The 55,496-nt window shown below is 74.2% G+C and carries 50 protein-coding genes and 3 pseudogenes (1 of these 53 running past the window's edge); 26 read left to right on the forward strand and 27 right to left on the reverse strand.

Annotation, left to right across the window (positions count from 1 at the left end; translation table 11 throughout):
• The first annotated feature begins 361 nt into the window (after nt 1–361).
• The 3 genes from ACFVYI_RS17040 to ACFVYI_RS17050 all read left to right on the forward strand — a co-directional run bounded on the left by ACFVYI_RS17040 (nt 362) and on the right by ACFVYI_RS17050 (nt 2,399).
• Nucleotides 362–817, forward strand: a complete 456-nt coding sequence (locus ACFVYI_RS17040) for a hypothetical protein (RefSeq protein WP_387886019.1) — start codon at nt 362–364, stop codon at nt 815–817.
• Nucleotides 818–916: 99 nt separating this feature from the next.
• On the forward strand, nt 917–1,672 hold the full coding sequence (locus tag ACFVYI_RS17045) for an SDR family NAD(P)-dependent oxidoreductase (RefSeq protein ID WP_387886021.1): 756 nt from the start codon (nt 917–919) through the stop codon (nt 1,670–1,672).
• 130 nt (nt 1,673–1,802) lie between these two features.
• Nucleotides 1,803–2,399 (forward strand): TIGR03086 family metal-binding protein, encoded by a 597-nt coding sequence (locus ACFVYI_RS17050; RefSeq protein ID WP_387886250.1) that lies wholly within the window; start codon nt 1,803–1,805, stop codon nt 2,397–2,399.
• An 807-nt stretch (nt 2,400–3,206) separates the two neighbouring features.
• On the opposite strand, the pseudogene ACFVYI_RS17055 reads toward ACFVYI_RS17050, so the two are convergent.
• The 10 genes and pseudogenes from ACFVYI_RS17055 to ACFVYI_RS17100 form a co-directional block, all read right to left on the reverse strand.
• Nucleotides 3,207–3,695 (reverse strand): annotated as a pseudogene (locus ACFVYI_RS17055) (alpha/beta hydrolase); the annotation flags it as partial.
• A gap of 213 nt (nt 3,696–3,908) precedes the next feature.
• Nucleotides 3,909–4,355 (reverse strand): annotated as a pseudogene (locus ACFVYI_RS17060) ((2Fe-2S)-binding protein); the annotation flags it as partial.
• Between the two features lie 74 nt (nt 4,356–4,429).
• A complete protein-coding gene (locus ACFVYI_RS17065) occupies nt 4,430–6,670 on the reverse strand; it encodes a molybdopterin cofactor-binding domain-containing protein (protein WP_387886023.1) in 2,241 nt (746 codons plus the stop codon).
• Between the two features lie 407 nt (nt 6,671–7,077).
• Complete coding sequence (locus ACFVYI_RS17070) at nt 7,078–7,743, reverse strand: cysteine hydrolase family protein (RefSeq protein ID WP_387886025.1); 666 nt, start codon at nt 7,741–7,743, stop codon at nt 7,078–7,080.
• Nucleotides 7,740–7,979: an acyl carrier protein gene (locus ACFVYI_RS17075; protein ID WP_329491118.1), complete on the reverse strand. Its 240-nt coding sequence runs from the start codon at nt 7,977–7,979 to the stop codon at nt 7,740–7,742. Before ACFVYI_RS17075 ends, ACFVYI_RS17070 begins: the two co-directional genes overlap by 4 nt.
• Before the next feature lie 57 nt (nt 7,980–8,036).
• Complete coding sequence (locus ACFVYI_RS17080) at nt 8,037–9,059, reverse strand: class I SAM-dependent methyltransferase (protein WP_387886026.1); 1,023 nt, start codon at nt 9,057–9,059, stop codon at nt 8,037–8,039.
• Between the two features lie 4 nt (nt 9,060–9,063).
• Nucleotides 9,064–10,113: an NAD(P)H-dependent flavin oxidoreductase gene (locus tag ACFVYI_RS17085; protein ID WP_387886028.1), complete on the reverse strand. Its 1,050-nt coding sequence runs from the start codon at nt 10,111–10,113 to the stop codon at nt 9,064–9,066.
• A complete protein-coding gene (locus ACFVYI_RS17090) occupies nt 10,100–10,951 on the reverse strand; it encodes an aminoacyl--tRNA ligase-related protein (RefSeq protein WP_387886030.1) in 852 nt (283 codons plus the stop codon). Before ACFVYI_RS17090 ends, ACFVYI_RS17085 begins: the two co-directional genes overlap by 14 nt.
• 106 nt (nt 10,952–11,057) lie before the next feature.
• Nucleotides 11,058–11,945: a diiron oxygenase gene (locus ACFVYI_RS17095; RefSeq protein WP_387886032.1), complete on the reverse strand. Its 888-nt coding sequence runs from the start codon at nt 11,943–11,945 to the stop codon at nt 11,058–11,060.
• A 78-nt stretch (nt 11,946–12,023) separates the two neighbouring features.
• Nucleotides 12,024–13,436, reverse strand: coding sequence for a condensation domain-containing protein (locus tag ACFVYI_RS17100; RefSeq protein WP_387886033.1), 1,413 nt, complete (start codon nt 13,434–13,436; stop codon nt 12,024–12,026).
• 946 nt (nt 13,437–14,382) lie between these two features.
• Between ACFVYI_RS17100 and ACFVYI_RS17105 the strand changes: the two genes are divergently transcribed.
• The 7 genes from ACFVYI_RS17105 to ACFVYI_RS17135 all read left to right on the forward strand — a co-directional run bounded on the left by ACFVYI_RS17105 (nt 14,383) and on the right by ACFVYI_RS17135 (nt 24,948).
• A complete protein-coding gene (locus ACFVYI_RS17105; RefSeq protein WP_387886035.1) occupies nt 14,383–16,410 on the forward strand; it encodes an ABC transporter ATP-binding protein in 2,028 nt (675 codons plus the stop codon).
• Entirely contained in the window at nt 16,407–18,188 is a 1,782-nt protein-coding gene (locus tag ACFVYI_RS17110) for an ABC transporter ATP-binding protein (protein ID WP_387886038.1), read from the forward strand. Before ACFVYI_RS17105 ends, ACFVYI_RS17110 begins: the two co-directional genes overlap by 4 nt.
• 210 nt (nt 18,189–18,398) lie before the next feature.
• Nucleotides 18,399–19,709, forward strand: a complete 1,311-nt coding sequence (locus tag ACFVYI_RS17115; protein WP_387886041.1) for an MFS transporter — start codon at nt 18,399–18,401, stop codon at nt 19,707–19,709.
• A 262-nt stretch (nt 19,710–19,971) separates the two neighbouring features.
• Complete coding sequence (locus ACFVYI_RS17120) at nt 19,972–21,579, forward strand: alpha/beta fold hydrolase (RefSeq protein WP_387886042.1); 1,608 nt, start codon at nt 19,972–19,974, stop codon at nt 21,577–21,579.
• Nucleotides 21,580–21,717: 138 nt separating this feature from the next.
• A complete protein-coding gene (locus ACFVYI_RS17125; protein WP_387886045.1) occupies nt 21,718–22,410 on the forward strand; it encodes an O-methyltransferase in 693 nt (230 codons plus the stop codon).
• Nucleotides 22,411–22,613: 203 nt separating this feature from the next.
• Nucleotides 22,614–23,789, forward strand: coding sequence for an alpha-hydroxy-acid oxidizing protein (locus ACFVYI_RS17130; RefSeq protein ID WP_387886048.1), 1,176 nt, complete (start codon nt 22,614–22,616; stop codon nt 23,787–23,789).
• Nucleotides 23,790–24,543: 754 nt separating this feature from the next.
• Nucleotides 24,544–24,948, forward strand: coding sequence for a hypothetical protein (locus ACFVYI_RS17135; protein ID WP_387886051.1), 405 nt, complete (start codon nt 24,544–24,546; stop codon nt 24,946–24,948).
• Nucleotides 24,949–24,954: 6 nt separating this feature from the next.
• On the opposite strand, the gene ACFVYI_RS17140 is transcribed toward ACFVYI_RS17135, so the two are convergent.
• Nucleotides 24,955–25,554, reverse strand: coding sequence for a hypothetical protein (locus tag ACFVYI_RS17140; protein ID WP_387886053.1), 600 nt, complete (start codon nt 25,552–25,554; stop codon nt 24,955–24,957).
• A gap of 589 nt (nt 25,555–26,143) precedes the next feature.
• Between ACFVYI_RS17140 and ACFVYI_RS17145 the strand changes: the two genes are divergently transcribed.
• A complete protein-coding gene (locus ACFVYI_RS17145; protein WP_387886054.1) occupies nt 26,144–27,076 on the forward strand; it encodes a protein-L-isoaspartate O-methyltransferase in 933 nt (310 codons plus the stop codon).
• Nucleotides 27,077–27,294: 218 nt separating this feature from the next.
• On the opposite strand, the gene ACFVYI_RS17150 is transcribed toward ACFVYI_RS17145, so the two are convergent.
• The 3 genes from ACFVYI_RS17150 to ACFVYI_RS17160 form a co-directional block, all read right to left on the reverse strand.
• Nucleotides 27,295–28,554, reverse strand: coding sequence for an NAD(P)/FAD-dependent oxidoreductase (locus ACFVYI_RS17150; protein ID WP_387886057.1), 1,260 nt, complete (start codon nt 28,552–28,554; stop codon nt 27,295–27,297).
• A gap of 169 nt (nt 28,555–28,723) precedes the next feature.
• Nucleotides 28,724–29,155: a nuclear transport factor 2 family protein gene (locus ACFVYI_RS17155; protein ID WP_387886059.1), complete on the reverse strand. Its 432-nt coding sequence runs from the start codon at nt 29,153–29,155 to the stop codon at nt 28,724–28,726.
• 6 nt (nt 29,156–29,161) lie between these two features.
• On the reverse strand, nt 29,162–29,965 hold the full coding sequence (locus ACFVYI_RS17160; protein WP_387886062.1) for an MBL fold metallo-hydrolase: 804 nt from the start codon (nt 29,963–29,965) through the stop codon (nt 29,162–29,164).
• Between the two features lie 209 nt (nt 29,966–30,174).
• Here ACFVYI_RS17160 and ACFVYI_RS17165 point away from each other — a divergent pair.
• A pseudogene (locus ACFVYI_RS17165) lies at nt 30,175–31,221 on the forward strand (RNA-guided endonuclease InsQ/TnpB family protein); the annotation flags it as partial.
• 288 nt (nt 31,222–31,509) lie between these two features.
• On the opposite strand, the gene ACFVYI_RS17170 reads toward ACFVYI_RS17165, so the two are convergent.
• Together ACFVYI_RS17170 and ACFVYI_RS17175 are read right to left on the reverse strand one after the other, a co-directional pair.
• Entirely contained in the window at nt 31,510–32,091 is a 582-nt protein-coding gene (locus tag ACFVYI_RS17170; protein WP_387886065.1) for a hypothetical protein, read from the reverse strand.
• A 29-nt stretch (nt 32,092–32,120) separates the two neighbouring features.
• A complete protein-coding gene (locus ACFVYI_RS17175; protein WP_387886068.1) occupies nt 32,121–33,476 on the reverse strand; it encodes an MFS transporter in 1,356 nt (451 codons plus the stop codon).
• A 101-nt stretch (nt 33,477–33,577) separates the two neighbouring features.
• Here ACFVYI_RS17175 and ACFVYI_RS17180 point away from each other — a divergent pair, with 101 nt between their 5' ends.
• Together ACFVYI_RS17180 and ACFVYI_RS17185 are read left to right on the forward strand one after the other, a co-directional pair.
• Complete coding sequence (locus ACFVYI_RS17180) at nt 33,578–34,672, forward strand: DUF5937 family protein (protein ID WP_387886070.1); 1,095 nt, start codon at nt 33,578–33,580, stop codon at nt 34,670–34,672.
• 189 nt (nt 34,673–34,861) lie between these two features.
• Nucleotides 34,862–35,764, forward strand: a complete 903-nt coding sequence (locus ACFVYI_RS17185; RefSeq protein WP_387886073.1) for a PhzF family phenazine biosynthesis protein — start codon at nt 34,862–34,864, stop codon at nt 35,762–35,764.
• A 76-nt stretch (nt 35,765–35,840) separates the two neighbouring features.
• On the opposite strand, the gene ACFVYI_RS17190 is transcribed toward ACFVYI_RS17185, so the two are convergent.
• Nucleotides 35,841–36,401, reverse strand: a complete 561-nt coding sequence (locus tag ACFVYI_RS17190; protein ID WP_387886075.1) for a DUF4262 domain-containing protein — start codon at nt 36,399–36,401, stop codon at nt 35,841–35,843.
• Nucleotides 36,402–36,546: 145 nt separating this feature from the next.
• On the opposite strand from ACFVYI_RS17190, the gene ACFVYI_RS17195 reads away from it, so the two are divergent.
• Nucleotides 36,547–37,866, forward strand: coding sequence for a phosphotransferase family protein (locus ACFVYI_RS17195; protein ID WP_387886077.1), 1,320 nt, complete (start codon nt 36,547–36,549; stop codon nt 37,864–37,866).
• A gap of 167 nt (nt 37,867–38,033) precedes the next feature.
• Here the strand turns inward: ACFVYI_RS17195 and ACFVYI_RS17200 are convergent, their stop codons facing one another.
• Nucleotides 38,034–38,324: a ferredoxin gene (locus tag ACFVYI_RS17200; RefSeq protein ID WP_387886079.1), complete on the reverse strand. Its 291-nt coding sequence runs from the start codon at nt 38,322–38,324 to the stop codon at nt 38,034–38,036.
• A complete protein-coding gene (locus tag ACFVYI_RS17205; RefSeq protein WP_387886081.1) occupies nt 38,321–39,616 on the reverse strand; it encodes a cytochrome P450 in 1,296 nt (431 codons plus the stop codon). The genes ACFVYI_RS17200 and ACFVYI_RS17205 overlap by 4 nt, the downstream gene beginning before the upstream one ends.
• Before the next feature lie 524 nt (nt 39,617–40,140).
• Between ACFVYI_RS17205 and ACFVYI_RS17210 the strand changes: the two genes are divergently transcribed.
• The 4 genes from ACFVYI_RS17210 (at nt 40,141) to ACFVYI_RS17225 (ending at nt 42,659) form a co-directional block, all read left to right on the forward strand.
• The gene (locus tag ACFVYI_RS17210; protein WP_387886083.1) at nt 40,141–41,226 is read left to right on the forward strand and encodes an S-(hydroxymethyl)mycothiol dehydrogenase; all 1,086 of its coding nucleotides are present in this window, start codon (nt 40,141–40,143) and stop codon (nt 41,224–41,226) included.
• Complete coding sequence (locus tag ACFVYI_RS17215; RefSeq protein WP_387886084.1) at nt 41,223–41,855, forward strand: MBL fold metallo-hydrolase; 633 nt, start codon at nt 41,223–41,225, stop codon at nt 41,853–41,855. The genes ACFVYI_RS17210 and ACFVYI_RS17215 overlap by 4 nt, the downstream gene beginning before the upstream one ends.
• Before the next feature lie 77 nt (nt 41,856–41,932).
• The gene (locus ACFVYI_RS17220) at nt 41,933–42,334 is read left to right on the forward strand and encodes a pyridoxamine 5'-phosphate oxidase family protein (RefSeq protein ID WP_387886086.1); all 402 of its coding nucleotides are present in this window, start codon (nt 41,933–41,935) and stop codon (nt 42,332–42,334) included.
• A 166-nt stretch (nt 42,335–42,500) separates the two neighbouring features.
• Complete coding sequence (locus ACFVYI_RS17225) at nt 42,501–42,659, forward strand: hypothetical protein (protein WP_387886088.1); 159 nt, start codon at nt 42,501–42,503, stop codon at nt 42,657–42,659.
• A 233-nt stretch (nt 42,660–42,892) separates the two neighbouring features.
• Here ACFVYI_RS17225 and ACFVYI_RS17230 read toward each other — a convergent pair whose 3' ends face one another.
• From ACFVYI_RS17230 to ACFVYI_RS17240, 3 genes are all read right to left on the reverse strand, one after another.
• Nucleotides 42,893–44,092, reverse strand: coding sequence for an alpha/beta hydrolase family protein (locus tag ACFVYI_RS17230; protein WP_387886090.1), 1,200 nt, complete (start codon nt 44,090–44,092; stop codon nt 42,893–42,895).
• Between the two features lie 196 nt (nt 44,093–44,288).
• Nucleotides 44,289–45,629, reverse strand: a complete 1,341-nt coding sequence (locus tag ACFVYI_RS17235; protein WP_387886093.1) for a DUF5685 family protein — start codon at nt 45,627–45,629, stop codon at nt 44,289–44,291.
• A 137-nt stretch (nt 45,630–45,766) separates the two neighbouring features.
• Nucleotides 45,767–46,399 (reverse strand): LppX_LprAFG lipoprotein, encoded by a 633-nt coding sequence (locus tag ACFVYI_RS17240; RefSeq protein WP_387886095.1) that lies wholly within the window; start codon nt 46,397–46,399, stop codon nt 45,767–45,769.
• A gap of 10 nt (nt 46,400–46,409) precedes the next feature.
• Here ACFVYI_RS17240 and ACFVYI_RS17245 point away from each other — a divergent pair, with 10 nt between their 5' ends.
• The gene (locus ACFVYI_RS17245) at nt 46,410–46,679 is read left to right on the forward strand and encodes a hypothetical protein (protein WP_387886096.1); all 270 of its coding nucleotides are present in this window, start codon (nt 46,410–46,412) and stop codon (nt 46,677–46,679) included.
• A 91-nt stretch (nt 46,680–46,770) separates the two neighbouring features.
• Here ACFVYI_RS17245 and ACFVYI_RS17250 read toward each other — a convergent pair whose 3' ends face one another.
• Entirely contained in the window at nt 46,771–46,914 is a 144-nt protein-coding gene (locus ACFVYI_RS17250; protein WP_387886098.1) for a hypothetical protein, read from the reverse strand.
• 21 nt (nt 46,915–46,935) lie between these two features.
• Here ACFVYI_RS17250 and ACFVYI_RS17255 point away from each other — a divergent pair, with 21 nt between their 5' ends.
• From ACFVYI_RS17255 to ACFVYI_RS17265, 3 genes are all read left to right on the forward strand, one after another.
• The gene (locus ACFVYI_RS17255; RefSeq protein ID WP_387886101.1) at nt 46,936–47,499 is read left to right on the forward strand and encodes a helix-turn-helix domain-containing protein; all 564 of its coding nucleotides are present in this window, start codon (nt 46,936–46,938) and stop codon (nt 47,497–47,499) included.
• Nucleotides 47,496–49,043, forward strand: coding sequence for an MFS transporter (locus ACFVYI_RS17260; protein ID WP_387886104.1), 1,548 nt, complete (start codon nt 47,496–47,498; stop codon nt 49,041–49,043). The genes ACFVYI_RS17255 and ACFVYI_RS17260 overlap by 4 nt, the downstream gene beginning before the upstream one ends.
• Before the next feature lie 110 nt (nt 49,044–49,153).
• Nucleotides 49,154–49,858 carry an alpha/beta fold hydrolase gene (locus ACFVYI_RS17265; protein WP_387886106.1) on the forward strand — a complete coding sequence of 235 codons (705 nt, stop codon included), beginning with the start codon at nt 49,154–49,156 and terminating at the stop codon, nt 49,856–49,858.
• A gap of 70 nt (nt 49,859–49,928) precedes the next feature.
• Here the strand turns inward: ACFVYI_RS17265 and ACFVYI_RS17270 are convergent, their stop codons facing one another.
• The 3 genes from ACFVYI_RS17270 to ACFVYI_RS17280 all read right to left on the reverse strand — a co-directional run bounded on the left by ACFVYI_RS17270 (nt 49,929) and on the right by ACFVYI_RS17280 (nt 52,513).
• The gene (locus ACFVYI_RS17270; RefSeq protein ID WP_387886107.1) at nt 49,929–51,371 is read right to left on the reverse strand and encodes a DUF2252 domain-containing protein; all 1,443 of its coding nucleotides are present in this window, start codon (nt 51,369–51,371) and stop codon (nt 49,929–49,931) included.
• A 196-nt stretch (nt 51,372–51,567) separates the two neighbouring features.
• Nucleotides 51,568–51,972 (reverse strand): hypothetical protein, encoded by a 405-nt coding sequence (locus ACFVYI_RS17275; protein ID WP_387886110.1) that lies wholly within the window; start codon nt 51,970–51,972, stop codon nt 51,568–51,570.
• 268 nt (nt 51,973–52,240) lie between these two features.
• Complete coding sequence (locus ACFVYI_RS17280; protein WP_387886112.1) at nt 52,241–52,513, reverse strand: hypothetical protein; 273 nt, start codon at nt 52,511–52,513, stop codon at nt 52,241–52,243.
• A gap of 156 nt (nt 52,514–52,669) precedes the next feature.
• Between ACFVYI_RS17280 and ACFVYI_RS17285 the strand changes: the two genes are divergently transcribed.
• Nucleotides 52,670–53,116: a DUF2809 domain-containing protein gene (locus ACFVYI_RS17285; protein WP_387886114.1), complete on the forward strand. Its 447-nt coding sequence runs from the start codon at nt 52,670–52,672 to the stop codon at nt 53,114–53,116.
• A 15-nt stretch (nt 53,117–53,131) separates the two neighbouring features.
• Here the strand turns inward: ACFVYI_RS17285 and ACFVYI_RS17290 are convergent, their stop codons facing one another.
• Entirely contained in the window at nt 53,132–53,914 is a 783-nt protein-coding gene (locus tag ACFVYI_RS17290; protein WP_387886116.1) for an SGNH/GDSL hydrolase family protein, read from the reverse strand.
• A 291-nt stretch (nt 53,915–54,205) separates the two neighbouring features.
• On the opposite strand from ACFVYI_RS17290, the gene ACFVYI_RS17295 reads away from it, so the two are divergent.
• Nucleotides 54,206–55,111: an MBL fold metallo-hydrolase gene (locus ACFVYI_RS17295; protein ID WP_387886119.1), complete on the forward strand. Its 906-nt coding sequence runs from the start codon at nt 54,206–54,208 to the stop codon at nt 55,109–55,111.
• Between the two features lie 318 nt (nt 55,112–55,429).
• A protein-coding gene (gene ddaH, locus ACFVYI_RS17300; RefSeq protein WP_387886120.1) for a dimethylargininase crosses the window boundary here: on the forward strand, nt 55,430–55,496 show its beginning. The gene runs 761 nt beyond the window's last position; 67 of the gene's 828 nt are visible here — the first part of the coding sequence; the start codon lies at nt 55,430–55,432; the stop codon falls past the right edge of the window.

Here is a 55,496-nt window from a genome sequence, read left to right on the forward strand (position 1 = left end):
CGGCCGCCCCGTCCAGGGGCGGCCGCTCGGCGCGTCGGTAGGGTCGGCGCCATGCCTCGACTGATCGGTGACGGCGAGTTGACCAGCTCGGCCGTGGTCGCCAACAACTCCATGAACCGCGAGCGCGGGCTCGGCGGCGTCAACAGCAACAGCTACACCCGGGAGCTGGGCTTCGATCCGGCCGGGTGGCTGGGTGGTCGCAGCGGCGCCCCCGGCTGGCTGGACCTGTGCAGCGGGGAGGGGCGGGCGCTCGCCGAGGCGGCCCGTCGGCTGCCGGCCGCGAGCGTCCTGACCGGTCGATCTGGTCGGCCCGCTCGTCGCGCCGCCCGTCCTGCCGCCGGGGGCGGCGCGGCTGGAGCTGGTGACGGCCGCGGAGGCGGACTGGGCGCCGGCGCGCGCCTACGACCTGATCACCTGTGTGCACGGACTGCACTACCTCGGTGACCAGCTCGGAGCGATCGCCCGGGCGGCCGGCCGGCTGGTGCCGGACGGGCGGTTCGCCGCCCACTTCGATCCGGAGTCGGTGCGCCGGGCGGACGGGTCGAGCGCCGCGCGCCCCGTCCTGGCGGCGTTGCGCGCCGCCGGATTCGAGTACCGGGCCCGGCGGCACCTGCTGGTGCTGGACGGCGCGCGGGCCGTTCGGCTGCCGTTCGAGTACCTGGGCGCGGATCCGACGGCGGGTCCGGACAGGGCCCTGTCCGGCCGATCTTGCCGGGCGCGCGACGATCGGCCGGACAGGGCCTACACCGGTCAGTCGGCGGTGGCGTCGTACTACCGGGCGTCATCCGACCTGCCGGTCGAGTCGGACGGCCGATAGTTGAACGTTGAACGCGATGTCCGAATACCGCCGGACTCGCGGGCCGCGTGGGCCGAAGATCGAGTCATGTCCGAGAACGAGTCAAGGAGTTCTGACGAGATGACGATGACCAAGCTTGCGAAGCTCGACGGCAAGGTGGCCCTGGTGACCGGCGGCAGCCGGGGGATCGGGGAGGCGGTGGCCCTGCGGCTGGCCGAGGACGGCGCCGATGTCGTGGTCACCTACCAGGGCAGCGCGGAGCGGGCCGAGGCGGTCGCGGCCAAGATCACCGGGATGGGCCGGCGCGGCTGGGCGGTCCGGGCGGACAGCGCCGACCCGCAGGCCGTCCGGGCCGTGGTCGAGGCCGTGGCCGAACGCTTCGGGCGGCTCGACATCCTGGTCAACAACGCCGGTGTCGGCGTGCTCGGCCCGATCGGCGAGATCGCGCTCGACGACGTGGACCGGGTGCTGGAGGTGAACGTCCGGGCGCCGTTCCTCTACGCCCAGGCGGCCTCCGCCCACCTGACCGAGGGCGGGCGGATCATCACCATCGGCAGCTGCGTCACGAAGCACGTGGCCTTTCCCGGCGCCACGCTCTACGGGGCCAGCAAGGCCGCGATGATCGGTCTCACCAAGGCGCTCTCGCGCGAGCTGGGCCCGCGCGGGATCACCGCCAATGTCATCCACCCCGGGCCGATCGACACCGAGATGAACCCGGCCGACGGCCCGTCGGCGGAGTTCCAGCGGGGCCTGACCGCGCTCGGCAGCTACGGCCGGGTCGAGGACATCGCGGCCACGATCGCGCACCTCGTCGGCGAGGACGGCCGGTACATCACCGGCGCCGAGATCGCGGTGGACGGCGGCCTCGCGGCCTGAGCCGATCGGCCGCGGGTCGAACACGGGGGCGACGACCGGCCCGGCGCGGTGTTGCGCCGGGCCGGTTGTCGGTCCTCCCGTTTACGATCGGCCGGTCCGATCGCCTGCCCCCGAAGCGAAGAGGTGTGCCATGACCGCAGCGGAAGACCCGATCGAGCTGCTCGCCCGGGCCCTGGCGCAGACCGCCGGGCTGATCGACGGCATCGGCGCCGAACAGGCCATCCACCCGAGCACCTGCCGCTCCTGGGACGTCGCCCAGCTGGTCAGTCATCTCCTCTTCGACCTGCGGCAGTTCACCGTCCGGGCCGAGGGCGGCGAGCCGGACTGGTCGCAGCCCTTCCCCCGTCTCGAAGGCGACTGGCTGCACGCCTTCGAGGCCGGTGCCGAGGGGTTGGTGGCCGCCTGGCGCGAGGCCGGCGACCTCGACGGTGTCATCGAGGTGCCCGGCGTCGGCGAGCTGCCCGCCCGCTTCCCGGTGGACCAGCAGATCGCCGAGTTCGCCGTGCACGCCTGGGACGTGGCCCGTTCCACCGGCCAGTCCACGGCCGGCCTGGACCAGGACGTCGCGGCTGCCTCGCTCGCCTGGGGGCGCGGCGCGCTGCGCCCCGAGTACCGGGGCAGCGAGGAGGAGCACCACGCCTTCGGGCCGGAGGTGGCGGTGGCCGAGGACGCGCCCGTCTACGACCGGCTGGTCGCCTTCTTCGGCCGGGATCCGCAGGTGCGGTGAGCCGCGGCCGGGGCTGTGGCCGGGGCCCGGTGGCCCGCAGCGGCCCCCGGCGCTGCCGGCCGGCGGTGCGGCCCGTTGCCGAGCGGGCGGGGTGTTACCGGCCCCGGCTCCAACGGAACTCGATCTCGGGTAGCGCGAGGTGGGGCCGTCGAGCAGGGCCGAGGGGCGGCCGCGCAGGAACCGGTCGAAGTGGGCGCGGGTGTAAGCGCGGGTCAGCTCCGTCGCACGCCCCGGCGCGACGGTACCGAGGAGTTCGGCGTAGACGTCGGCCGGGAGGTGGGCGGCCAGCTCGCCGGGGCCGGCGGCGTGCGGCAGGTCGGTGAAGCTGAGGTGGCCGGCGCCGCCGAGGCGCAGTTGCCGGCCCCAGCCGCGCTGGTGCGCGCGCCAGCGGCTCCAGGTGTCGTGGTCGGCGAGCGAGGTGAGCAACAGGAACGGGCGGTCCAGGCCGAGTTCGGCCACCGGGGAGCCGAACAGGCCGCCGTCCAGGTCGAGGCCGGCCACCAGGCGGTCGTCCTGGCGGACGGCCTCGGCGGCGGCCGATCCGCCCATCGAGTGGCCGAGCGCGCCGATCCGGCGGGGATCGGCCTTCGGCAGCCCGGGGCGGCGGGCGGTCGGGCCCGTCGTCAGCTCCGTCGCCACGAAGCGCAGGTCGCCCACCCGCGCGGCGATCTCCTTGTGCTCGGCCGCGTCCCAGTCCTCCGGGGCGTCCGACAGCGCGCTGCGGATCAGCCGGCCGTCGGGGAACTCGACGGCGGCCGCGTCGTAGGTGTGGTCGATCGCCGCGACCAGATAGCCGTGGGCGGCCAACTCCTCGGCCAGGGCGGTGCAGTTGCTCCGTCCGCCCTTGCGGCCGTGGCCGAGCAGCAGCAGCGGCAGCGCGCCGGGGGCGGGCGGTGCGCCGGTGCGGGCGGTGGGCCGGAGGGCGCCGATCGTGCCCGGTTTCAGCGGCAGGTCGGTCTCGATGACGGCGGCCACCCGGGCGGTGGTGTACGGCGCGCGGGGGAGGCCGGCGGCGCGGAGGGCCGGGTACCAGAGCTGGACCATGAGCTCGCGCGGCCCGGGGACGGGGGCGAACGGGTCCGGTCGGGCGTGGTCGACCAGGTGCAGCGCGAGGGTGCCGACGGGGCGCCGCACGGTCGGCGCCGGGAGGTCGATCGGACGCGGCCGGCCGGTGGCCGGTGACCGCGGTAGGGTCGGCGCCGGTGCGGCGGCCCGGGCGGCGGTGGCCGGGAGGGCGAGCGCCGCTGCGCCCAGCCCCGCGACCGTCAGCAGCGACCGGCGCCTGATCATCGTCATCCACCCCTCGGGTCCGTGCTCCTGACGGATCTTCACCCTAGGTGGACTGGACCAATCTGGCTAGGGCGTGGCCCGGGGTGCGAGCCCGGGCGCTGCGGGGGAGGCGGCTGCGGCGACGGATGCGGAGCCGAAGGCCGGTCCGAACCCGGGCAGCAGCCCGGTCGCGAACCCGGTGGCCGCCTGGGCCGCCGGCCCGGCGGTGACCCGGCCGGCGGCGGCCGCCTTCTTGATCGCCTCGCGGATCCGCGGGTAGGTGCCGCAGCGGCAGATGTTCTGGATCTGGTCGATGTCGGCGTCGGTCGGCTCCGGGGTGCGGCGGAGCAGGGCCACCGCCGTCATGATCTGGCCGGGTTGGCAGAAGCCGCACTGGGCGACGTCGCACTCCAGCCAGGCCTCCTGGACGGGGTGCAGGATCTCGCCGTCGGCGAGGCCCTCGATGGTGGTGACCGTCCGTCCGGCGCAGTCCTTGACCGCCGCCGTGCACGGCTGGAACTCCTCGCCGTCCAGGTGGCTGGTGCAGGCGCGGCAGACGCCGACCCCGCACCCGTACTTGGGGCCGGTGACGCCGAGCTTGTCGCGCAGGACCCAGAGCAGCGGCATGTCGTCCGGGGCCTCGACGGTGACCGGCTGCCCGTTGAGGACGAAGGTGTGGCTGGGCATGGGGAGTTGAGCCCTTCGTGGAGGTCGGGGAGGCGGCGGGCCGGAGCGGCCGGGGGAGCGGCGCGGCGGCGGGATCAGAAGTCGAGGGGGAAGGAGCGCGGCGCGGTGCCGGTCGCGCGGGCATAGGCGTTGGCCACCGCGGCCGAGGCCGCCGGGACGCCCAACTCGCCCGCGCCGCCGGGCGGTCCGCTCGGCGGCAGCAGATGGATCTCGACCGAGGGCGGGCTGTGCCGCTGCCGGGCGTAACGGAAGTCGGCGAAGCTGCCCTCGCGGACGGCGCCGTGGTCGATGTGGTTGCCGGCCTGCAGGATCACCGAGATGCCGTCGATCAGCGCGCCGGTCAACTGGGCCTCCAGACCGCTGGGGTTGATGACCCGGCCGAGGTCGGCGGCGATCACCGCGCGGGTGACCCGCGGCAGGCGGGGGTCGGTGGCGTCGAGCTCGACCAGGTAGGCGACGCGCCCGCCGTTCTCGTCGTGGTAGCCGATGCCCTGGGCCTGGCCGGCGGGCATCGGGCGGCCCCAGCGGCCGGCCTGGGCGACCTTGTCCAGGACGGCCCGGCCGCCGGCGTCGCGCAGCCGGGCCCGGCGGAAGGCGACCGGGTCCTGGCCGAGCCGCCGGGCCAGTTCGTCCATCATGATCTCGTCGGCGGCGCGGACGGTGCCCGAGTAGACCGAGCGCCAGCTGCCGGTGTGCATCTCCAGCGGCACCTCGGAGAGGAACTGGGTCGGGATGCCGACGTTGTACGGGTTCTTCTCGCTGAGCAGGAAGAAGGCCTGGGCGAGGCTGATCCCGGCCACCGAGAGGCTGAACCCGGCGGCGGTGAGCGCCTCGCCGAGCCCGTGCCGGAAGTCGGTCTGCACGGTGGCGACCCGGTGCTCGTAGCTGAGCACCTGACCCAGGCCGTAGGTGGCGCGGACCCGGTGGTGGCTGGCGGGGCGCATCCGGCCGTGGCGCATGTCGTCGTTGCGGGTCCACATCAGCTTGACCGGGCGGCCCGCCGCCCGGGAGATCTGGGCGGCCTCCAGCGCGGCGTCGAAGAACAGCCGCCGACCGAACGAGCCGCCGCCGCGCACCACGTGGACGGTGACGGCGTCCTGCGGCAGGCCGAGCTCGGCGGCGATGGTCTGCTGGGCCACGATCGGGGTCTGCGAGGCGAACCAGACCTCGGCGCGGTTGGGGCGCACGTCGGCGACGGCCGTCAGCACCTCCATCGGCGCGTGGTTGACGAAGGCGAAGTCGAACTCGCCGTCCACGTACTGGGTGAGCAGCGGCGGGACGAGGAACGGAGCGTGGGCGGCGCGCAGCCGGGCCCGGATGTCGGCGTCGGAGAGCGCGGCGACCGGCCCGGGGTTCCAGGAGGTGCGGAGCGCGTCGCGGGCCTTGAGCGCCTGGTCGAAGGTTTCTGCCAGTACCGCCACGCCGCTGGGGATCTGCACCACGCCGAGGACGCCGGGCATGGTGCGGGCGGCCGAGGCGTCCAGCGTCCTGAGGGTGCCGTTGATGGTGGTGGGGCGGGCGACCACGGTCGGCACGGCGCCGGGGACGGCTAGGTCACCGGCGTACTTGGCACGCCCGGTGACGATGTCCCGGGCGTCGATCCGCCCGGTCCGCCGGCCCACCAGGCGTTGCTGGTCGGGGGACTTGGGGGTGGCGGGTACCGCCGGTACGGCGACCGCGGCCGCCGCGGCGGCGAGTTCGCCGTAGCCGGCCCGGCGGCCGTCGGGGGCGAGGACGGCGGAGTCGGCGGTGCGCAGGGTGTCGGCCGGCAGTGACCAGCGGCGGGCGGCGGCGGTGACCAGTCGGGCCCGGGCGGCGGCGGCCACCGCCCGGACCGGGTCGTACAGCGAGCGCACCGAGTTGGAGGCGCCGGTGAGCTGGTTGAACAGCAGGTCGGGTCGGCCGTCGGAGAGCGGGACGTCGACGTCGCCGAGGCGGGCGTCGAGCTCGTCGGCGACGAGCATCGCGACGGTGGTGGTGAGGCCCTGGCCGACCTCCAGCCGGGGGAGGTGGAGCGCGGCGCGGCCGTCGGCGGTGATCTCCAGCACCAGCAGGTGGGCGGTGGGCAGGCCGGCGACGATCAGCGCGTCGCCGAGGTCCAGGATGTCGGGGATACCGGGCAGGCCGAGCAACTGTGGTGCGGCGGCGGCGTGTTCGGCCTCGGCGGCGTGGGCGGCGGCGGGTGCGGCGGCGTCCAGACCGGCCCGTGCGGCGATGGTGAGGGTGGGGGCGGCGAGCAGGTACGTGAGGAAGCGGCGGCGGCCGGTGGACGCGGTGGCACGGTCGGTGGCGGTCGGGGCGGCGGTGTCCCGCATGCTGTCCGGGGGTGCGACGGAGGTGCTGATGGCAGGAGCCCTTCGAGCCGGGGTCGGCTCCGGCCGGGCGGGCCTGGGCGGCCCCGGCCCCGGTGCCGGATCACGAACGCGGTCGAGCATAGGAGCGGGTTACTGGCCGGTCAACACGGGCACTTCGGTCCGGAAGGGGCATCTGTGGGGATGTCGGATGGGGCGGGTACGGACGGCAGCGCACTACCCGGCGGCCTCCTGGGTACCGCCGAGCGGGTGAACGGTGCTCCGTGCTCGCACGGAGGTTCACCCCTCGGGTGCGGGTGCGGCTCAGGCGTACGGACGGGCCCGTGGACGGGCGGTGCGGCGGTGCGGTCGGGCGCGCGGTCGGCGCGGCCGGTCCAACCGGACCGGTCCGCGCCGACGGTGCGCGGGGGTCAGCTCCCCTCGGGCGCCGGGAACCCGAACTGCGCGAGCAGCTCGGCGGTGTCGAGGAGTTGGACGCCCAGCCCGGCGACCTCCGCCAGGCCCTGCTCGCTGGTGCGGGAGATCGCGTCGGGAACGGCCACCACCCGGAAGTCCCGCTCGCTGGCCTGGATCAGGCTGGCCCGGGGACAGTTCGGGAAGTTGCAGCCGACGAAGACCACGGTGTCCACGCCGTGCCGCTCCAGCAACTCCTGCAGCGGCGTCCGGTAGAACGCCCCCCACCGCGGTTTGAAGATCGCGTACTCCTTCGGCCCCAACTCCTGGGCCTGTCCGGCCAGCAGGAGCTCGGGGTCGAGAGGGGGCGCGCCGTGCGGGGCGAGCGCCGGGGCGAGCCCGCTCCCCTCGGACCCGGGGGAGACCAGCTCGGTGCCCGAGGCCAGCAGGGTGCGGCGGACCAGGTCGGCGTTGTCACCGCCCTTCTCGTACAGCCGGACGATGTGGACGACCGGACGGCCGGCGGCGCGGAAGGCCTCGACCGTCCGGCGCACCTGCGGCAGGACCTCGGTCGTCCCGGGGATGCCGTAGGGGCTGTCGGAGAGGAAGTCCCGCTGCAGGTCGATGGTGACCAGGGCGGAGGACTCCGGGTGCGGTACGAGGTGCGGGTCGACCGTGGTCATGCCGCCTCGATGAGGTCGGCGAGGAAGCGCTGCTCGATCCGCTCGACCGTGCGGAAGTCGTCGACGCTGACCTCCTGGAGGTCGATGGTGCGGCCGGAGATGCTCTCCAGCAGGTAGATGAACTCCAGGAAGTCCAGGGAGTCGATGAGGCGGCCCTCGATCAGGTCCTCCTCGCGGTCGATCTCCCGGTCCAGCTCCGGGTTCTTGGCGTTGATCCACTCGATGATCTGCTGCATGACTGCTCCTGGGAGGTTCGAAGGGGTCCGACGGCGGTGGCGTTGTCCGGGCGGGGCTCAGCCCGCGGTGCCGGGAGTGCCCGCGGTGCGGCCCACCAGGAGGCGGGCCGACTGCTCGGCGGTGGGCAGCACCTCGATGTCCGACAGGCCGGCCGCCGTCATCAGCTCGGCCATCTCGTCGGTGGTGTAGCTGCGGCCGCCGCTCCAGAGGGCGAGGGCGGAGAGGTTGTGCAGGGTGGTGAAGACCGGCGCGGTGCGGGACTCCTCCAGGAAGTGGCCGTGCACCAGCACGCGGCCGCCGGGGCGCAGCGCCGCGGCCGAACGCCCCAGGATGGAGAGGCAGTTCTCCGGGCTCTCCTGGTGCAGCACGTTGGAGAGCAGGACGACGTCCGCGTCGGTGCCGAAGGCGTCCTGGTAGTAGTCGCCGGTCCGGGCGGTGATCCGGTCGGCCAGGCCGGCCTCGCCGATCACCTTGCCGGCCAGCTCGACCACCGGCGCGAGGTCGACCACCTCGGCCCGCAACCCCTCCCAGACCCGGCAGAACGCGATGCTGTAGCTGCCCGCGCCGCCGCCGACGTCGATCAGCCGGCGGGCGTCCTCGGCCGGCAGCGCCCGGGCCACGGCCTCTGCGGTACGGGAGTTGTACTCGTGCATGCCGAGGATGAAGTCCTCGACGTACGCGGGGTCGTCGGTCAGCCGCTCGCTGCGGTCCTCGACCGCGCGGCCCAGCTCCAGGGCCTGGCCGAGCCGGCCCCAGGGCTGGTACCAGCGGCCCATCACCCGTACCCAGCGCACCAGCGACTCCGGCGAGCCGGTGGTCAGCAGGCGCTCGGCGGTGCGGCTGTTGCCGTACCCGCCGTCCGCGCCACGGGTCAGCAGCCGCAGGGCGGTTGCGGCGTCGAGCAGCCGCAGCGCGGAGTCGGCGGGGACGGCGCAGCGCTCGGCGACCTCCTCGGCGCTCAGCGGGCCGTCGGCGAGCGCGTCGAACACCGAGAGCTCGACCGCGGCGATCAGCACCTGGGAGTGCCAGTAGCCGAAGGCCAGTTGGCTGACCTGGGTCAGTGCGAGGTCCAGGGCCATGAGGTCACGTCCTTTCGGAAGCGTCGGAAGCGGAAGGGGAAGGGGGTGCGGAGCCGGCGAGGGCGGCCCGGAACTCGGCGCGGAAGCGGGCGACCACCCGGCCGGCTGGCTCGACGGCCGTCACCCGGCCGCTGCCGAGGCCGGCGTAACGGGCCATGGCGTCGATCTGCCCCTCGGCCTCGACGGTCGGGGCGGCCGCGGAGCCGCGCGGCACCGGGCGGCGCACCCCCATCACGGTGGTCCAGGCGATCAGGGTGGCCGGCGGCGGCTCGGGCGGGTCGGTCACCGGCCCGCGCAGCACCCGGTGCGGCCGGCCGGGCCAGCCGATCGAGAACCGGTCGGTGATCAGGGTGTCCGCGCCGGTGGCCGCGACGACGGCCTGCTTGTAGTCGTCGTGGGCGGCGGACTCCGTGGTGGTCACGAAGACCGTGCCGCAGAGCGCCCCGTTCGCCCCGGCCCGGAGCGCGGCCAGCAGGTCGCCGCCGTCGGCCACGGCACCGGACACCAGCACCGGCGGCTCCTGGTCGTAGGCGGCCAGCAGCTCGCCCAGTGGCCGGGTGCCGAGGTGGTGGCCGCCGGCCTCCGTGCCCTGCAGCACGACGGCGTGGGCGCCCAGCTCCGCGGCGGCGGCCGCGTCCTCGGGCGTGCCGACCTGGACGAGCAGCCGGTGCCCGGCGTCCAGCACCCGGCGGGCCTCGGCCTCGGGCGGCAGGCCGTAGCTGTTGAGGACGAGCTGCCGGTCGGCCGCCTCGATCAGCGCACCGATCTGCTCCGGCAGCAGCCGGCCCGAGACCTCGGGGATCAGGTTGACGCCGAAGGTGCGCGTCGTTCGGCGGGCGGTGTCGCCGATCAGCTCGACGGCCAGCGCCCGGTCGCCCTTGTAGAGCGCGACGGTACCCAGCGCGCCCGCCTCGCTGACGGCGGCGGCCAGCGCCGGCCCCGCGATGCCGCCCATGCCGGCCTGGACCAGGGGGAACTCCACGCCGAGCGCGGCGGCGCCGCGCTCGGCCGCGGCGAGCACCCCGGCCCGCTCCCCGGTGTCAGCGGCGGACATCGCGCACCCGGGCCAGGGCCTTGTCGGCGCTGCCGTGGGCGAGCAGCAGGGCGTGCACCCAGCGCTCGACGCCGAACGCGGTGCAGCTGCTGTGCGCGGTCCGCCCGCCCGAGGTGATGCCGAGCCGCTCGCCGAAGAAGTTGCGGTGGCGGTTGACCGAGGCGATCGCGGTGCCGTCGGTGGCGACGAACTCGTACTTCACCGGGTCCAGGGCCATCAGCTTCGCCCGGGAGCCCGTCCGGTCGTAGAACGGGTCGTTGGCGGGCTGGTAGGACAGCTCGACACCGAGGCGGTCGGCCAGCTCCTCGATGAAGACCCGGGAGGTGGCGAGGTGGTCGCGGGCGCCGTCGGCCGAGCCGAAGTAGACGACCTCGCGCATGTGGAAGCCCCAGAGCCGGCGCAGGCCGTCGTAGTGGTCCTCGTTGCGGAAGCAGCGGCCGACGGCGGTCAGCCGCAGTTCCTCGCCGACCTCCTGGCCCTCCAGCGAGAGCAGCACGCCGTAGCAGGTGGCCGAGGGCAGCACGTAGCCGGTGGGGTCGACGGGCTGCCGGCCGGCCTCCGCACCGGCCGCCAGCTCGTCGACGGCCTGCTCGGACAGGCGTGCCGCGAGCACCCCGAGGTGGGGGAAGTTACGGAAGTAGTCGAGCTTGGCCAGGCCCTCGACGGGCAGCAGCGGCGGGCCCACCACGGCGGGCGCGGCGACCTGGTCGGCCAGGCCGGTGAAGAGCGCGTCGAGCTCCAGCAGCAGGGCGGCCCGGTCGGGGTCGAGGGCGACCAGTCCGGGGCCGGGGTCGCGCAGCCGGACGGCGGTCGCGGCGGGCTCTACGGTCGATGTCATGGGGGCGGGACCTCGTTCTCTTGGCTCTCGTGGTTCTCGTGGGCGTGCGTGTGCCGGGTGTGCTCGGGTGCGGGCCGGCGGCAGTGGGGCCGAGGGATCCGGTGGTTCAGGCGGTCTTCGGCGCGAGCACGCCGATCCGGCGGTAGAAGGCCGTGGTGCGGCTGACGATGGCGTCGTGGACGGGCCCCCGGGCCGGGTCGGCGAGCAGCCGGGTGCGGAAGGCGAACGGCTCGGGGATGCCGGCGTCCCGGTAGACGTCCACGCTGTACAGCTGCTGGATCGAGGCGTTGATGTACTTCTCGATGTACTGCCGGGCGGCGGTCAGCTCCTGCTCGTCGCCGGCCTCGCGCAGCCGGTCCCAGAGCGCGCGGACCAGCTGCGCGCCGAACGCGATGTGCCGGGACTCGTCCTGGTGGTGGACCCGGTTGATCGCCCGGATCGTCTCCGGCAGCGCGGCGTCGGCGGCCATCTTGCTGTTGAAGTGGTCGACGATCTGCTCGAAGATCAGGATCCGGCTGAAGACGATGAAGTTGTCGAACAGCGCGGAGTGCTTCTGGTCCCCGAAGCTCATCGCCCGGTTGGGGTAGAGCTTGCCGCCGTAACGGAGGCAGAACTCGGCGAAGAACCACATGTGCTCGTTCTCCTCCCCCAGGAAGTGGTGGAAGAACGGCGTGGGGATCTCGTAGCCGGGGGCGTGGATGCGTGCCACGACCTCCTGCATCAGCTCGCGGATGCCGTGCACGTTCAGGCTGTAGAAGTTGACGCTCTCCCACTTGGCGAGCGCCAGGTACTGCTCGCGGGTGAGCTCGGCGGCCGCGTCGGTGCCGTGGACCGTCATCAGGTCCTCGCTCATCCACAGGGCGCCCTCGGGGATGCCCTCCGGCCAGTCGAAGGTCTGGTACGGGTTGTAGTACTCGTTCTCGGCGGCGGTGGTCAGGCGCTCGACGGCGGCGCTGACCTCCTCGTCCCAGATGGCGGGTGCGGTGCTGCTCATGGGGGGTTGCTCCTGTGCGGTGGTGTGTCTGCGGACGTGCTTCGGGAGAAGGAGGGGAGAAGGAAGGGGAGAAGGAGGTCAGGACCCGGCGACCGGGAGGGTGTCCAGGGCGGGTCGGCCGGCCGCGCTCTCCACGAGCAGGTGCTCGAAGGCGCGCAGCAGCCGCTCGATCTCCGGGCGGGGGATCAGCGCGGTGTCGGCCATCAGGTACAGCAGGCAGGTGTCGGGCTCGTAGGTGGTGTGCACGAAGAAGTCGGCGTCCTGGCGCTCCCAGGTGCCGATCAGCGAGACCTCGGTCTTCTCGGTCAGTGCCCGCAGCTGCTCAGCGGAGCCGTCGGTGGCCGGCAGCTGCTCCCAACGGTCGTGCAGGCGGACGTCGTTGAAGAAGGAGGCGAGCCGCAGGGCGCCTCCGCTCGCCTCCCGGGCCGCGTCGATCACCCCGTCGACCACCAGCGGGTCGTACTGGGCGAAGCGGTAGGCGTTCATCGCGGCGAGGAAGGTGGCGCGGATGACCTCCTCGAAGGTCGGCCGGGCCACGTCCAGCGAGAACAGCGCGTTGGCGGTCATCGCGGCCACCAGTCGGCGGCTGCGCTCGTCGTGCCGGTTGACGGCGATCAACTGCAGGACGGCGGTGCTGTTTCCGGTGTAGGCGCCCAGCAGCGCGGCGGTCCCGGCGAGCAGGACGGTGCCGGTGCTGACCCCGCAGCGGTCGGCGAGCGTGCTGGCGGCCACGGCGGTGGCGGGCGAGTTCATGCAGAGCCGGACGAAGCGGTCGGTCCCGGCCTCGGTCCCGGCCTCGCTCTCGGTCCCGCCCTTGGTCCCGGCCGCACCGTCGGCGGGCGGGAACATCGCGGGCGGCACGCTGGCCAGGCTCCGGCGCCAGTACTCGACCGACGCGGCGCCGCGGGCGGCGCCCGGGCCCTCGGTCTCGAACCGCGCCTGGTCCAGCGGCTGCCAGGCCGGCGGTGCCGGCTCCTGCCCGGCCAGCAGATCGCGCAGGTCCTGCTCGACCTGCTGCACGCCCCAGAAGTCGACGCCCAGGTGCGAGAAGACCAGCGCGACGTGGACCGGCTCGCCCTGCTCCAGCACCAGGGCGCAGCGGAACGGCCACTCCTCCCGGTGCCGGAAGGGCTCGGCCGCCAGAGCCCGGGACACCTCGTCGGCGAGCGTCGCGCCCTGGCCCGGCGCGGCCTCGTGGACGGGGACGGTCAGCTCGCCGGAGGCGGACACGTACTGCACCGGCCCGTCCTCGGTCTGCTCGAAGCGGGTGCGCAGCGCCTCGTGGCGAGTGAGCAGCCGGCCCAGTGCCGCTTCGGCCTGATGGATCGTCAGACCAGTTGGTGCGGACACGACCCGGGGGATGTTGTAGTAGTGGGCGCCCTCGTCGAGCCACTGGATGGACTTCCAGATGGCGCGCTGACCCCAGGTCATCGGGGCGCTCTCGGTCCGGTCCCCGTGGAACCGGAGGGAGCCGACACGACGTAGTTCCATGCCTATGCCTCTCGGGGCTGCGCTGCCTCAGGCGGCGCGGTCGGTTGACGGCTTGGTGCGGGTTGGGCCGGCGCGTCCCGGGCGCCACGGCAGTGGGGCGCCTCGGGGGTGCGATGCCTCGGGATGAGGTGCGCCGGGGGTGCGGTTGCGCCGGGGGTGCGGTGCACCGCTCGGGGAGGTGCGGGCAGGCCCGGGCGCCCGCTGCGCGCGGCCGGTTCGGCGGAGCGCGAAGCGGGGCTGTGCGGCGGGGTTGTGCGGCGGTGGGGCGCTGCAGTGCGTGGGACTCTGCAGTGAGTGGGGCGCTGCGGTGAGTTGGACGCTGCGGTGACGGGAGGCTCGGAGATGGGGCGGGCTTGTCGGGCCTGGCCCTCGGTCCGGCTTCCAGAGGTGCGGGGCCACCGATCGGGCGGCGGCCCACGTCGACCCCGGTCCGAGGTGAAGGACGGAAACACCGACCTGCCGGCCGGTTTGCTCCCCTCCGCTTCGGACCCTAGCGACCCCCGCTTCCGGTTGTCCAGCATCTTCTGGCGGCCCGTCCGACCGCCGCCCGGCCGGGCCCGAGCGCCGTGACCACCCGGAGCCGGCAGTTCCGCGAATTCCTTGACGTGACCACTGGTCTAGTCCAAGCTGATCGCGGCGCACGATCATGAGCAGCAGCGGAACAAAATCGGATGTCACCCACGCCCGCCCCTTCCGCCGACCGCCCGGGTACCCCGTGGCTCCTGCTCGCGCCGAACCGCACAGCCGCCGGTCCTGCTTCGGGGTGTCTTCCAGCACCGGTACGAACGACCGCGGTCGACGACGCGTCACGCGTCCGCCCTCCGGGCCGGCTTGTCAGTCGCGCCGGCTCCGCCCGTCCACTCGGTTCACGTCTCCCAGTTCACCCAGCTCGTCGGTCCATCGGCTCGTCGGCTTCGTCAGCACATCTGTCCACGGGGGTTTCAAGGTGCCGTCTTCCGTTCCGTCCGCCGACGCCGGATGGCTCGGCAGCCGCATCAGGCGCTGGCGCGCCGTTGTCGAGCTGCTGCGCCACGCCGGTGTCGGCCTGCTCGTTCCGGCCGTGCTCGTCCACCTCGTGGTCGGGCTGCTGCCGATCGCGTTCATCGCCTGGACCAGCCGCGTCATCGCGGAGATCCCGGCCGCCGCGGCGGCCGGGGGCACCACCGGGGCGGCCTGGGAGACGGTCGCGTCCGCGCTCGGCATCGCCGTCGGGGCGTTCATCCTGCAGCAGTTGCTGACCCCGTTCCAGACCGTGATCAGCGAGGTGGTCACCCGCCGGGTCGACGGCGCCTGCATCGGCCGGTTGATGGACGGTGCGCTGAACGCCCTGCCTGCGGCGGAGTTGGAGCGCCAGGACGTGCTCGATCTGCTCTCGGACGCCCGAAGCGCCTTCGACCGGGCCCGGCCCACCCCGGGTGACGCCGCCGCCGGAGCCCTGGCGCTGATCGCCCGCTATGCCCAACTGGCGGGCGCCGCCGTCATGGTGGCGGTCACGCTCGGTTTCGTCCCCGGGGTCATGGTGGCCCTCACCGCCCTGGTCATCCGCTTCGGCCAGCGCGGCTCGCTCGGTCGCTTCGCGGCCCTGCTGGGCTCACTGGCCGGCCCGCGCCGCCGGGTCGGTTATCTGCGGCGCGCCGCGGGCGGGCCCGAACTCGCCAAGGAGACCCGGATGCTGGGGCTGCTGCCCTGGCTGCTCGGCCGCCACGAGCGGGAGGCCCGCGACTACCTGGAACCGCTCTGGACGGGGCGCCGCCGGCTGCTCTTCTGGCCCTTCGTCGGCCTCGCGGTCGTCGGTCTGCTCGGCGGCGGCACCGCGCTCGTCGTCCTGGCCCGCAGTGGGGTCGACGGCACGCTGTCGCTGCTCCAGCTCTCGGTGGCCCTCCAGGCCGTACTGATCCCGATGCGCTTCGGGGTCTACTTCCCGGAGAGCGACGTCCAGACCCAGTACGGGCTGGCGGCCTACGACTCGCTGGTCCGCTTCGAGGCGCTGGCGCAGGACCGCGTCCGCGGGTCGCGCACCGCCGCCGATGCCCCGTCCGCCGCCGACGCCCCCTCCGCCGTCGCGACTGCGGCCGCCCTCGACGGTCCGATCCGGTTCGAGGGTGTCGCCTTCCGCTACCAGGAGGACGGCCCCGACGTGCTGCGCGGGCTGGAGCTGGAGCTGCCGCCCGGCCGGTCCACCGCGATCGTCGGTCTCAACGGCTCCGGCAAGACCACGCTGGTGAAGCTGCTGGCCGGGCTCCACGAGCCCACCGAGGGCCGGATCACCGCCGGCGGCACCGACCTCGCCGGGTTGCGCGCCGAGGACTGGCAGCGCCGGATCGCCGTCATCTTCCAGGACTTCACGCGCTACCAGCTCACCGCCGCCGAGAACATCGGCATGGGCCGGCCGGAGCTGCTCGGCGACCGCGAGGCGCTGCTCGCCGCCGCCGAACGCGCCGGAGCGGCCGAGATCGTCGAGCGGCTCCCGAAGGGCCTGGACACCGTCCTGTCCACCCAGTACGAGGGCGGCAGCGACCTCTCCGGCGGGCAGTGGCAGCGCATCGCCCTGTCCCGCGCGCTGCTCGCCGTGGACGCCGGGGCCTCGCTGCTGATCCTCGACGAGCCCACCGCGCAACTCGACGTGCGGGCCGAGGCGGCGTTCTTCGACCGCTTCCTGGAGATGACCGAGGGCCTCACCAGCGTCATCATCGCGCACCGCTTCTCCAGCGTGCGGCGCGCGGACCGGATCGTCGTGCTGGCCGACGGCGGTGTGGTGGAGAGCGGCACCCACGAGCAGCTGATGGAGCTGGACGGCCGCTACGCCGAGCTGTTCAGGGTCCAGGCGGAGCGGTTCGCGCGCGAGGAGGGCGCCGGCGGGCACCCCGCCGACGATCACCCCGCCGACGAGTACCCCGACGGTGATCAGGCCGCCGATGATCAGGCCGACGGACAGGAAGAGGACCGCAGCATGCGCCCGGTGGGTGCCCGATGACCACACTGATCCACGCCGTGCGCCGACTGCTGCGGCTCGCCGCGCACTGCGACGCTCGCCGGCTGACCCACGCCGTCCTGCTGATGACCGTCGGCTACCTGGCCACGCCGCTGATCGCGGTGAGCCTCAAGGAGCTGACCACGGCCGCCATCGACGGCACCGGCTCGACCGCCACCTGGCTGGCCCTGGCCACGGCCCTGCTGCTGGTCGTCGAACTGACGATGAATCACTTCGCCCACCTCTCCTACTTCGAACTGGGCGAGTTGGAGGAGCTCAGTCTGCAGGCCGAGGTGATCTCGATCGCCCACGGCGACCGCGGCCTGGAGAAGCTGGACCGCGCCGACGTCGCGGACGCCCTGACGCTGATCCGCGAGGAGCTGCCGCGCACCCGGGCCGCGCTCGAAGCCGTTCTCCAACTCGGCGGCCTGGGGCTGCAGATGGCCGTCACCGCGGCGCTGCTCGGCCTCCTCAACCCGTGGCTGCTGCTGCTCCCGCTGTTCGCCGTGGTGCCCGTGCTGGTCGGCAACCGGGCCCAACTCCTGGTCGACCGCGGCAAGGAGGCCACCGCGCCGGAGAACCGGCTCGGCCGCCACCTGCTCGAACTCGCCACCACCCACGCCTCCGTCAAGGAGGTGCGACTGTCCGGCGCCGCGTCGGTGCTGATCGAGCGCCACGGCCGCGACTGGCGGCGGGCCACCGGCATCCTCGCCCGCGCCCACGCCAAGGCCGGACTGCTGCGCTCGGCGGGCCAGTTGGCCTTCGCCGCCGCGTACGGGGGAGCGATCTACCTGGTCGCGCGGCAGACCGTGAACGCCGGGGCCGGCGCCGGGATCGGCGACGTCATCCTGGTCATCACGCTCGCGGCGCAGGTCAGCCTGCAGGTCTCCAGCGCGCTCACACTGCTCTCGGTGCTCCAGGGCGCCGGCCGCACCCTTCAGCGGTTGGACGGCCTCCGCGAGCCGCGCCCGGAGGTCACCGCGGGCGTGGTCGTCCCCGAGGTCATGACGGCCGGCATCCGCCTGGAGGGCGTCACCTTCCGGTACCCGGGCCAGGAGCGGCCCGTCCTGGACGATGTCACCCTGGACATCCCGGCGGGCGCCGCGCTCGCCGTCGTGGGTGAGAACGGCGCGGGCAAGAGCACCCTGGTCAAGCTGCTGTGCGGGCTCTACCGGCCCACCGCCGGCCGGATCCTGGTCGACGGCGTCGACCTGGAGGAGTGCGACCCACAGCTCTGGCAGCACCGGGTGGCCACCCTGTTCCAGGACTTCGCCCGGCTGGAGCTGCGGCTGCGCGACAACGTGGGCATCGGGGACCTGGAGCGGCTGGACGACGACGCGGCGCTCGCCCAGGTGCTGGAGACGGCGGACTGCGGTCCGGCGCTGGCCCGCGTCGACGGCGACCTCGACGGGCTGCTGGGCCGCGGCTACGGCGACGGGGCCGAACTGTCCGGCGGCCAGTGGCAGAAACTCGGCCTGGCCCGGGCACTGATGCGCCGCCGCCCGCTGCTGGTGGCACTCGACGAGCCCGCCTCGGCCCTGGACGCCACGGCCGAGCACGCCCTGTTCGAGCGTTTCGCCGACCTCGCCGCTCAGGCCCGGGCCGACACCGGTGCGATCACCCTGCTGGTGTCGCACCGCTTCTCCACGGTGCGGATGGCGGACCTGATCGTGGTGCTGGAGGGCGGCCGGGTCTCGCAGGTCGGCAGCCATGCCGAACTCGCCGCCGCAGAGGGCCTGTACGCCGAGCTCTACCGCCTGCAGGCCCGCGTCTACCGGTGAGCGGTCGGGTGCGGGACCGGCCCCGGAGCCGGTCCCGCACCCTTTCCGGCCGGGGCCGTCCCGGGGTCGTCCGGGGCTGTGCCGGTGGCGAAGTGGCCCACTCTCCTGTGACCTCACTGGCCCTGTCGGGCGGCACACTTGCTCCCTAGGATCGGTTCTGTCAGTGTCACCGAGCGGCCGACGGCCGCCCGACCCGGGAGAGCTGTCTCGATGCGATCCATCCCGCCGGCCGGGGCCCGACGGACCCTCGCCACCGCCCAGTTGATCAGCTCGATCGGCGACGGCGCGTACTTCACCTGCTCGGCGCTGTACTTCACCCGCGTCGTGGGCCTCTCGCCCGGCCGGCTCGGTCTCGGCCTCGCCGTGGCCTGGGCGGTGGGGTCGCTGGTGGGAGTCCCGCTCGGTCACCTCGCCGACCGGCGCGGGCCTCGGGGCACGGCGGTGCTGCTGGCGTTCGCCACCGCAGCCGCCGTCGCCTCGTTCCTGGCCGTCCACTCCTTCGGGGCGTTCCTGCTCGCCGCCTCCCTGTACGCCACCGCGCAGTCCGGGCTCACCGCCGCGCGCCAGGCGCTGGTCGGCGGCCTCGTCGCACGGGCGGAGCGCACGGGGCTGCTCGCCCGGCTGCAGTCGACGCTCAACGCGGGCCTGGCCCTCGGCGCGGCCCTCGGCGGCGTCGTCCTGACGGTCGGCACGAGGGCGGCCTTCCTCGTCGCCTTCCTGTTCACCGCGCTGGGGTTCCTGGCCGCGGGACTGCTGCTGCTGCGGCTGCCCGAGGTGGCGCCCGGCCGCGACCGGACGGGCGCCGCGCCCAGGCTGGAGGTGCTCTCCGACCGGCCGTTCGCCGTCGTGACGCTCCTCAACACCGTCCTGCTGCTGCGCATGCCGCTGCTCAGCCTGGTGATCCCGCTCTGGATCGCCGACCGGGCGCCCGGGCTGGGCTGGCTGGGGTCGGCCCTGTTCGTCCTCAACACGGTCGGGGTGATGCTCTTCCAGGTGCGGGTGGCCCGCCGCGTCAGCGGACTGCGCACGGCCTCGCGAGCCGTGCGCGAGGCCGGGCTCGTCCTGCTCGCCTCCTGCGGGGTCTTCGCGCTGGCGGCGGCCGGGGGCCTGCCGCTCTGGGCGCTGGGCGGGCTGCTGGTCGTTGCGGCGGCGCTCCAGGTCGCCGGTGAGCTGCGGCAGTCCGCCGGCTCCTGGCAGATCGCCTTCGACCTGGCGCCGGCCCATCAGACCGGCCAGTACCAGGGCTTCTTCGGTTCGGGCGTGGCGGTGGCGCGCACGGTCGGGCCGCTGCTGCTCACCACGCTGCTGTTGACCTGGGGGGTGCCCGGCTGGCTGCTGCTGGGCGGGATCTTCGCGGCGGCCGGCTGGGCGATGGGACCGGCGGTACGTTGGGCGGAGCGTCGGCGCCCGGGGGCGGTGGCGGAGGCCGCGGTCGGCGTGGTGACGGACGTCGGGCCGGGCGTCGTGCCGGATGTCGTGGCGGAGCGGGCGGCTCCGGCGGCCGCGCCCGCCCGGGGCTGACCGACCGTCACCGGCCCGCCGCCCCCGCCGCCCCCGCCGCGCCCCGCTGCCTCCCGCACCCACCGCGCCCGTAGCCCGGACCGATCACAAGATGGCGATGTACGGTCACGGCACGGTGGATTTTGTGCCGGATCCTGCTCCGATACCGGGAAAATGTCGGACAGATGACGTCGCGCCAGAAGAATCTACGACCGCACGTGGTCTTCCCCTCCCGAGTGCCGGCTGCCAGGCTGACCGGGTTTGCTCAACCGGAGGAGGTTACGTGTCCCGCATCACCAGTCTGACGTTGGCGGTCGCCAGCGCGTTCGCGCTCGTCGCCGGTACTGCCGTCGCCGCGTCGGCGGCACCGGATCCCGGCGTGGCGGCCGCCGAGGCCCGGGTCGATCCGGTCGCCTGGACCCCGTGCAATCCCGATCCGTCCAAGCCGGACCCGGGAATATACGACTGCGCCGTCTACCCGGTGCCGCTGGACTACGCGCACCCGTCCGGCGAGAAGATCGGCATCGCCATGATGCGCCGGCGCGCCGGCGACCCGGCCAAGCGGATCGGCTCGCTGTTCCTCAACCCCGGTGGCCCGGGCGGCAGCGGCTACCTCTGGGCGACCACCCCTCGCTTCGACCCCGAGGTCCAGGCGCGCTTCGACATGGTCGGCTTCGACCCGCGCGGCGTCGGCCGGAGCAACCCGCTGAAGTGCTTCACCACCGACGAGGAGGCCGGCGCCGTCTTCGACCGGATGACCGGGGTGCCGGTCACCAAGGCCGAGGTCGACGGCACGCTGGCCGCCACCCGGGACTACACCGACGCCTGTGACCGCAACGCCGGCCCGTTGATCGAGCACATGTCGACCGAGAACGTGGTCCGCGACCTCGACCGGATGCGCCGGGGCGTCGGTGACAGCCGCCTCTCCTTCGCCGGGTTCTCCTACGGCACGCTGATCGGCGCCACCTACGCCAACATGTACCCCGACAAGGTCCGCGCGCTGATCATCGACGGCAACGTCGACCCCAACCTGCGGCTGCACAACGGCCTGGAGTACGACAAGCAGCGCGCGGACGGCTTCGAACTCGCCCTGGACGAGTACCTGAAGCGGTGCAAGACGGCTGGCGCGCCGCGCTGCGCCTTCGGCGAGGGCGACACCCGGGCCAAGTTCGACGCGATCCGCGACCACCTGCGCACCTCTCCGGTCACCCTGCCGAACGGCACCCAGGTGACGCTGTCCAGCTTCACCAGTCAGGTGGCCAACGCGCTGTACGCGCAGAGCCGGCAGGCGCCGCTGGCCGCCTCGCTGCAGGCGCTGGACGACGTCCTGGGGCAGCAGAAGGCGCCGGCGCTGACGGCCCCGAAGAACGCGGACGACGCCAACGTGCTGGCCGTGACCGTGCCCGCCGCGCTGCGCGAGGCCCCGGCGGACACCCCGTACTCCGCCGACGACTCCTACTACGGCGTCAACTGCCAGGACAAGCCGTACCCCTCCAATCCGCGGGTCTTCGCCAACCTGGCCCGCTCCTGGGAGCGCGACGCGCCCACCTTCGGCCGCTACCAGGCCTTCGACGCGCCCGCCTGCGCGACCTGGCCGGCCCCGGCACGCGACGTCGAGCGGTACACCGGCCCCTGGAACCGGCGGACCGCCACCCCGGTCATGGTGATCGGCAACCTCTTCGACCCGGCCACCCAGTACACCTTCGCCAAGCGCATGCAGCGCCAGCTCGGCAGCGCCGTCCTGGTCAGCGTCGACGTGATCGAGCACTGCGCGGTCGGCCGGAGCAAGGAGCTGAGCAAGCTGGTCACCGGCTACCTGGTGGACCAGGCCGTGCCGGCCCCCGGCCAGCTCCTCAAGCCGGACGCCGAGGCCTTCCCGCCGGTGGCCTGACCGGAGCCGGGGGCGACCCCGGACCGACCCCGTCGGCCCCCCTGCCCGTCGCGGCAGGGGGGCGACGGTCGTTCCGCCCCGGGCATCCAGTAAGTTTCTCTTCGGAACTGAGTCAGTACTGGAAGGGAACCCACAGAGATGACCCCGGACACCGGCCGACCGGACCCGCAGCGGACCTGGACCGCCGTCGACACGTACTTCAACGGCCTGCTGGTCGAGGAGGACGCCGCCCTGCTCGCCGCCGTCGCCGACAGCGAGGCGGCCGGCCTGCCCCCGCACCAGGTGGCGCCCAACCAGGGCAAGCTGCTCTCGCTGCTGGCCCGCGTGCACGGCGCCCGCCGGGTGCTGGAGATCGGCACCCTCGGCGGCTACAGCACCATCTGGCTCGCCCGCGCGCTGCCCGAGGGCGGCCGGCTGGTCACCCTGGAGGCCGACGAGCAGTGCGCCGCCGTCGCCGCCCGCTCCATCGAACGGGCCGGGCTCGCCGAGGTCGTGGAGCTGCGCACCGGCCGGGCACTGGACACCCTGCCGCAGTTGGAGAAGGAGGGCGGCGAGCCCTTCGACCTCGTCTTCATCGACGCCGACAAGCCCAGCAACCCCGCCTACCTGGAGTGGGCGCTGCGCCTCACCCGGCCCGGCAGCCTGATCATCGGCGACAACGTGGTCCGCGACGGCGCCGTCACCGACGGCGCGAGCACCGACCCGCGGGTCCAGGGCGTCCGCCGCTTCACCGAGCTGATCGCCGCGCACCCCCGGCTGACCGCCACCGCCGTGCAGACCGTGGGGGAGAAGGGGTACGACGGCTTCTTGCTCGCACTGGTCACCGGCTGACCCGGACTGCCGGACTGCCGGACTGCCGGACTGCCGGACTGCCGGACTGCCGTGTTGCCGGGCCACCGGCCGCCCGACGGGCCCGCGGACTCCGGGGTGCGGCGGGCTCCCCGGGCGCTCCCGGGTTTGACAGGGTGGGGTGGGCGGATCGCCGCCCGGGACGGGCCCGGGCGGTGCGGCCCAGGAGAGGACGGCGACCGGCCATGACGGGGCAGCAGTTCGGCGACTACCAGAACGAGATCTACTTCGACGGGCTGTTCGGCAACCAGCCGAAGCTCCCGATGACCTTCGCGGAGCTGGAGGCGCGGGCCGAGGCGGCGCTGCCGCCGACGGTCCGGTCCTACGTGGCCGGTGGCGCCGGTGACGAGCGGACCCAGCGCGCCAACGTGACCGCCTTCGAACGGTGGGGCCTGGTGCCCCGGATGATGGTCGGCGCCGCGCGACGCGAGCCGGGTGTGGAGGTCTTCGGGCTGCGGTGGCCCGCACCGCTGTTCCTCGCGCCGATCGGGGTGATCGGCCTCTGTGCCCAGGACGGTCACGGCGACCTCGCCACCGCCCGGGCCGCCGCGCGCACCGGGGTGCCGATGGTCGCCTCGACCCTGTCGGTGGACCCGCTGGAGCAGGTCGCCGTCGAACTCGGCGACACCCCGGGCCTGTTCCAGCTCTACACCCCCACCGACCGGGCGCTCGCCGAGAGCCTGGTGCGCCGCGCCGAGGCAGCCGGCTACCGGGGCATCGTGGTGACCCTGGACACCTGGGTCACCGGCTGGCGCCCGCGCGACCTCGCCACCGGCAACTTCCCCCAGCTGCGCGGCCACTGCCTGGCCAACTACACCTCCGACCCGGTCTTCCGGGCCCGCCTCGCCAAGACCCCGGAGGAGGACCCGGGCGCCGCCGTGATGGAGTGGGTGGGCCTCTTCGGCAACCCGCTCACCTGGGACGACCTGCCGTGGCTGCGCTCGCTCACCGACCTGCCGCTGATCCTCAAGGGCCTCTGCCACCCCGAGGACGTCCGTCGCGCCCGGGACGGCGGCGTGGACGGCGTCTACTGCTCAAACCACGGCGGCCGGCAGGCCAACGGCGGCCTGCCGGCACTGGACGCGCTCCCCGGCGTGGTCGAGGCCGCTGACGGCCTGCCGGTGCTCTTCGACTCGGGCGTGCGCAGCGGCGCGGACGTGATCAAGGCGCTCGCCCTCGGTGCCACGGCCGTGGGCGTCGGCCGCCCGTACGCCTACGGCCTCGCCCTCGGCGGCGTGGACGGAGTGGTGCACGTGCTGCGTTCGCTGCTCGCCGAGGCCGACCTGATCATGGCGGTGGACGGTTACCCGACGCTCGCGGACCTGCGCGCCGAAGGCGCCCTACGCCGGGTCGAGGCCTGACCGGCGGGTGGTGCACGGCAGGCTGAGGCGCCAGTCACTCAGGACGTGGGAGCGCCGCGCTCCCGGAGCTCCAAAATGCGGTTCGACCCTTCACGAAGTGTCGACCCTCCAGGTCGAGCGCCCCGCCGAATGGCTGGAGCCCCCTGGACGACTAACGGGTCGGCCAATCCCAAGGCGTCGCAAGGGCGGTACGGCGGGCCTGGACGAGCAGCGCGTCAACAACGGTTCGGCACAGGCACGTTCCACCCGCGGGCTGCTCGGGTTCCTGGCTTCGGGATCGGTGCATCCCGCGTGGTGTCCGGGTGAGCACCCACCAGGAAGCCCCATCGGCTTCGCGGCGAGCAAGCCCGCCAACGGTCAAGTTCACTGATCCACCCCGAACTCCCGCCCCGGCCGGTCATCCCTGGCAGGCAGCCGACCGGGGCGGGATCCGCAACACCGCACGACCCGGACACCAGCCGGTGTCCGAACTCCCGCACGCTGTGAGGAGACACCAGTATGAGCAGCACACCGAGACGGTGGTTCGGAAGGAAGTTGAAGAACCGTCCGTCCGTCCCGACGCTCTGCTGACTGAGGATCCGGAGCTGATGGAGCCGGCCGACCCGGGGGAGATGGCGAAGGCGCATGCCGCGCTCTCAGCGCTTCTCGGAGGGATGGACATTCCCCCATCGAGTCCGAGAACGAGCCTCAGGCGGCCGCACAGCGCCCCGCTGAGCCCCGTCACGCTCCCGCTCCAGCGCGCGTGTCGGAGGGCATGGAGCTGCTGCTGGAGCTGGGCCGGTGCGAGCCGCACATGGCGCTGGCCGGGAAGCCGCTGGTTGATCAGTCCGCCATGGTGGAGGGGCTGCTGGCCGGGGGATGGGCGCGGGGTGCACTGATATCGATCCTGTCCGCCCCGCTCCCGGAGAAGATCACCCGAAGCGTGGGCGCGATCATCTCCGCGCGACTCTCCAAGATCCCGCCGCACCCGCCTGTCTTCGAGATCAAGGGGACGCCGGTCACCGTGCCGGCTCCGCGCGTCACGTACGACTGCGACGTTTGCAGGGACCCCGGGAAGACGCAGCCCGGGGTGTGCCGGAAGTGTCGCGCAGACGCGCCAACGGTGCCACTCACCGGCGCCGTGATGACGGGCAGCTGGCGTGATCGGGTGCCGGTCTGACAGGCGTTAGGGGAGGTACTCCCACACGCGAACGCCCTTGGATCGCCAGGGTTCTGGACTCTCCTCCACATCTGCCAATCGTTGCATCCATGCCAGTTGTTCGGCGAAGTACGTCCAGTAGGGCGTGCCTTCGTCGGGGCCCTTGTCGAAGATCAGAATCGGCCCGTCGGTTCCCCGCTTGCCGTGGCCGTAGAGCATGACGCGCATCGAGTCGTCGATCTGCTCGATGGCGAAGCTGCAAGGAAAGTCGTAGAGGTAGATCTTCAGGTCTCCACCGTGGCGGGCGACGGATTCGACGAGTGGGTTCAGTACCTCCCGGACGTACCTGTTCGGGTCTTCCATTGCTGCTTCGGCCGGCTCCAGCCGGTACCGGTCTCGACGCGAGGCACAGTGCGGATCCATGATGAAGATCCGAACCGGGACTTCGCTGGACTTGGCCGTAAACAGCGGCAGCATCTCGTCACTGCCGTAGAAGTTCCGGGTGAGGCCGAACATGACGATGCGTTCACGCGCACCGCGTAGGCGCTCGACCAGATCGGCCTTGGAATCGGGATTGGTCAGCGGGAAGGCATCCACGATGCCGGCTTGCTCAAGGTGTCCCAGCATGGCTCCACTGTAGTCACGTCCATAGCCAAGGCGGTCTGGGCGCGTGCCGTAGATACGGCAGAGGTAGTCAATGCGCTCGTCCGCCGGGCGGCGCTGGCCGTGTTCCCACCGGCACAGCTCTGCGTCGGAGATGTGCGGGGGACGCAACCCGTCGTCTTCGTACGCGTGATCGATGTACGCGGCCAGCTCTGGGCGACTCCAGCCCCTTGCCCAGCGATGTGCCTCCAGGGGGTGAACGCTGGGAAGCGTGGTCAGGATCCGGTCAGCGATCTCGTTCGGTTGGAGGCCGTCACGGATGCCCAGAACGCGTACGGACCGGGCCTCACGGTCTGACTGCAATCCTGCAAACACCGAAGCTTGCGGCCCGTCGTACTGAGAGGATCTGCCCTTGAGATGGGAAGAGCACGCAGCCAACTTGGCAGCGAGGACCACAGACCCCGACTCGCGTTGGCGGACTCCAGTTGCCAGCGTCGCACGCCACGAGCTGATCCCCCGGTGGTGGGAGCCCGACGATGGTGGTTGGCGGCTCCAAGTCGGCGCGCACAACCCGGAGCTGTGGATCCGGCGCGCGTATGGCAGCAACTCGGTCGTGACCTCCGTGGGCGGGCTCCACGCAGACCACGCGGCGCCGGACGACCGACCGACGGGCCGGACCACGAGTTCCGCAACCCTGACGGCCCTGCTCGTCAAGATGCTGCGACACGGGCGAATCAACGCCGAGCACGACCTGTTGGATATCGGCACCGGCGCCGGCGGGCTGACCGCCATTGCCTCTCGGCGCTTGGGAGCCGAGCACGTCACCAGCGTGGACGTGGACGCCTATCTGACCGAGGCCGCGAACGACCGCCTTGCCCGTATGGGACTACGTCCGGAATTCCTGACCGTGGACGCGACCGGCCCCATTCCCGGCGACTACGACCGCATTGTGGCCACCGTCGCAGCCCGACCCGTGCCTGTTTCCTGGCTTCAGGCGCTCCGAACGGGCGGACGACTCGTCACCACGATCGCCGACACGGCGCTGATCCTCACAGCGTGGAAGACCGCTGACGGTGGAGCTGAAGGGATGATCGAGCGGGACTGGGCGGGATTCATGACCACCCGGCACAGCGCCGACTATCCGCCGGGGCTGGAATCCCTCTTCAAGATCGCCCGGGAATCCGACGGTGACGAGGCCAAGTTGGGCCGATTCCCGGCCGCGGATATCCGCGACAACTGGGAGGTCTGGTCGATGTTCACGATCACGCTGCCCGGCGTCCAGATCGACTTCGAAGAGAAGCCGGGTGAGCGCACGGCTTACCTCGCACACCCCGACGGGTCGTGGGCACGGGCGGAGGCTCAGCGCTACGAACCGCCGACAGTCCACCAGAGCGGCCCCCGGCGACTTTGGGATGACCTGGAGCGGATTCGCACGTGGCGGGAAGTAGAGGGCGGTCTGCCGCTGTTCGGCTGCAACGCCCGCGTCAGCCCTGAAGACGGCGCGATCCACCTGTCACGGGGCCGGTGGTCGGCCACCATCGGATAGCCCCTCCTGAGCCGGCCCGGCCGCTATACGTTCCCCCACGGGGCGGTCGGGCCCCTAGACACCCTCGTAGCTCTGCCGGATTCGTCCACGGCACGCCGGCGGAGGGCGAGCAGAGCCCCCGGCTTGCATCTGGCGATGTGAGTCCGGGGGCTCTGTGATGTCATCGGTGCGCGAGGTCGTGATCTCTCGGTCGCGCGGACGTGGGCGCTTGTCCCGCCTCAGACTTCGTCGAGCGGGACGGACGGGTCGGCGAGCGCCTTCGGGTCCACCGTCCGGCCGGAGCGGACGAGTTCGCGGATCGGGTCGGTGACGTCCCAGACGTTCACGTTCATGCCCGCCAGGACCTTGCCGTCGGCGAGCCAGAAGGCGATGAACTCGCGGGTGGCGGGGTCGCCGCGGAAGACCACCCGGTCGTAGCCGCCGGGCTCGACGTAGCCGGTGTACTCCATCCCCAGGTCGTACTGGTCCGTGAAGAAGTACGGAACCCGGTCGTAGGCCACGTCCTGGCCGAGCATCGCGCGGGCGGCGGTCTGCGGCTGGTTGACGGCGTTGGCCCAGTGCTCCACCCGGATGTGGCGGCCGAGCAGCGGGTGGAAGGCGTTGGCGACATCGCCCGCCGCGTAGATGTCCGGGTCGGAGGTGCGCAGGCGCTCGTCGGTCTTCACCCCGTTGTCGAGCTCCAGTCCGGCCGATTCGGCGAGCGCGGTGTCAGGGGCGATGCCGATGCCGACGATCACCGCGTCCGCCGCCACCGTCGTGCCGTCCGCGAGCCGGACGCCGGTGACCGTGCCGTCCTTGCCGGTCAGCTCCTCGACCTTGGCGCCGAACCGCAGGTCCACCCCGTGGTCGCGGTGCAGGTCGGCGAAGACCTGGGCGACCTCGCGGCCGAGCACCCGCAGCAGCGGGAGCTCGGCGGCCTCCAGCACGGTGACCTCGGCGCCCGCCGTCCTGGCCGCGGCCGCCGTCTCCAGGCCGATCCAGCCGGCCCCGATCACCGCGACCCGGGCCCCGGGCGTCAGCGCCGCCTTGATCCGGTCGCTGTCCTCCACCCGGCGCAGGTAGTGCACGCCGTCCTGGTCCGCGCCGGGTACGGGCAGCCGGCGCGGTACCGAACCGGTGGTGAGCAGCAGCTTCGCGTACTCGATCCGGCCGTCGTCGGCGAGCGTGACGGTGTGCGCGGCCGGGTCGACCGAGGTGACGGCGGTACCCAGGCGCAGCGTCACGTCGTGGTCGGCGTACCACTGCGGCGGGTGGACGTGGATCTTCTCGCGCGGCGTCGTGCCGAGCAGGTAGCCCTTGGAGAGCGGCGGCCGCTCGTACGGGCGCTCGTGCTCGGCGCCGATCAGGACGATGCCGCCCCGGTAGCCGGCCTCGCGCAGGGCCTCGGCGGCCTTCGCACCACCCAGGGAGGCGCCGACGATGACGTACGGGCGCTCGCGCCCGGTGCCGTCGGCCGTTCCCGCTGTGTCCGTGCTCATGCTGAACTCCTCGCTCTCCGGCCGGAATCACGGACAGCCTGCCGCCGGTCGGGGGGCCTGTCGAGGCCACGCCAGGCGCGCCGCGACAGGCTCCCCCGAACGGGTGAGGCGAGGGTGACGGGGTTTGCGCTCGCGACCCCCCGTGGCGCAGGGGCTCGCGGGCGCGGCGTCATGCGGTCATGGCCTCGCGGACCAGCGCGGTGTCGACGAACTGCTCGAAGCGGACGATCCGTCCGCCGCGCACGGTGAAGTGGTGGGCCACCCGGACGGCGAGCGGCCGGCCGGTGGCCCGGTTGACCGCGGTGTAGCGGGCCAGCACCACCACGTTCTCGCCGGCCACCACGTAGCTGTCGTCGTGCGCCGTCCAGTCGTCCCAGTCGGCGGCCAGCCGCTCCATCACGCCGCCGGTGACGCCCTTCGGGGTCCGGTACGTGCCGCCCAGCGGGAAGCCGGCCATCTCCGTCCACTCGACGTCCTCGGCCAGGGTGGCCCGCAGCGCGGCCAGATCGCCGCGGGCCGAGGCGAGGTACTGGCGGCGGACCACATCGGCGGGGGCGTCGGACTCGGCGAACGACACCTCGGACCTCGGAATCTCGATCATCGCGGCTCAGCCCCAGACCAGCTCGCCCTTGGCGACCTTCGTCCCGAGGTCGACCGCCAGCTTCATGCCGAGGTCCGGGTAGCGGCGCTCCAGCGCCTCCTTGGCGGCGGCCGCGTCGACGCCCTGGCCGATCTCGGTCTCGAAGGCGCGCAGGTAGTCGCGGGTGTGCACGATCGCGGTGCCGTCCGTGGGCGCGTCGGCGGTCCGGTGGCCGGCCACCACGAACTCCGGGTCCAGTGCCTCCATGCCGTCCAGCAGGTCGATCCAGGCGGCCCGCTGGGCCGGGGTCGGGGTGTCGGCGGTCCACACGTGCAGGCCCTCGAAGAGCAGTACCCCGCCGAGGAGCGCCCGGTGGTGGTGCTGCCAGAGGTAGTGCCGGTCCGGCAGGTGGAAGTCGGCGCCGCGCAGCTCGAACCGATGGCCCTCGAAGACGATCTCGTCGCCGTGCAGCACCTCCGGCCGCACCAGGCGGGTCGGCAGTTCCGGGCCGAGGTGCGCCCAGGCCTTGAGCTTGCCCTCGTAGGACTCCTGGATGTGCTCGACGGTGGACGCCGTGGCCAGGAACCGCGCCTGTGGGAAGGCCTCCTGCACCTCCTGCGCGCCGAAGTAGAAGTCCGGGTCGCCGTGGCTGACGAACACCGTGGTCAGCCGCTTGCCGGCGGCCCGGATCCGCTCGACCAGCCGGCGGCCGTCGGAGCGGGTGAACCCGGCGTCCACCAGCAGGGCGTCGTCGGGCCCGGTCACCAGCACGGAGGTCTTGTTGAGCGAGCTGTCGGGGCTGTCGACGACCTCGAAGTCGAGAGAGCTCATCGGGGACCTCCGTGGATACCCCCGGGTTTAGCCGGGGGGTGGGGGCGCCCCCGCTTGCGGGGGAGAAACGGACTGCCTGCGGGGCAGGTCGGGGGGCGGTGTTTCGCCGTCGGGGCGGATCGCCGTGAGGGTGGCCGCAGGTCGTTGTCAGTGCCTGCCGGTAGGTTGATCCTGTGCATCTCAGGTACTCCTATCGCATCTGTCCGACGGTGGGTCAGCGGCAGGCGCTGGCCCGTACGTTCGGGTGCGCGCGGGTGGTGTACAACGATGCGCTTGCCCTGCGGAAGGCGGCGTGGAAGGCGGACCGGTCGAGGATCCCGACCGGTGTTCTGGCCAAGGCGGTGATCACCGATGCGAAGAAGACGGACGCCCGGTCGTGGCTGGGGTCGGTGTCGGTGGACGCGTTGCAGTCGTCCATCCGTGACCTGGACACGGCCTACCGGAACTTCTTCGACAGCGTGTCGGGTAAGCGGGCCGGTCACCGGGTGGGCCTTCCGGTGTTCAAGTCGCGGAAGGACAACCGGCAGTCGCTGCGGTTCTCCCGCAACGGCTTCCGCCTGCGGTCCAATGGCAAACTGAACCTTGCCAAGATCGGCGACGTTCGGGTCAAGTGGTCGCGGGCACTGCCGGCCGACCCGTCGTCGGTGACGATCGTGCTGGACCCGTCCGGCCGGTACTTCGCCTCGTTTGTGGTGGACGTCGAACCGCAGCACCTGGCCGCCCTGGACACCGAGGTGGGGATCGACCTCGGCCTGACCACCTACGCCGTGTTGTCCGACGGCACGGTGATCGACAACCCGCGTTTCCTGCGGAAGGCGGAGAGGAAGCTCAAGGCCGCGCAGCGGGCGCTGTCCCGGAAAGCGAAGGGGAGCAAGAACCGGGCGAAGGCCCGGCGCAAGGTCGCCAGGGCGCACGCCAAGGTGGCCGACACCCGCATGGACTGGGCGCACAAGCAGACGACCAGGCTGATCCGCGAAACCCAAGCGATCTACCTGGAAGACCTGAACGTGCGAGGCCTGGCCCGAACCCGCCTGGCCAAGTCCGTCCACGACGCCGGATGGTCCACCTTCCGACGACTCCTCACCGAGAAAGCCGCCCGCTACGGCAGGCACATCGGCGTGATCGGCCAGTACGAGCCCACCAGCCAGGTGTGCTCCACCTGCGGGGTCCTGGACGGACCCAAGCCTCTCAGCATCCGCATGTGGACGTGCGGCGCGTGCGGCACCTCTCATGACCGTGACCTCAATGCTGCTCGGAACATCCTGGCCGCCGGGCGGGCGGACAGGCTAAACGCCTGCGGAGGGCCGGTAGGACCCGGCGTGGCGATCCCACGCCAGGCACGGCCCGTTGAAACAGGAACCCACCGGAACGCCGGCCGCACCGGGCGCAAGCCCCGTGCCGCAGGCGCGGCCGGAATCGGGGGTCGGGCCGGCCCGGCTGCCGTACACCGGGCACGCGTCCCCGCCCAGCATCGGCGACCGGAGGGCGGCCCGCACCTCGGACGGTGCCGGCGGGGGACGGAGCGGCGCCCCGAGCGGGGCCGGTCACCGGCTCCGCGGGTCGGGCCGGCTCCAGAGGGTGAGGTCGCTGCTGGTGGCCACGGCCAGGGTCCGCCCCGACGGGGAGAATCCGGCGGCCCGGAACGTCGACCAGGAGGAGTGGTACACGTGCCACCAGGTCTCGCCGTGCTCCCCCTCGAACGGTCCGCCGCCGGTGCACAGCAGCACCCGCTCGTTCGGCCATTCCGGGACCACGACCTCGACGTGCCAGCCGTCGTCGGTGCCGGTGTGCAGCCCGCCGCCGTGCAGGCCGGCCACCGGGACGCGGACGTCCGCGACCGGGCCGATGCCGGGGCAGGCGAGGTCCGGCCCGTCCGGCTCCTCGTCCGGTGCGTACTCGCGGGCGAGCTTCTCGCCGGTCGTCGCGTCGAAGAGGCCGTGTCCGCTGCTGGAGACCACCAGGACGAGGTCGCCCCCGGTGGCCGGGTCGGTGGCGAAGCCGATGCCGAGCAGACCGCCGACCGGGATCAGCCCGTGCCCGACCGGCTGCCAGGGTGCGGGCGGGGCCGTGACCGTCGCGCCGAGGAAGCGGTCGCGGAGCTGCTGCTGGAAGACGGTGACGGCCATGGGAAGGATCATCCCACCGCCCCGGTCGGTCACCCCTGCGGGGCCAGTCTGGTCACCGCCGCGGCCGCGAGCAGGGTGGCGGCCGCCAGCGCGGGCCAGAGCACGCCCGGCCCGACGGCCAGCAGCGTGGTCAGCACCGCCGGGGCGAGCGCACGGCCGACGCCCGTCGACAGCTCCCAGCGGGCGAGCGCCCGCCCGAGCAACCGGGGCGGCGCGCTGGCGGCGACCAGGGCCGTCCCCGAACCGCTGTAGAGGATCTCGCCGAACGTGAAGAGCACCGAGACGGCCGCCACGGCGGCCGCGCCGGAGGTGCCGCCGATCGCGCCCGCCGCCCAGAAACCCAGGTAGGAGAGCGCGAGGACGGCTCCGGCGACGGCGAGCACGGCCCGTCGGGAGCGGTCGGCGAGCCGGAGCACGACCGCGAGCTGGAGCGTGATCACCAGCACGGTGTTGCCCACGAAAACCCCCGCGGACCAGGCCGGGGAGGCGTGCAGGTGGAGGACCAGCAGCGCGGGCAGGGCGACCTCCAGGACGTCGAAGCAGAACGCGTAGGGGAGGTTGGCGGCGCTGAGCAGGCCGATCCGGCGCAGCACCGGGCCGGCCGCCGGCGCGGGGGCCGGGGCTTGCGCGGTACCGGGCGGGGTGCTGCGCGTGGTGCCGGGGGCGGTGACCCGGAGCGAGTGCACCAGCCCCGCCGCGACCAGGCACGCGGTACCCGTCACCCCGGCCAGCAACCGGATCGCGCCCGACCCGCCGGCCACCGCGAGGGTCGCGACCAGCGCGCCCGTGCCCAGGCCCGCGTTGCGCAGCGTCCGGCCGGCGGCCAGGGCGGCGTCCCGGGTCCGCCCCTCGGTCAGCGTGCTGACCACGGCCGCGTGCGTGGTCGGCCAGGACTGGTTGCCGACGCCGAGCAGGACGGCCGACGCCGTGAACCCACCGAGGCCGTCCGCCCGCAGCAGTGCCACCGCGCCGGCCGCCCGGACCAGCAGGGTCACCGCCGCCGGGAGGCTGCGCGCGCCGCGGTCGATCCAGCGGCCGGTCAGCGGGAGCACCAGCAGGCCCACCACCATGCCGGCGGACATCGCCAGACCGACCGTGCCGGGGTCGAGTCGCAGCACCCCGATCCCGTAGAGGAGCAGGAACGGGCGGAGCAGCCCGGCGCCGAGCGCGTCCACCAGCAGCGCTGCCGCGTAGCGGCGGCCACCGGCGGCGGTGAGCAGGGCGAGCAGGGCGGCGGGGTCGGTGAGCAGCGCGGCGGGCCTCGCCCGCGACGGGCCCGCCGGCTCCGGTCGCGTCGGTTCGGCGGGCGCGGTGGGCGGGTTCGGCGGGCGGCCGTCGTGGGTGGCGGCGTCCTCGGGGAGGGGCTTCTGCTGGAGCGGGCTCATGACCGGTACCGTCCGCCCGCACAGGGGCGTCGGGCACGTCGATTGACGACTCCCGTCAATCGGTGGCGGCGCCCCCGCGGCGGGCTGGCAGGATCACCGGGGTGAGCCTCAGCATCGACATCACCGCCCTGCCCGACGAGCGCCTGCTCTTCGCCCCCTCGCCGCTGGCCGAATTGAGCGCGATGCTGCACGTCCTCGCCGAGCCCGCGCACCACCCCGGGCAGCACGGCTGGGCGGCGAGCACGGCCGCCTCGATCGCTCCCGAACTGTCCGAGCGCCTGTCGGAGGCCGACTTCCTGTGGCGTTCCTCGCGGGCCGACTTCCTCGTCCCCGGTCTGCCGGGCGCCACCCTGACCGAGGAGCTGGACGCCGTCGACCGGCTCGACGACGAGCTGTACGTCCGGGCCGCCGTCATCATGAGCTGCGGGTCGTCCCGGCTCACCCACCGGCTCGACTCGCCGCTCACCGACCCGGCGGCGCAGCAGCTGGCCCGGGAGCTCGCGCTGGCCCGCGGCCCCGGGCAGGCCGCCTTCGCCGACCGGCTGTTCGCCGACCCGCCGGTCGTCCGGACGATGGTCCGGCGGATGCTGGAGGAGTGCCAGGAGGCGTTCTTCGCCGACGCCTGGCGGCGCGTGCTGCCGGACCTCGCGGCCGACGCCCGGCACAAGACCGACGTGCTGGCCCGGCACGGCCTCGGCGAGGCGCTCGCGGCGGTGTCCTCCTCGGTCACGCTGGCGACCGGGTCGGACGGGCGGCGGCGGATCGTCGTCGACAAGCTCCAGGACAACGCCACCGGGGCCGGTACCGGGGGAGTCACGTTCGTCCCGACCGCCTTCGGGTACCCGCACCTGCTGGTGGTGCACGCGCCCGGATGGCGGCCGGTGGTGCAGTACCCGATCGCCGGGGGCGGGCTGCCCGAGCCGGTCTCGCTCGCCGTGGTGCAGCAGCGGCTGGAGGCACTGGCCCATCCGGTCCGGCTCCGGCTCGCCCGCACGATGGCGCGCGGACCGCACACCACGGGCGAGTTGGCGTCGGCCTGGCAGCTCAGCGCGCCGGAGGTGTCGCGGCATCTGGCGGTGCTGCGCCGGGCCGGGCTGCTCACCACCCGGCGGCGCGGACGGTACATGCTGTACCAGCTCGACCTGGCGGGCAGCGCCCGGCTGGGCTCGGACCTGCTGGAGGCGGTGCTGCGCTGACGGTGCGGCGCTGACGGTGCTGCGCTGACGGTGCGGCGGTGCCCGGCGGTGCGGCGCGGCGCGGTGCTGTGGTGACGGTGTGGGGTTGCGGGGCGCGCGCACGGGCGGCGGGGCGCGGGGCGCGTGGCGCACCACCGGACGGGGCCGGCGGGCGGGAACAGGGGGCCGAGGGGCGGTGTTCGAGCGATCATGACCAGTGACGACGTGCCCGTGACCGCTTCCGAGACCGACATCCTGCGCTACGCCGCCTTCGCCACCGATCCGGGCGGCGGCAACCCGGCCGGTGTGGTGCTCGACGCGTCCGGCCTCTCCGCCGAGCGGATGCTCGCCATCGCCGCCGAGGTGGGCTACTCCGAGACGGCGTTCCTGATAGCGGACGCCGCAGCTGCCGCCGTCGCGGAGGGCCGGGCCGAAGCCGGATACACCGTGCGGTACTTCAGCCCGCTGCTGGAGGTGCCGTTCTGCGGGCACGCCACCGTCGCCTCCGCCGTCGCGATCGCCGACCGGGTCGGCCCCGGCCGCTACGTCTTCGCCACCCCGGCCGGCGAGGTGCCGATCGAGGTGGACAAGGGCGTGGACGGCGCGCTGCGCGCCACCCTGACCAGCGTCGAGCCGCACATCGAGGAGGTGGGCGAGGCGGACGTCGCCGAGGCGCTGGCCCTGCTCGGCTGGTCGGCCGACGAGCTGGACGCGGCGCTGCCGCCCCGGATCGCCTACGCCGGCGCCCGCCACCTGGTGCTGGCCGCCGCCACCCGTGACCGGCTGGCCCGGCTGGACTACGACTTCGACGGCCTCGCCGCCTATATGACGGCCCGCGGGCTCACCACCCTCCAGCTGGTCTGGCGCGAGAGCGAGCACGTCTTCCACGCCCGCGACCCGTTCCCGGTCGGCGGCGTCGTGGAGGACCCGGCGACGGGCGCGGCAGCCGCGGCCTTCGGCGCCTACCTGCGCGAGCGGGGCGCGGTGACGGCACCGGCCACCCTGACCCTCCACCAGGGCGAGGACCTCGGCCGCCCGGGCGTGCTCGGCGTCGAGCTCCGCGAGGGCGACACCCGCGTGCGGGTGTCGGGTACGGCGGTGGCGATCCCGTAGCGGCTCGGGGCCACGCCCGGCGCAGAGGCCCCGCTGCGCAGAGGCCCCGGCGTCGGGTTCGGCCCCGGCGTCGGGCTCAGGGGGTCTGCTCGGCCTCGTTCGTCCAGACTCCTCGGGGGTGTTCGGCGACCGGGAGCCAGAGGCGGGGCTGGGCCCGGCAACCGGTCGAGGCGGCCGCGTCCCAGGGCCATCGGCCACCCGCGTCCGGCCACACGAGCTGGACGACGGGCACCGGCACCCGCCGGTAGAAGCCGACCGCGCTGCCGACCAGCGGCCGGTGCCAGCCGGGGTCGACCGGCCGGACCATCAGCGGATGGCTGCCGAGGACGCCGGTCAGCAGGCTGCCCGGCTCGGCCGGGCCCGTCTCGCACAGCCGTGCCGCGGCCTCGTCGACCCAGCTCATCAGGTCGTGCACGCGCAGCCCGAACATGGCCACCTCCGGCAGCCGGTGGGAGTGCCAAAGGCCCACGGTGAACGCCCAGTCCGGCACGGAGCCGCCGGCCACTCCGACGATGTGCCGGCCCCGGGCCCGGACGTCCGCCGCCTCCCGCGCCCAGTGCCGGGCGCGGTGGTGCTCCGGCACCTCGGCCGCGCACAGAACGCAGGAACAGTCGGGCAGGTCAGGCCGGTCGGTCATGGATGTATCCCATCAGCCGTACCGGCCGCACGATCGGTCGGGGGTCCGGTCAGGGGTCCGGTCTGGCCGGAGTTTCGGGTCGGGCCGGCGCGGGGTGCGGGAAAACCGATTGTGCCGGCGCAGCCCGATGGGTGAACCTGCCCGGATGGGACAAGAACGCGGTCGGACCGTCAGCATCCACGTCACCCACGGCGACGACTACCTCGGCCCGGTGGGCCCGTTCGAGGTCGACGGGGCGTGGTGGTCGTCCGCCGCACCGGTGGTCGAGCGGGTGTCGGAGGAGCTGGGGGTGCCCGTGCTGGTGCTCCGGCTCGCCGAGGTGGCGGACGGCGGCGGCGGCAGCGGCGGGCACGTGGTCTACCACGTCGAAGCGCTGGAGCGCCCCGCCGGTCCGGTGCCGCACCAGGCGGGTGCCCGCACCGCCGCCCTGCTCGGGCCGGCCGAGCGGCGGGCCGGTTGGGCCACCCCGTCCGGGCTGCGGGCCGCGCTCGACTGGGCGGAGCGGACGCTGCACCGGGCGGGCCGCCCGGTGGCCGGCCCGGTCGAGCAGGTCCGGACGTGGAACCTGTCCGGCCTCTTCCGCTACCGGACGGCAACCGGTGTCGACGCCTGGCTGAAGGCGATCAACCCGACGTTCAACGCCGGTGAGGGCGAGGTGATCGCGCTGCTCGGCAGCGTCGATCCCACGCTGGTGCCGCCGATGCTCGGTGCCGACCCCGTCCACGGGTGGTTGTTGCTCGATCACGTCCCCGGAGAGGACTGCTGGGGCCCGTCCGCGGAGCAGGTCGCCGACGTGGTGCCGCGGCTGGTCGCCGCGCAGGCGGCGCTCGCCGCCGACGGCCGGGCGGCGGCCGCCGGCCTGCGGGACCGCACCCCGCGCACGCTGGTCACGCAGGTGGCCGCGCTGCTCGACCGTCTGGAGGCGGCGAACGAGGCGAAGGAGGCGGAGGAGGCGGAGGAGACGGGCCCGGCGGGCTCGGCCCCGGCCGCCCCGGGGGCGGCCGGGGCGTCGCTGACGGCCGGGGAGCTCACCGCCGCCCGGGCGCTCGCGGCTCGGCTGCCCGCGCTGGTCGCGGACCTGGCCGCCTGCGGGCTGCCCGAGACGCTGGTGCACGGGGACTTCCACCCCGGCAACTGGCGCTCCGACGGCACCCGGGCGGTGGTCGTCGACTACGCCGACTCCTGCCTCGGGCACCCGGCGCTGGACGGGCTGCGCCCCCGGCAGTACGTCTCCGACGAGCGCTGGGCGCAGGTCGCCGAGGTGTGGGCGCGGGCCTGGCGGGAGCACGCTCCCGGCTCGGACCCGGAGCGCGCGCTGAGGCTGGTCGAGCCGCTGTACCACCTGAGCTACGCGGTGCGGTACCAGGAGTTCCTGGACCACGTCGAGATCAGTGAGCGTCCGTATCACGAGGGGGATCCGGTGAACGAGATCCGCGCCGCGCTGGCCTGGACGGGGCGGGCGTAGCCGCGGGCGCGGGCCTGGGCGCGGTCACCGGCACCGGCGCGGCGGGCACGGCACGGGCCTGAGCGGCACCAGGTGCGGGCCTGAGCGGCACCCGGCACGGGCCTGAGCGGCACCAGGCGGGCCGCCGGCCCCGCCCCCCCCGGGGGGGGGGGGGGGCGCCGGGGGGGTCACCACGACGGGGGGCTCAGGCGGCCCGAGCGGGCCGAGTACAGGGCCAGCGCCTCGACCGGGCAGAAGTCGACCGCCTCGGCGAGTTCCTCCGTCAGCCGCTCGCCGGCCGGGCCGCCGTGGGGCGAGGCCTGCCGCACCGGGTGGGCCAGCCCGTCGGCGCCGAGCGCCAGCGAGCCGGGGGCGGAGAGCGCGCACATGCCCGAGCCGATGCAGCGGTCCCGGTCAACCCGGACCACCACCGAGTCGTCCCCGGCGTCCGACGCGGGCCGGTCGGCCTCCGGCGTCACCAGGCGACCTGGAGCGTGTTCGGACTGCGCGTCAACAGGCCGCGGCGCCAGTCGATGGACTCCGCCGGCCCGGTGAGCCGGAGCGAGGGCAGTCGGCGGGCCAGCCGGTGCAGGGCCAACTCCAGTTCCATCCGGGCCAACCAGGCGCCCAGGCAGTGGTGCGGCCCGGCGCCGAAGGTGTACATCGGCGCGGCGGGCGGCGAGAACAGCTCGGTCAGCAGATCGCCGGTGAAGACCTCGGGGTCGTGGTTGGCGGTGCGGGTGTCGGCGGCGACCACGCTGCCGGCCGGGATGACCACGCCACCGATCTCCACGTCCTCGACGGTGCGCCGGAACAGGCCGGGGAGCACATCGCCGTCCCCGAGGGGGACGGCACGCAGCAGCTGCTCCGTGGCGGCGGCCGCGCTCTGCTCGTCGGAGGCGAGCCGGTGCCAGGCCTCGCGACCGGCGCTCAGCAGATAGACCAGGGCGTTGCCGAGCATGGTCATGGTCGTCTCGTGCCCCGCCACCACCAGACCGATCACCAGCGACACCAGCTGCGGCTCGGTGATGGCGTCACTGTCCCGGGCGGCTTCGAGCAGGCTGCTGACCAGGTCGTCGCCGGGAGTGGCCCGGCGTTCGGCGATCAGCTCGGCACCGAAGTCGGCGAACTCGTCCATCGCCCCCCGGACCGCCGGGGCGGAGTGCGCGGTGGTGGAGAGCGCGTGGTCGCTCCAGTGGGTGAGGCGCTTGCGGTCCAGACCGTCGAGGCCCATCAGCCGGCTGATCACGGCGACCGGCAGCGGGCGGGTGTAGGCGGCGACGATGTCGGCGGGGGAGCCCTGGTCGATCAGCTCGTCCAGCAGGGCCTCGACCACCGAGGCCACCCAGGGCCGCCAGCGGGCGATCGCGCGCGGCGTGAACGCCCGCTGCACCGTGCGGCGCAGCCGCTGGTGGTCGGCGCCGTCGAGGTTCAGGATGCCCTGCGGGTCGTCCAGGAGGTTCGGGGCGAGCGAGAGCGGGGGTGCGTCGGGTGCGTAGAGCGCAGCACGGCTCAGGCGCGGATCGGCGAGCACCTGCCGCACGTCGGCGTGGCGGCTGACCAGCCAGACGGGGGTGCCGGTCGGCAGCGAGCCGAGGCGCGGCGGGCCCGGTTCGAGCCGGCGCAGGCAGTGCAGCGGCGGCAGCAGGGGCAGCGCGGTCGGGCTGGACGGCGAAGAGGGGCTGGACGGCGTGGTCGGGCGGGGCGGGCCGGGCGCGTGGGTCTCGACGGGGCCGGTCGTGGCACGGGTGGCACTGTTCTCGGCGGACATCCGTACTCCAGACTCCAGGGCGGTGGGCCGCAGGGGGCGGCCCGACGGGGGGTGGATCCGGGGAGGTGCGCGGGGACGGGGCGGGTGAGCGGCCGGTTCGGGGCCGCAGCGGGCGGTCAGGCGGGCAGGTGGGCAGGCGGGGCGGACGGGGCGGGCGGTGCCGAGGCGCACTGCGAGCAGCCCGGCACCGGGCGACGCCGGGCCGTGCGGCCGGGCCGGGGCCGGGCAGCGGTGTGGGCGGACGGGGCGGATGAGTCGGACGGGTCGTTACGACCGTACGTGGGCGCCGAGCCACAGTCAGCAACGATTCCAGCCAACGCAGGGTGGTTGGGGGGCCGATGACGGGCGCTCGGCCCCGCCCGCGCGCCCCTGCCGCCCGGACGGCGGTGAGCGGGACCACCGGGGCCGTTCGCCGGGCGGGGCCCCGCCCGGCCGCCCGGCCCGGACGATACGCTTCGTGGGCAAGTCGTTTGACGCAGGTCACGCCGGTGCAGAGCCGCACCGGCCGACGGAGGTGGAATCGGATGGCCCAGCAGGTGAAGGCAGTCATCGCGCGTGCCAAGGGCGCGCCCGTGGAGGTGACGACGATCGTCGTACCCGACCCCGGGCCGGGCGAGGCGGTGGTGCGGATCCAGGCCTGCGGCGTCTGCCACACGGACCTCCACTACCGGGAGGGCGGCATCAACGACGACTTCCCGTTCCTGCTGGGCCACGAGGCCGCGGGCATCGTGGAGTCGGTGGGCGAGGGCGTGACCGAGGTCGCCCCCGGTGACTTCGTCGTCCTCAACTGGCGTGCGGTCTGCGGCCAGTGCCGCGCCTGCAAGCGCGGGCGCCCGCAGTACTGTTTCGACACGCACAACGCCAAGCAGAAGATGACGCTGCTGGACGGTACCGAGCTGTCCCCGGCCCTGGGCATCGGCGCGTTCGCGGAGAAGACCCTGGTCGCGGCCGGCCAGTGCACCAAGGTCGACCCGGCGGCCGAGCCGGCCGTCGCGGGCCTGCTGGGCTGCGGTGTGATGGCGGGCATCGGTGCCGCGATCAACACCGGCAACGTCGGCCGGGGCGACTCGGTCGCGGTGATCGGCTGTGGCGGCGTCGGCGGCGCGGCCGTGCTCGGCTCGCGGCTGGCCGGCGCGGGGAAGATCATCGCGGTGGACATCGACGACCGCAAGCTCGCCACCGCGCAGAAGCTCGGAGCCACCCACACCGTCAACTCCCGCACCACCGACCCGGTCGAGGCGATCCGCGAGCTGACGGACGGCAACGGTGCGGACGTCGTGGTCGAAGCGGTCGGCCGCCCGGAGACGTACAAGCAGGCGTTCTACGCCCGTGACCTGGCCGGCACGGTCGTGCTGGTCGGTGTCCCGACGCCGGAGATGACGCTGGAGCTGCCGCTGCTGGACGTGTTCGGCCGCGGTGGCGCGCTGAAGTCGTCCTGGTACGGCGACTGCCTGCCCTCGCGGGACTTCCCGATGCTGATCGACCTCTACCTCCAGGGCCGCCTGGACCTCGGTGCGTTCGTCACCGAGACCATCGAACTCGACCAGGTGGAGCAGGCGTTCGCGCGGATGCACGAGGGCGACGTGCTCCGTTCGGTGGTGATCCTGTGAGCGGCGCCCGGATCGACCGGCTGGTCACCGCCGGCACCTTCGACCTCGACGGCGGCAGCTGGGAGGTGGAGAACAACGTCTGGATCGTCGGTGACGACGACGAGGCCGTGGTGATCGACGCGGCCCATGACGCCGAGGCGATCGAGGCGGCCCTCGGCGGGCGCCGCCTGCTGGCGATCGTCTCCACCCACGCGCACAACGACCACATCGACGCGGCCCCGGCCCTGGCGGCCCGCACCGGTGCACCGATCCTGCTGCACCCGGACGACCTGCCGCTCTGGAAGCTCACCCACCCCGACCGCCTGCCGGACGGCGAACTCGCCGACGGCCGGCGGATCGAGGTGGCGGGCACCACGCTGACGGTGCTGCACACCCCCGGCCACGCGCCCGGCGCGGTCTGCCTCCACGCGCCCGAGCTGGGCACGGTCTTCACCGGTGACACGCTCTTCCAGGGCGGTCCGGGCGCCACTGGCCGGTCGTTCTCGCACTTCCCGACCATCATCGACTCGATCCGGGACCGCCTGCTCTCCCTCCCCCCGGAGACGGTGGTCCGCACCGGCCACGGCGACCCGACCACGATCGGAGCCGAGGCCCCCGCGCTCTCCGACTGGATCGCCCGGGGGCACTGACCCCCGGCGGTCCCGGACCGCTATGACGCCCGGCCCGGTGCCCTCCGCACCGGGCCGGGCGTCGTACGATCGCGGGCATGGCCCATGATCCGCGCGAGCTCGACGAAGCCTTCCTCACCTTCTGGCGGGAGCGGCACATCTCCACGCTGACCACGCGGCGCCCGGACGGCTCGCCGCACGTGGTGCCGGTGGGCGTGACGTACCAGCCGGAGACGGGGACGGCGCGGGTGATCAGCAGCCGGACCAGCCGCAAGGTGCGCAACGTGCTGGCGGCCGGGGCCGCGGGCATGCGGGTGGCGGTCTGCCAGGTGGACGGCGCGCGCTGGTCGACGCTGGAGGGCGTGGCCGTGGTGCGGGACGAGCCGGACGTGGTGGCCGACGCCGTCCGCCGGTACACCGAGCGGTATCGCGAGCCCCGGGTGAACCCGGACCGCGTGGTCGTCGAGATCACCGTGGACCGGGTGCTCGGCCGGGCGTAGTCGCCGCCGGCGCGCCACCACGGCATCGCGCCACCACGGCATCGCGCCGGCGCGCCACCGCGCAGGCGGGCAGCTGCCGACGGGTGCCGCTCGTCCTGGTGCTCGTGGTGCCTCCGTGGTGCGGGTGTTTATCGGTCGTTGATCGCCGGCGCCTAGCGTCGGGGGCATGAACGAGGGAACGGTCGAGGATCAGGGCGGGCGGGCTCAGCCCGAGGGGCGGATGACGGAGCAGGACGCGGAGCGGTTCCGGGTGCTGCTGGCTCGCTTGGGGGACTCGCTGACGGCGGACCGCCGGGCGGCCGCCGAGGCGGGGTCCGATGTGTGAGGCCGAGTCGGTGGCGGTCGGTGCCGGTGGCTGCGGGACGGTCGCGGTGCTGCCGCTCTGGCAGCGCGGGCCGTTGTCGGGCTCGGTCCCGGGGCCGATGTCCGGGCCGGTACCGGGCCCGGTGTCGGTTCCGGACGTGGCAGGACCGGTCCAGGCGGGGGAGCGGGTCTGAGCGAGGGCGTCGGCGCGGCAGCCGGCTCGGAGGCGGGCCACTTCACGAACTCGGAAACGGGCTACTTCACGAAGCGGACCTCCGGGTGGTTCGCCGAGGGGCGGTTCAGCTCCGGGCTCGGGCGGCCGAGCAGGTGCCGGTCGAAGAAGGCGCCCAGGTACGTCCGGGAGGCGGCGAGCGCGCGCTCGCCGCTGAGGCTGCCGTACTGCTCGTGGGCGGTCTCCGGCGGGATCTGGTCGCGCACCCCGAAGGCGTCCAGCAGCCAGGGCATGTCACAGAAGGACAGGTGACCGCCCTCGGGCAGGTCCAGCCAGCGCTTCCAGCCCGTCAGGTGCTTCCAGGCCTCCTCCCAGTCGGCCGCCGCGTCGTGGGCGTCGCTGCTGCGCCGGGCGCTGAGCAGGAGCACCGGGCCGGCGAGGCCGTCGGCGGGCAGGGGGGCGAAGAAGTCGCCGTCCAGGTTGGCGGCGGCGCGGACACGGCTGTCCTCCCGCATCGCCTCTACCGCGCTCGCCCCGCCGAGTGAGTGGCCGGCCGCGCCGATCCGGGACGGGTCGATCCGGAGGCCGCGCACCGGGCCGGGCCCGGGGGCGGTCAACCGGTCGAGCAGGAAGCGGATGTCCCTCGCCCGGCTGAGGGTCACCTCGGTGCCCAACCGCTCGTCCACCCGGCTGCAGATCAGGCACGCCTCCACCCGGCCGTCGGGGAACTGCACGGCCGTCTCGTAGGTGTGGTCGAGGGCCGCCACCGCGTAGCCGCGAGCCGCGAGGTCCTCGGCCAGGGCGGTGAGCGAGGTGCGGCTGTAGCCGAAGCCGGGGGAGAGCACGATCAGCGGGTGCCGCCCGGGGGCGGGCGTCGCACCGGCCGCCGCCCCGGTGCGCACGGCGGCGAGCTCCGGACCGCCGAACAGCGCGGTGGACAGCTCCGCGGACATGTACGGCGCCCGCGCGCCGCGTGACGACAGGGCCGGGTACCAGAACGTCACCATCAGTTCCCGCGTGGCCGCGTCGGGGCGCCACGGGTCGTGGCGGCTCGCGTCCACCAGGTGCACCGAGGTGGTGCCGACCGGCCGGTGGGTGGTGGGCGCCGGTACCCGTGGCGGGCTCGGGGCCGAGGTGGTGGGAACCCCGGCCGGGCCGGCGGTCGGCCCGGGCGCGGCCGCGGCGGCCTGCGGCCCGACCAGGGCGAGCAGCAGGGCGAACGGCAGGAGGAGGGTGAGGGCGAGCGGGGGTGCGGCCGCGCGGCGCCGGGGAGGCTTCGACATGACGCCACGTTAGGTCGTGTGCGGCCGGCAGGGCGTCCTGCGTACGGCGGAACCGCCGTACGCCGCAGGGCGGAGTCGCCGCGCCGGGCGCCACGGCCTCGCGGACGACCCCGTCTCCACCTCCGGGTGTGGTCAGAAGCCCCTCGTGGGCGGGGAGTTCCCCCGGGGCCCCGGAGCCCCGGAGCCCCGGGGGCGCTCAGCAGTCGCAGCCGCAGTCGCACCCGTCGCAGCCGCATCCGTCACAGCAGCCGTCGTCGCCGCAGCACTGGCAACACTGGAAGCAGTCACCGCAGTTGCCGCAGTCGCCGCAGCCGCAGTCCTGCCGGGTGCACCACCCCTCCTTGTGCTCGCGCGAGAACGGGTCGTCGTGCGAGCAGCACATCAGCTGGCAGGTGCAGGCCATCAGTGCCCAGACCGCGCAGCCGGCCAGCAGGTTGCGGCGGTGCGGGGGTTCGCCGCCGGGCGGGGTGAAGCCGGGGCCCTGCGGCACCCAGGGCGGGATCGGCGCGCCCGGCCCGGTCGGCGGCGCCTGGCCCGGATCCTGCCGGGGCGGCGACTGGTACGGGTTGGAGGCGAGCGGACGGTCTCCCGCTCCTTCCGGTCCGGCGGTCCAGGGGCCGGCCGGCCCGTGCGGGTCGGCGGCGGGCGCCGTGCGGGTGCGGCAGGAGGCGGAGTGCGCGGCAGGGCCGAAGACGCGCTCCACGGCCCGTTCGGTCTCGTGCGCGAGCAGGACGTGCACCAGCGTCCGGTCCGTCAGCTCCACCTCGCGCAGCGCGAGCCGGATGCCGTGGACGGCGTCCCGGCAGAGGCGTTCGGCCTCGGTCCGGTCGGTGCCGGTCGCCGTGAGCGGGTTCCAGGCACCGCTCGCGGCGTCCTCGGCCTGGTCCTCGGCGGCGTCCAGCAGGTGGGCGAGGCGGCCGAACAGCCGTCCCGCCTCGGCCAGTGGTGCGGCGTTGCCGGGCCGGCCGGCCAGCACCGCGGTGTGGGCGAACGCCGCCGAGGTGGCGCTCTCGGTGGGTTCCGTGACCAGCAGGACGGATCCGCCCGGGGGCAGCGCGCGTTCCAACTCGCCCTGGCGGGAGGCCGCGTCGAGCAGTACGGCGGTGTCGAAGCCGACCGCCGAGGCGCCGCCGGCGCTCTTGCGGTCCCAGCGCCTGGTGACCGCGCGGGCTCCGGCGGCGACCGGCCGCCGGGCGAACACGCCGTCCCGGTCCTCGACGTGGTCGCGGATCTTCACCGAGGCGAGTGCCAGCGAGACCGCGGCCGCCAGGCGGGCGCCCTCGCCCTTGGCGACCGAGGCGGTGCGCATTCCGCGCAGCGGGCAGGGCCCGGCCGTGCGGCGCCAGGAGGCGTCGTCCTTCGCGCTCTGCGCCTCGACCAGGACCGAGATGATCAGGCCGTCGTAGTTGGTGGCCGTCCGGGCCAGCTGGCCGTGGTCGTCCCGCAGTGCCAGGCAGAGCCCGCACAGGTGGGCCATCCACGAGGCCTGCAACCGTTCCGAGAGCCGGTGCCGACACGGCCTGATGATGCCGAACATGATCCCCCTCGCTGCGGGGGCCAGCGCCGCCCCCGGTCGCGGACATCATATGACCAGCAGTTCACCGCTCCGGAAGGGTCGTGAGGCAGCGGGAATCACCGGTGCCGTGGACACGCCGGGGCCCGGCCCGGGCCGGGTCAGCCGGTGAGGACGCCGGAGAGCTCGGTGGCCGCGGCGGTGTTCTTCGCCGGGGGAGGCGTCACCTTCACCGGCTTTCCCAACTCGGTGAAGGACACCGTGCTGACGGAGCGGATCGGGTCCATGTCCAGGGTCAGCCGGACCTTCGTCGCCCGGCCCTGGGGATCGACCCACACGTCGGCGGCTATCTCCAGGCCGGCGCCGCTCAGGCTCCGGTACCTCTCCAGCTTGCTCCGCACCTCCGGCACCAGGCGCAGGGTGACGGCGTCGTCGGCCAGGATCCCGCTGTAGCGCACGGCGCGGACGCCGTCCACGTCCTCCTCGCCGCCGCGGGTGACCCGGGTCAGGGTGGAAACCTGCTGGAGGACGTGCTCGGGGTCGTTGACCGGCGACCGGAGGAGGGCGTGCGCGACGGTCCGCTCCCGGTCGATCGCCGCCCAGGACCCTGCGGGCACCCCCGCCGAGCCGCGCACGTACACCTGGCCGTCGGCGAAGATCTCGTCGACGTGGCTGATCGCACCGCCGGGGAGGTCGACCCCGAGCTGCCCCCGGTCCGCCGCCAGGTCGAAGTCCCCGGCGACCGACAGGTTGTACGTCGTCTCCCCGTCGCCGAGCTCCACGGTCTGGCCCACCCGGGCGCTGGTGCGGCCCGTCGCGGCCGCGGCCTCGCGCACGGCGGTGGCGTGTTCGGCGGACGACGCCGACGACGCGGTCGGCGTCGGCGTCATTGTCGGCGTCGGTGCCGTCGGGGTGCTCGACGTCGCCGGGCTGCTCGCCGACGGCCCGGCCGTGGTCCCGGCCGCGGCCCCGGTCGTGGTGGACGAGCACCCTGCCGCGCACAGCAGCGCGAGCACGGTACCGACGAGACCTGTGGAACGACGCACTTCTTCCCCTGACCTGGTGATGCGGTGACGACGGCCGGGCCCGCCGCGCACTGCGGCGTCCCCCCGTCGAGGTGCGTGCTGCGCACGCGCCCCCGGCGCACCGACCCTATCCGGCCAGGTCAGGCCGGTTCGGGCGGGGCGGGGCGCGGGCGATCGCGGACGGCCGGGCAGCGCGGCAGCCGGAACCGGTCGCGGCGGGGGGCGACCCCGGCCGAGCCCGCGCCGAGCAGGTCGGGCCGACAGGCCCACAGACGTGCTCCCATATCCGGGATAGCATCGCGAATATGGGAATCGATACGGCCGCCGACGAGCGGCTGGCCATCCGGCTGGCCGAGCTTCGCGTCGAACGCGGGTGGACGCTGGAGGAGTTGGCGGGGCGGGCGGAGGTGAGCCGGTCCACGCTGTCGCGGGTCGAGCGGGCGGAGGTCAGCCCGACGGCCGCCCTGCTCGGCCGGCTCTGCGCCGTCTACGGGCGCACGATGTCGCGCCTGCTCGCCGAGGTGGAGTCGGCCCCCGCCCGGCTGGTCCGGGCCGGGGAGCAGCGGATCTGGCGGGACGAGGCCACCGGCTTCGTGCGGCGTTCGGTGTCTCCGCCGGACGGCTCGTTGCGGGCCGAGATCATCGAGGGGCGGCTGCCGGCGGGGGCCGACATCGCCTACGACCGGCCGTCCGTCCCCGGTCTGGAGCACCATCTCTGGCTGCTGGAGGGCCGGTTGGAGCTGACCGTCGACGGTGAGCCGCAGCAGCTCGCGGCCGGTGACTGCCTGCGGTTCGTCGCCGACAGCACCCGCTTCCGCAGCCCCGGACCGGAGGCCGCCCGGTACGTGCTGGTGGTGGTCGAGCCGTGAAGACACCGATGGGCCCGGCGGCACCCCGGGAGCGGTTCGACGCCGCCGGGCGCCGCGTGCTGCTGGTCTGCGTCGCGGGCGGGTTCACCACCCTGATCGACCAGTCCGTCCTCAACACCTCGATACCGGCGCTGCGGGAGAGCCTGCACGCCCAGCCCGCCCACCTGCAGTGGATCGTGGCCGGCTACTCGCTCGCCTTCGGCCTGGCCCTGGTACCGGGCGGGCGGCTCGGGGACGTCTGGGGCCGCAAGTGGTTCTTCGTCACCGGACTGGCCGTGTTCACGGCCGTCAGCCTGCTCTCCGCGACCGCCACCGAGCCCTGGGTGCTGGTGGCCGCCCGGCTGCTCCAGGGCGCCGGGGCGGGGCTGGTCAACTCCCAGATGATCGGCACCATCCAGGACGTGTTCGACGGGCAGCTGCGGGCCCGGGCGCTCGGGATGTACGCCGTCACGGGCGGTCTGGCCTTCGCGCTCGGCCCGCCGGTCGGCGGCGCGGTGCTGGCCGCCGTCGGACCGGAGCACGGCTGGCGGCTGACCTTCCTGCTCAACGTGCCGTTCGGGCTGGCCACCGTCCTCCTGGCGGCCCGCTGCCTGCCCCGCCCGCGCCCCAGCGCGCGCAACGCCGACCTGGACCTGGTCGGCCTGCTGCTGGTCGCCGCGCTGACACTGGTGCTGATGCTGCCGTTCGTGCAGCCGCCCGCCTGGACCGGTTGGCTGGCCTTCGCGGCCGGCGCGGCCGTGCTGCTCGGCGCCCTGGTGTGGTGGCAGCGGCGACAGGCCCGGGCCGGCGGCCACCCGTTGATCCACCCGGCGCTCACCCGGTCCGCGCCGTACGCCCTCGGTACGGCGGTCGCGATGGCCCAGTTCGGTTCGGTCGTGGCGGCCGGGCTGGTGCTGGCGATGTTCCTGCAGGACGGGCTCGGTCTCTCCCCGATGGTCGCGGCACTGGTCGCGCTGCCCTCGGCGGTCTCGATGGGGGTCGCCTCGGCGCTCGCCTGGCGGGTGGTGCAGCGCTTCGGCCGGCGGACGGTCACCGCGGGCATGACGGTCTCGGCGCTGGTGATGCTCACCGGCGGCCTGGTCGTGCAGTGGGGATCCACCGCCGCGCTGCCGTGGCTGCTGGCGGCGCTGCAACTGCTCGGCGGCGCCGCCGCCGGGGTGATGAGCGCCACCAACCAGGCGTACGTGCTGCGCCATGCGCCCGCCGAGGCGGCCGGGGTGAGCGGGGCGATCCTGCAGATGGCGCAGCGGATCGCGGCGGCGGTCTGCGTCTCGGCGCTCTCCGGTGTCTATCTGCGCGCCACCGGTGGCGGCGGCGGTCACCGGGCCGCGTACACGTATGCCAGCGCCGTCTGCGCGGCGGTGGCCGCACTGGCGGTGCTGGCCTCGGTGCTGGCGAGTCGGGCGACGGCGCGGGAGGACGAGGGGCCGGTGGCGGTCTCGCTGCCCGGTCGGGCGAAGGAGACCGGTCAGCCGGATCCGGTCGGTCCGTCAGGTCGGCCCGGGCCGACCGGGCCGACCGGGGACGTGCGGGCGCGGCGGTAACCGCGGCAGCGGCGGTGCTGCGGAGTACCCGGCCGGCGACGGGCCGGCCGGATTGAGCGGTGGGCGAACGGGCGGGCGGCAGGTGCGCAGCCCGGCCTACGGTGATCGGTATGACTGATCATCGGACCGTTGAACTGCCGGAGGTCACCCTCGCCTACCGGGAGTGCGGCACGCCGGGCGCCCCGCCGTTGCTCCTGCTGCACGCGCTCGGCGAGCGGGCCAGCGACTGGGACGGCGTCCTGCCGGACCTCGCCCCGCACCACCACGTCCTCGCGCTCGACCTGCGCGGCCACGGGGACAGCGGGCGGCCCGGCCGGTACGGACTCCGCTCGATGCGGGACGACGTGCTCGGCTTCCTGGACGCGCTCGGGCTGGACCGGGTCGATGTCGTCGGTCACTCGATGGGCGGCGTGGTGGCGTACCTGCTGGCGCAGGACCACCCCGAGCGGGTCGGCCGGCTGGTGCTGGAGGACGTCCCGGCGCCCTTCCCGCGTCCGGCGACCCCGGTGGCCGCCGCGCCCGCCGAGCCGGTGAGCTTCGACTGGGCGGTGGTGGAGGCGATCAAGGGGCAGATCGACACCCCCGATCCGGTCTGGCTGGAGCGGTTGGCCGCGATCGCCGCGCCCACGCTGGTGGTGGCCGGCGGCGGGGCGAGCCACGTACCCCAGGAGCGGATCGCCGAGCTGGCCGAGCGGATCCCCGACTGCCGGGTGGTCACCATCGAGGCAGGTCACCTGGTGCACCACGCCCGGCCGGCGGAGTTCGTCGCGGTGGTCGCGCCGTTCCTGGACCCCGCCGACCGGGCCCGGCGGTAGCCGGTCGCCGGGGCCCGGCCGGACTCCACAGCCCGGCCGGACACGCCCGGCCCGATGCGACCGGCCCGGGTCAGACGCCGTGCTCGGCCGCCAGCCGGCCCGCCCGGACGGCCGTGACCAGGTCGGCGTGGTCCGCCTCGGTCCGGTCCGCGTACGCCACCGCGAAGGCGGCGACCGCCTCGTCCAGCGCCTCGTTCTTGCCGCAGTAGCCGCTGATCAGGCCCGGGTCGGCGGTGTGCGCATGGGCCCTGGCGAGCAGGGCGCCGGTGATCCGGGCGTAGTCGTCGAGCTGTGCGGGCAGCAGCGCCGCCGGGTCCACGCTGCCCTTGCGGTTGCGGAACTGTCGTACCTGGTAAGGCAGTCCGTCCACCGTGGTCCAGCCGAGCAGGGTGTCGCTGACCACCTGCATGCGCTTCTGGCCGAGGACCACCCGACGGCCCTCGTGGCCGTCCGGCACGGTCACCGGGTAGCCCGCGCGGGCCAGGTGCGGCAGCAGCACCGAGGGGCGCGCCTCCTTCACCTGGAGCACCAGCGGCTGCTCGCGGTGGTCGGTCAGCAGGACGACGTACGAGCGGGTGCCGACGCTGCCGGTGCCCACCACCCGGAACGCCACGTCCTGCACCCGGTAGCGGGCGAGCAGCGGGTGCAGCTCCGCCGGCACGGTGGCGACGTAGGCGCCGAGCGCGGTGGCCACCGCGGCGGCGGTCGCGTCCGGGACCTCGCTGAGCACCGGGGGCGCCGCGGTGAACCGCAGTCCGCCGTCCGCCGCGCGGACGGTGGACTTGGCGGCGAACCTGGCGCTGGTGTTGCCCAGCGCCTTGGCACCGACCTTCTGCAGGGCCTCGGCCAGGTCGTGCGCCTGCGCGAACGAGACCAACTGGTCGTCGGCGACGGCGTTCCAGGCGTCCAGGACGGGCAGCTTGGCCAGCGTGCGCATGGTGCGGCGGTACGAGCCGGCGGCGTCGAACGCGGCCCGGCGCGCGGTGGTCTCGTCGGCTCCGACCTCGCGGCCGGCCAGCACCAGGCTGGCGGCGAGCCGCTTGAGGTCCCACTCCCACGGGCCGGGCACCGTCTCGTCGAAGTCGTTGATGTCCATCACGAGTTGGCCGCGGGCGTCGCCGTACAGGCCGAAGTTGGCGGCGTGCGCGTCGCCGCAGAGCTGGGCGGTGATCCCGGCGGTGGGCGTGCCGGCGAGGTCGGCGGCCATCAGGCCGGCCGAGCCGCGCAGGAAGGCGAACGGGGTGGCCGCCATCCGGCCCAGCCGGATCGGGACCAGCTCGGTGAGCCGGCCGGCGTTGGACGCCTCTATCGCCTCGACGGCGGTCGGTCGGTCGGCGGCGGTGACGAACTCGGCGTGCCGCTCGCGCGGGATGCGCTCGCGCAGGGCCTTGCCGCGCTCGCGGGAACGACCGTCGTGGCGCGGCGCGAACCCGTCGACGGCGAACCGCCGCCCCCGGTCGGCCGCTTCAGCCCGTGCCCCGGACTCCTCCACCGCTTCGGTGAGCTGCGTCATCGTGCCCCGCCCCGTCCCTCTGTCGTTCCCGCCCGCGACCTGCGCGGATCCGGCCCTTCGGCAGGCCGGGGAGCAGGTTACCGGGCCGCTCGGACAGCCCGTCGACAGGGAGGGACGTGCGCGGGGAGGCGCCGGTTCCGCCGGGCCCGCCCCGCCGGAGCCGCCGCCGGAGCGGGGGAAGCGGCGAAGCGGGGCATCACCCTCGGAGAAGGGCCTTGTGGGCGCCGTACGCCTCGATCAGGCCCTGGATCGTCCGGAGGTCGCCCGAGAAGGAGGCGGACCGCCACTTCGCCTTCCTGCCGTCCCGGTAGTCGAGATCGACCCAGACGGCGAGGTTCACCATGGAGCTGTCCGAGAAGCTCTGGCCGTTCACCCGAAGCGTCATTCCGGCCAGGTCGTAGAAGTCGACGACCGTCAGTGGCTTGCGCTCCTCGGTGAACTCGACGGCGCCGTCCGGAGTGATGACCAGCAGCGGGTCCGGATCGTCCGACGTCCCGTGCAGGAAACCGGACAGTCTGCCCCGCGCCTTGGTGAAGATCCGCCAGTTCGCCGGTACGGGACCTTGCCGTGCCTGCCAGAGGATTGCGCGCGGATCGATCATGCGGGCTCCGGTTCGTGCCGCCGCCGGTCGGCGGACAGGACTGAGGGGCGGAGGAGGATCGCCCGACGCGCTCGGGGCGCCGTCGCCCCGCGTGGGGCGACCCCGGCTTTCCAGGACTCAGGGGGATTCTCCGCCCGCCGGCGCCCGGACGCCACCCCGGCGCCGCCCGGTCGGTCGCGGTCCGGCACGGGGAGTCGGAGAGGCCGGTGGGCCCCCGCTGTCGAGCGGGGGCCCACCGGTTCCTTCGGGATCGACCTGCCCGATCCGGCTATCGGAGGAGGAGTCGCATGCGCTCCGCGATCTCGGCCGCCTTCGAGCGGACCTGATCACCGTCCAGCAGGTCGGACGCGCCTGTTCCCGCCGCGTCGTGGTCGAGTGCCACGTAGGAGAGGTCCGTCGCCGCCCGGTAGTGGTCGGTGGACGGATAGGGCTCGCCGTAGTTCTTGTACAGGGGGAGGCAGACCTGGGAGAACTCGGCGGCGGAGAGCCTGCCGTCGGAAACGGCCTCCGCCAGGACGAGGAAGGGCTCCAGGATGGCCATCTAGAGGACTCCCTTCTCGATGAGGTTCGGGCCGCTGTCGTGAACGAGCGCCGGCGTACGGCCCGCGGGGACATAGTAGGTGCGGAAGGCGCGCTCGCGTTCCCGGCCGGTATCCGGTCCGGCTCCGGGTGAAACGCGCGGGATACGCTGGCCGGTGTGGACGATCATCGGGGGAGTGGCCGCGGGCGGGTGGCGGCCGGGGTGGTGGCGGTGCTGACGGTGGGGGCCGGGCTCGGGGTGCGGGCGGTGGCGGCCGGCGACGTCGCCAAGTACGCGGGTGACGCCTTGTACACCGTGCTGGTGTACGCCCTGGTGCTGCTCGTCGCGCCGCGGTTGCGTCCGGTGGCCGTCGCGGTGGCGGCGGCCGGGCTGAGCTGGGCGGTCGAGCTGTTCCAGCTCACCGGCGTCCCCGACGACCTGGGCCGGCGCAGTGCGGCGGCCCGGTTGGTCCTCGGCTCCACCTTCAACGCGCCGGACCTCGGCTGGTACCTGGTCGGCGCCGCGTCGGCCGCCCCGCTGCACGCGGGTGCGGTCCGGCTGGTGCGGTCCGGTCGGGCGCGGTCCGCCGTCGTGGCGAAGGGGAGCGCGCCCGACCGGACCTGACGACGGGTCAGGCGGTCAGAGCGGGAGCAGCTCCGGCCGCTTCGCCTCGACGTGGTCGCCGGAGGACTCGCCGCGCAGTCGGCGGCCGACCCACGGCAGCAGGAACTCGCGCGCCCACTGCAGGTTCTCCCGGCGCTGCTCGGCGGGGGTCTGGACCGGCAGGACCGGCCACGGCGCCTCCGGGTCCTGCTCGGTGCGCAGGCCCAGCGAGCGGGCGGCCAGCAGGGCGACCCGCTGGTGCCCCTCGGGCGACAGGTGCAGGCGGTCCTCGCTCCACGCCCGGCGGTCGCGCACCGCGCGCAGCGACCAGAGGTCCGCGACCTTGCAGCCGTTGCGGTCGGCGACGGCCCGCATGTGGCCGTTGTACGTGGCGATCTTGCCGCGCAGGTGCTTCAGCAGGGGCACGCCCCGGGTGTCGAAACCGGTGCAGATGAGCACCGTACCGGCGGACCCGGTGAGTTGGACGATGGCGTTCTCGAAGCGCTCGGCCACCTCGTCCGGGTCGCTGCCCGGGCGCAGGATGTCGTTGCCGCCGGCGCAGAAGGTGACCAGGTCCGGCTGGATGCGCCGCACCTCGGGCACCTGCTCGGCCACCACCTGGTCGAGCAGTCGGCCCCGCACCGCGAGGTTGGCGTAGCGGAACCCGCCCGGCGGGCACCCGTCGGCGAGCAGCCCGGCGAGCCGGTCGGCCCAGCCGGCGAAGGCGCCGCCGACGCCGGGGTCGTTCAGGCCTTCGGTGAAGCTGTCCCCGAGGGCCGCGTACGAACTGAGGTCAAGGGTCTCCTGGAGGTTCGGCATGAAGGAGATAGTTCACTGTCTCAAGTGACCTACGCCACCGTAGGTGGCCCGTGCGGGTACGTGAGATGGGCCACGTGCGATTCGTGCGGGTGTCGGGAATAACCCGGCGAGGTGTGGCGCGGGGGTCCGTCGGACGGTCGCGCACACCTGACGGTGGCTCAGAATCACGTGCGGATAGGCCTACCGGGGAAAGTACAAGATCGCGACCCCCTTCCGGTTCAGGGCCGGCGGCGCCCACCCTGGAGGGGCCCGGCCACTCGGCGGGCACCCACCCACCCAGGGAGCGGAAGCATGACCGAGCCCGACCCGTCCACCGCATCCCGGACCACCGAAGCGGGCTGGTACGTCGACGACCGCTGTTTCAACTGCGACGTCGCCCGCCAGCTCGCCCCCGATCTGATCCACGAACGCGGCGGACGCTCCGAGGTGGTCCGCCCGCCGCGCGACGAGGCGGAGCTGGGGCAGCTGTACGCCGCCGCCCACGCCTGCCCCACCCGCTCCGTCCGCTTCGGCCACCGGCCGCTCGATCCGAACCGGGACCCGTTCCCGCTCGCGCTCGACGACGGCCTGCTGCTCTGCGGGCACACCTCCCGGCACACCGCGGGTGCCAACTCCTACCTGCTGCGCCGGCCCGACGGGTACCTGATGGTGGACACGCCCCGGTTCACGGAACCGCTGGCGGCCCGGTTCGAGGCGCTCGGACCGGTCACCGACGTGTTGCTCACCCACCGGGACCACGCGGCCCACGGGCGCGCGTACGCCGACCGGTTCGGCGCGCGGCTCTGGATCCACGAGGGCGACCTCGACGCCGCGCCCGACGCCGACCGGGTGCTGCGCGGCCGGGAGCCCGTGGAGATCGCGGCCGGCGTCGTCGCCCACCCGTTCCCCGGGCACACCCTCGGCAGCGTCGTCTACCTGGCCGACGACCGGTACTGCTTCTCCGGTGACAGCTTCTACTGGTCGCGCACCACCGGGGACCTGGAGGTGGCCGCCGGGGTCACCTGGTACTCGATCGAGGAGCTCGCAGCCTCGCTGGCCCGTGGCGTCGGGCGGCTCCGCTTCGAGTGGCTGCTGCCGGGGCACGGCGACCGCCGGCGGATGCCGGCCGACGAGGCGGCCCGGCGGCTGCGTGCCCTGGCGGAGCGGTGCCGTGACCTGCGGCCGGGGCCGATCGACTTCACCTCGCTGCGCTGGTAGGGCGTGACCGTGCGGCGGTGGCGCCCCTCGCGCGGGCCGGCTCGGCGCCGTGCGCCGGTGCCCCCGTGCGCCGTTGTACGCGCCGGGTGCGCGGGGGGCTGCGCCCGACGGGGGCGTCCGCTCAGGTGTGCGAACGGCGCCGTTTGGGCAGCCGCCCTCTGGGGTGCGCTCGCGCACCCCGGCACACCCCCGTGCTCCCGGCCCCCGCGCACCCCGGTACGCCGGCCCGCGAGCACCGGAGCACTCCCGAGCACCCCAGCACTCCGAGTACCCCCAGCACTCCCGAGCCCTGTACTCCCGGACGGCGGAGGTAGCCGCATGCCGAACCGAACCCCGGAGCGTACCGCGAGGCCGCGGCGCTACCTGATGTGCCGGCCGACGTTCT

The sequence above is a fragment of the Kitasatospora sp. NPDC058218 genome (assembly GCF_042882445.1).
GTDB lineage: Bacteria > Actinomycetota > Actinomycetes > Streptomycetales > Streptomycetaceae > Kitasatospora.

Bases quoted from the DNA above. Each gene is read 5' to 3' on its own strand.
- ACFVYI_RS17250 (WP_387886098.1), bottom strand. From the start codon at position 46,914: ATGGGAGCACGTCTGTGGGCCTGTCGGCCCGACCTGCTCGGCGCGGGC.
- ACFVYI_RS17110 (WP_387886038.1), top strand. From the start codon at position 16,407: ATGACCACACTGATCCACGCCGTGCGCCGACTGCTGCGGCTCGCCGCG.
- ACFVYI_RS17130 (WP_387886048.1), top strand. From the start codon at position 22,614: ATGACGGGGCAGCAGTTCGGCGACTACCAGAACGAGATCTACTTCGAC.
- ACFVYI_RS17190 (WP_387886075.1), bottom strand. From the start codon at position 36,401: ATGACCGACCGGCCTGACCTGCCCGACTGTTCCTGCGTTCTGTGCGCG.
- ACFVYI_RS17225 (WP_387886088.1), top strand. From the start codon at position 42,501: ATGAACGAGGGAACGGTCGAGGATCAGGGCGGGCGGGCTCAGCCCGAG.
- ACFVYI_RS17270 (WP_387886107.1), bottom strand. From the start codon at position 51,371: ATGACGCAGCTCACCGAAGCGGTGGAGGAGTCCGGGGCACGGGCTGAA.
- ACFVYI_RS17255 (WP_387886101.1), top strand. From the start codon at position 46,936: ATGGGAATCGATACGGCCGCCGACGAGCGGCTGGCCATCCGGCTGGCC.
- ACFVYI_RS17205 (WP_387886081.1), bottom strand. From the start codon at position 39,616: ATGTCCGCCGAGAACAGTGCCACCCGTGCCACGACCGGCCCCGTCGAG.
- ACFVYI_RS17235 (WP_387886093.1), bottom strand. From the start codon at position 45,629: ATGTTCGGCATCATCAGGCCGTGTCGGCACCGGCTCTCGGAACGGTTG.
- ACFVYI_RS17275 (WP_387886110.1), bottom strand. From the start codon at position 51,972: ATGATCGATCCGCGCGCAATCCTCTGGCAGGCACGGCAAGGTCCCGTA.
- ACFVYI_RS17075 (WP_329491118.1), bottom strand. From the start codon at position 7,979: ATGCAGCAGATCATCGAGTGGATCAACGCCAAGAACCCGGAGCTGGAC.
- ACFVYI_RS17065 (WP_387886023.1), bottom strand. From the start codon at position 6,670: ATGCGGGACACCGCCGCCCCGACCGCCACCGACCGTGCCACCGCGTCC.
- ACFVYI_RS17185 (WP_387886073.1), top strand. From the start codon at position 34,862: ATGACCAGTGACGACGTGCCCGTGACCGCTTCCGAGACCGACATCCTG.
- ACFVYI_RS17080 (WP_387886026.1), bottom strand. From the start codon at position 9,059: ATGGCCCTGGACCTCGCACTGACCCAGGTCAGCCAACTGGCCTTCGGC.
- ACFVYI_RS17210 (WP_387886083.1), top strand. From the start codon at position 40,141: ATGGCCCAGCAGGTGAAGGCAGTCATCGCGCGTGCCAAGGGCGCGCCC.
- ACFVYI_RS17100 (WP_387886033.1), bottom strand. From the start codon at position 13,436: ATGGAACTACGTCGTGTCGGCTCCCTCCGGTTCCACGGGGACCGGACC.
- ACFVYI_RS17280 (WP_387886112.1), bottom strand. From the start codon at position 52,513: ATGGCCATCCTGGAGCCCTTCCTCGTCCTGGCGGAGGCCGTTTCCGAC.
- ACFVYI_RS17095 (WP_387886032.1), bottom strand. From the start codon at position 11,945: ATGAGCAGCACCGCACCCGCCATCTGGGACGAGGAGGTCAGCGCCGCC.
- ACFVYI_RS17135 (WP_387886051.1), top strand. From the start codon at position 24,544: ATGGAGCTGCTGCTGGAGCTGGGCCGGTGCGAGCCGCACATGGCGCTG.
- ACFVYI_RS17045 (WP_387886021.1), top strand. From the start codon at position 917: ATGACGATGACCAAGCTTGCGAAGCTCGACGGCAAGGTGGCCCTGGTG.
- ACFVYI_RS17195 (WP_387886077.1), top strand. From the start codon at position 36,547: ATGGGACAAGAACGCGGTCGGACCGTCAGCATCCACGTCACCCACGGC.
- ACFVYI_RS17155 (WP_387886059.1), bottom strand. From the start codon at position 29,155: ATGATCGAGATTCCGAGGTCCGAGGTGTCGTTCGCCGAGTCCGACGCC.
- ACFVYI_RS17295 (WP_387886119.1), top strand. From the start codon at position 54,206: ATGACCGAGCCCGACCCGTCCACCGCATCCCGGACCACCGAAGCGGGC.
- ACFVYI_RS17090 (WP_387886030.1), bottom strand. From the start codon at position 10,951: ATGACATCGACCGTAGAGCCCGCCGCGACCGCCGTCCGGCTGCGCGAC.
- ACFVYI_RS17085 (WP_387886028.1), bottom strand. From the start codon at position 10,113: ATGTCCGCCGCTGACACCGGGGAGCGGGCCGGGGTGCTCGCCGCGGCC.
- ACFVYI_RS17140 (WP_387886053.1), bottom strand. From the start codon at position 25,554: ATGCTGGGACACCTTGAGCAAGCCGGCATCGTGGATGCCTTCCCGCTG.
- ACFVYI_RS17160 (WP_387886062.1), bottom strand. From the start codon at position 29,965: ATGAGCTCTCTCGACTTCGAGGTCGTCGACAGCCCCGACAGCTCGCTC.
- ACFVYI_RS17115 (WP_387886041.1), top strand. From the start codon at position 18,399: ATGCGATCCATCCCGCCGGCCGGGGCCCGACGGACCCTCGCCACCGCC.
- ACFVYI_RS17170 (WP_387886065.1), bottom strand. From the start codon at position 32,091: ATGGCCGTCACCGTCTTCCAGCAGCAGCTCCGCGACCGCTTCCTCGGC.
- ACFVYI_RS17220 (WP_387886086.1), top strand. From the start codon at position 41,933: ATGGCCCATGATCCGCGCGAGCTCGACGAAGCCTTCCTCACCTTCTGG.
- ACFVYI_RS17230 (WP_387886090.1), bottom strand. From the start codon at position 44,092: ATGTCGAAGCCTCCCCGGCGCCGCGCGGCCGCACCCCCGCTCGCCCTC.
- ACFVYI_RS17175 (WP_387886068.1), bottom strand. From the start codon at position 33,476: ATGAGCCCGCTCCAGCAGAAGCCCCTCCCCGAGGACGCCGCCACCCAC.
- ACFVYI_RS17070 (WP_387886025.1), bottom strand. From the start codon at position 7,743: ATGACCACGGTCGACCCGCACCTCGTACCGCACCCGGAGTCCTCCGCC.
- ACFVYI_RS17265 (WP_387886106.1), top strand. From the start codon at position 49,154: ATGACTGATCATCGGACCGTTGAACTGCCGGAGGTCACCCTCGCCTAC.
- ACFVYI_RS17050 (WP_387886250.1), top strand. From the start codon at position 1,803: ATGACCGCAGCGGAAGACCCGATCGAGCTGCTCGCCCGGGCCCTGGCG.
- ACFVYI_RS17150 (WP_387886057.1), bottom strand. From the start codon at position 28,554: ATGAGCACGGACACAGCGGGAACGGCCGACGGCACCGGGCGCGAGCGC.
- ACFVYI_RS17290 (WP_387886116.1), bottom strand. From the start codon at position 53,914: ATGCCGAACCTCCAGGAGACCCTTGACCTCAGTTCGTACGCGGCCCTC.
- ACFVYI_RS17125 (WP_387886045.1), top strand. From the start codon at position 21,718: ATGACCCCGGACACCGGCCGACCGGACCCGCAGCGGACCTGGACCGCC.